We start from the raw sequence: 52,894 nt of genomic DNA, 5'->3' as shown, positions 1-52,894 counted from the left end.
GGTGACCACCGCGGTGGTGACCAGGGCCGGCCGCTGGGGGGTTCACCGCGTGGCCCCCGCCTTGCGCCCCGGGGCCCCACCGCCCCCGTCGATCGCACCCCAGGGGTGCGACCGGGAGTAAGTCTCCGGCCAGCCGCTGTTGATCCACTCTCAGATCGCTATCAGGCCGATAGGCACTTCAGTGATCATCGGATTACCCTGCTGAGAGTTGCACCAGTCGCGAGCGGGGAAGTGGATGCGATTCCGGATCCTGGGTCCACTGTGTGTCGGTGAGGGCGACGCCACCATCACCGCGCCTCGGGACCGGGTCGTACTCGCGGTGCTGCTGCTGCGCGCCAATCGGGTGGTCTCCGTGGACGAACTGGTCGACGCCATCTGGGAGGAGCACCCGCCGGCCACCGCGCGGGCCCAGTTGCAGACCTGTGTCTCCCGGCTCCGTCAGCGGCTGGCCGACCTGGGTCTGTCGCCGGACACCATCGCCACCGATCCCGCCGGGTACGCGATCCGGATCCGGCCCGGCGAACTGGACAGCGAGATCTTCGCCCGCCGGGTGGAGGCCGCTCGTGCCGCGCTGGCCTCGGGCTGGCTGATCGACGCGCGTCGGCAGTTCCGCTCCGCCCTGGACCTGTGGCGTGGGTCGGCCCTCGCCGGCATCCCGCACCGCAGCGTACGTCGGCGGGCCCAGGCCCTGGACGAGCAGCGCCTGGCGGTGCTGGAGGAGTGTGTGGAGGTCGAGCTGCGGCTCGGCCACGCGGGGGCGCTGCTCGACGAGCTGACCGAGCAGTTGGAGCAGCATCCGCTGCGGGAGCGCCTGCGGGGACAGCTCATGCTGGCCCTGTCCACGGTCGGTCGGCAGGCCGACGCGCTGGCCCTGTACCGCGAGGGACGACGGTTGTACGCCGAGGAACTCGGCATCGAACCGGGGCCCGCCCTCCAGGAGTTGCATCAGCGGGTGCTCGCCGGTGACCTGGCCGTGGCCGGTCCGGAACCGCGTTCCACCGTTCCGGTCCGGGCCCTGCCCCGGGCCATCACGGACTTCACCGGGCGGATGGAGACCGTCACCCGGCTGGTGAAGGAGATCGAGGAGGGGGAGGCCCGGATCCACCTCATCGACGGGATGGCCGGCAGCGGGAAGACCACCCTGGCCGTGCATGTGGCCACCCACCTGGCCGACCAGTACCCGGACGCCCAACTCTTCATCGACCTGCACGGGCACAGTGAACGCGCCCCCCTGACCCCGGGGGCGGCCCTGGCCACCCTGCTGCGGCAACTCGGGGTGCCGACCGAGCGGATCCCGGTCGACCTGGACGACCGCCTGGCCATCTGGCGTACCGAGCTGGCCGACCGACGGGCTCTGGTGCTGCTGGACAATGCGGCCAGCGCCGAGCAGGTGGCCCCCCTGCTGCCCAGCGGCGCCGGCTGTCTCACCCTGATCACCAGTCGGCGTCGGTTGGTCGGTCTGGACGAGGGGTGGCCCTCCTCGCTGCCGGTCCTCGACACCGACGAGGCGGTCGAACTGCTCGGCCGGGTGGCCGGTGCGGAACGGGTGGTCGCCGAGCCGGAGGCGGCCATCGAGGTGGTACGCCGCTGCGGTCACCTACCCCTGGCGATCCGACTGGCCGGGGGCCGCCTGGTCCACCGTCCCCGATGGCGCCTGGCCGACCTGGCCGACCGGCTGGCCGGCAGCCGGGACACCCTGGCCGAACTGGCCGTGGGTCAGCGTTCCGTCGCGGATGCCTTCGCCCTGTCCTACGTCCAGGCATCTCCCGCGGCGCAGCGCACCTTCCGGCTGCTCGGCCTGCATCCGGGGGTACGGGTGGACACCGCCACGGCCGCCGCGATCGCCGGTGTGCCGCTGGCCGAGGTGCAGGACGCCCTGGACGAGCTGGTCGACGCCCACCTGATGGACGAGCCGGAGCCGGGCCGGTACCGGCTGCACGACCTGGTCCGGGAGTACGCCCGGACCCTGCTGTCCGATCCGGCCAACGCCACCGAGCGCCGAGCGGCGCTGGGGCGTCTGCTCGGGCACCACCTGCACGTCCTGGTGGCGATCGCCGCCCCGTACGAGACCCCCAGTAGTCGCCTCACCCTTCCTCGCGACCTGCCCGATCCGCCCTGTCCGAACGCGGTGGCCGTCTGCATCGACCGGGGCATGGCCTGGTTCGACGAGAACCGCTGCAACCTGGTGCCGCTGTCCACCATGGCGGCGGAGTCCTTTCCGCACCATGCCTGGCAACTGGCCCGGGCCAGTTGGCGGCTGCTCTACCTCGGCGGGCACCTCGACGAGTTGCTCGACATCCACCATGTGGGGCTGCGCGCGGCCGAGGCGCTCGGCAACGAGCAGGCCCAGGTCCTGATGCTGAACTACCTGGCCTCGGCGCACGTTCGGCGGGCCCGCTTCGGCCAGGCCAACGCCCTGCTGCGCCGGGCGGTCGAGTTGTGTCGTCGGGCCGGCCCACCCCACCTGTTACGCAGACTGCTGGCCAACATCGCCATCGGCAACTGCATCATCGGCGAACCACGTCGAGGCATCGAAGCGTTCAACGAGGCATCGGCTGCCATCAGTGCCGAGAACGTGGCCGAACGATGCGACCTGCTCAACAACCTCACCCACGCGACGTACGCCCTGGGCTGCTACGACGAGGCGCTGCGGCTCAGCCGCCGGCACCTGCTCCTGGCGCGGGAGGTCGGCGACCCTCGGCACCTGGCCACCGCGCTCGGGCATGTCGGCATCGTCCGGCATCGGATGGGCCACACCGAACCGGCTACCCGACTGCTGCGGATGGCGTTGCTCCTGCAACGCCGGCTGCGTAACCGGTTCGACGAGGGTGAGGTGCTCAACGAGATCGGCATGATGGAGCGTGAGGCGGGCCGACCGGAGGAGGCCGCAGCCCTGCACCGGCAGGCGTACATCGCGATCAGCGACGGTGGGGACCTGATCGGTGAGTGCAGGTCACGCAACCTGCTGGCCCGCGCCCTGCTCGACCAGGGGGACGTGCGCAGCGCCCAGGACCTGTTCGGCCGGGTGCTGCTCGACGCCACGAAGATCAACCATCGGTACGAGCGTGCCCACGCCTTGGACGGCTTGGCGCGCTGCCTGCGGGACACCGACCCGGCTGGAGCCCGAGCCTACTGGTTCCGGGCGCTGTCCCTGCTGCGCGAGGTCGAGTCGCCCGACGCGGAGGAGATCGAGCGGCTGCTGGCCGAGCTGGACTGAGTCCGGCTCCCGCGATCATCTGCACGTCTGCGGTCGGCGCGGCAGGATGGTACGCGTGACGACTCCAGAGACCACGGGCTACCGGATCGAACGCGACTCGATGGGCGAGGTGGAGGTGCCCGCCGAGGCGCTGTGGCGGGCCCAGACCCAGCGCGCGGTGCAGAACTTCCCGATCTCGGGTCGAGGGATCGAGCCCGCCCAGATCCGGGCGCTGGCCCGGATCAAGGGAGCGGCGGCCGAGGTCAACGGCGATCTGGGGGTGATCGATGCGAACGTGGCCGCGTCGATCGCCGCAGCCGCCGCGCACGTGGCCGACGGCGGGTACGACGACCAGTTCCCGATCGACGTGTTCCAGACCGGCTCCGGCACCTCCTCGAACATGAACACCAACGAGGTGATCGCCACCCTGGCCAGCCGGGAGCTGGGCCGGGACGTGCACCCCAACGACCACGTCAACGCCTCCCAGTCCAGCAACGACGTCTTCCCCTCCTCGATCCACCTGGCCGCCACCGAAGCGGTCGCCCGGGACCTGCTTCCGGCCCTGGACCACCTGGCCGGTGCCCTGGAGGCCAAGGCCGGTGAGTTCGAGACCGTGGTCAAGGCCGGGCGTACCCACCTGATGGACGCCACCCCGGTGACCCTGGGCCAGGAGTTCGGCGGGTACGCCGCCCAGATCCGCTACGGCATCGAGCGGTTGGCGGGGGCCCTGCCCCGGCTGGCCGAACTGCCGTTGGGCGGCACGGCGGTCGGCACCGGCATCAACACCCCCCTCGGCTTCGCCGCCCGGGTGATCGAGAAGCTGCGCGACTCCACCGGGCTGCCCTTGACCGAGGCACGCAACCACTTCGAGGCGCAGGGCGCGCGGGACGCCCTGGTGGAGGCGTCGGGTCAGCTGCGTACCGTCGCGGTCGGTCTTTACAAGATCGCCAACGACATCCGCTGGATGGGCTCGGGCCCCCGGGCGGGCCTGCGTGAGCTGCGCATCCCCGACCTCCAGCCCGGCTCGTCGATCATGCCCGGAAAGGTCAACCCGGTGGTCTGCGAGGCGGTCCGGCAGGTCTGCGCGCAGGTGATCGGCAACGACGCGACGGTGGCCTTCGCCGGCTCGCAGGGTGACTTCGAACTCAACGTGATGCTCCCGGTGATGGGCCGCAACCTGCTGGAATCGATCCGGTTGCTGTCCGCGTCGAGCCGCCTGCTGGCCGACCGCTGCGTGGTCGGCCTGGTCGCGGACGTCGAGGTCTGCCTGTCGTACGCCGAGGGCTCCCCGTCGATCGTCACCCCCCTCAACCGCTACCTGGGGTACGACGAGGCCGCCTCGATCGCCAAGGAGGCCCTGGCCAAGCAGACCTCCATCAAGGAGGTGGTGATCGCCCGGGGCCACATCGAATCCGGCAAGCTCACCGAGGTCCAGTTGGAGGAGGCCCTGGACCTGCTCCGGATGACCCACCCCTGAGCGGGATCACGGGTGCGCCACGCGGCACCCAGGCCAGGAACCGGGCGAAGAGGGCGGCCGGGGCGGGACCCCCGTCCGGGTCAAGACGGTAGAGGTCGGCTGCCGCCTCGTGCAGTACGGCGCAGAGGTAGACGCTGAGGGCGATCCGGTCGTGGGCGTACTCGGCGACCAGCGTCAGTCGTGCCGTGGCGCAGGGCCAGGGTGCCGCGCAGACCCGACACAGCCACAGCGGGCGCAAGGGCAGGTGGGGGCGGGTCACCGGTCCCTCGGCGGGTGGGGTCGGCATGGCGCGGCCTTCCGGTAGAGCTGACTCGTCATGGCCCCCGGCGATGGGACCGCCCGGCCGGGGGAGCGGGGCGGTCCCACCTCGACGCCGCCTCTCGGGGGAATGAGCGGCGAGCGTCGCTGCGCACAGTCTGCTGAGCACACCGTTACGGTCGGAAGGGTTTGGCCGTGCTGTCCGAGGCCCACTGTGACCGGGTCGGGTTGCCGGTGGCGGTGCGCTGTAGTCGATCAACCGGTTCCTGGAGGGCGGCTGGAGATGGCGAGTGGACAGCTGACAGCGGCGGCCTTCCTGGTCGCGGAGCTACGCCGGGCGCGGGTGCGGCAGGGCTGGAGTCAGGAGGATCTGGCCAAGGCCGTGAACTATTCGCCGTCGATGGTCAGCGCGGTGGAGTTGGGTCAGCAGCCGCCCACCCCGAAGTACCTGGAACAGTTCGACAAGGCCCTGGACACCGGCGGCCTCTACGGCCGAATGCTCACCCACCTGGTAGCCCTCGACAAAGCCCAGGTCTGGCTTCGAGGATGGCGCGCCATCCTCGAAGGTGCCGACGAGTTGCGGTGGTTCGAACCTCTGCACGTGCCCGGTTTACTCCAGACTGAGCCCTATGCTCGCGCGGTCTTCGAGGCCGACGACTCGCTGGCCCGCGCGGAGCGCGAGGAACGCCTCGCTGACCGCCTGGCGAGCCAGGGTGTTGTCTGCCAGGAGGACCCGCCCCGCATGGTGGCGGTGGTAGATGAGGCCGCTCTGCGGCGTCGAGTCGGTGGCCGCAAGATCATGTTGGAGCAGACGCAACACCTGGTCCGGCTGGCCGCTGATCATCCGTCGCTTCGGCTGCTGGTGGTGCCGCAGTCCGCCGACGAGTATCCGGGGCTCAACGGACCGTTCATGCTCGCCACCCTGAAAGACCGCACGGTCGTGGCCTACCTGGGTGGCCAGATCGGTGGCCGTGAACTTGATCGGCCGTCGGATCTGTCGATGCTGCAACGGGTTTGGGAGGCTACCCTTGGCGCGGCCCTACCAGCACAGGAGTCGATCGAATTGCTGAAGGAGATTGCCGAGTCATGGAGTTGAGCGGTGCGCGGTGGCGCAAGAGCAGCCGCAGCGGCTCCAGTGACCAGTGTGTCGAGGTGGCTACGAACCTGCCTGGGGTGGTGGGGGTGCGGGACAGCAAGGATGCGGCGGGGGCGGTGCTGACCTTCGAGCCGTACGCCTGGCGGGTTTTCGTCGCCGCGCCGCCGCGCTGAGGTGATCACCTCTCCTGGTGCGGAGGTGTCGGAGCGGCTGGATCGGGAGCGGGTGGTCTGGCTCTGCACGTTGCGGCCGGACGGGTCGCCGCACCTGACCCCGGTCTGGTTCCTGTACCTCGACGACGAGTGGTGGATCGGCACGGCCGAGCGCAACCGCAAGGTCCGCAACATCGCCGCCGACCCCCGGGTCTCGCTGGCGCTACCCGACGGGGACGCGCCGGTCGTCGCCGAAGGAACGGCTGACATCCTCCGCCGACCCTTCCCGGCCGCCGTGGTGGCGGGCCTGCGGCATCGGTACGAGGGGTGGGATGTGACTGTGGACGGTCCACTCGGACCCTATGTGCTGCTGCGGATCGCGGTGACCCGTTGGTTGATGGCCGGGCGCGCCCACTGATGGGTGCGTTTCTTGTTGCTCTGGCGACAACAAACGCACCCAAAGGCGAGGGCTCAGCTGCGGGCGGCGGCCTTGCGGGCGCGGTAGGCGTTGACCGCGGCCCGGTTGCCGCAGCCGGCCTCACAGAATCGGCGGGACCGGTTCTTCGACAGGTCCACCAGTACGTTGTCGCAGTCCGGGTACTCGCAGGTGCGTAGCCTGCGCAGCTCGCCGCCGCGCACCACATCGGCGATCGCCATGGCCGCCTCCACCGCCATTCTGGTGGCCAGCGGGGCGTCGCGGGGCACGGCGTGCAGGTGGTACGGCTCGTCGTCGTGGGTGATGAGCTGGGGCAGGGCCCGGTGTTCGCGGAGCAGCCCGTTGACGATCGAGACGATCTCGTCGATGTCGGCGTACCAGATCCGGCGCAGCCGGGGGCGCAGGGCGCGTACGGCCCGCAGTTCGGTTTCGGTGTGTTCGTGTCTTCCGGTGTAGGCGTGGGCGGTGAAGAAGGCGCTCAGGGCCTCCACGTCGGGCAGCCCCTCCCCGCCCTGGCCGGCGGTGTTGACCAGCGCGGCGGCGGCGATCAGGGAACACTCGGTGTCATGAGCGAAAAGCAACTTGACTCCTGTCGTGGCCCGACCCTAGCGTCATCGGTGTAACCCTAGTTTGCCGATGTCGCGGCGCCGCGCCAAGGAGAGTCATGCGTCAATCACCCGTCGCCGGTGCCGGCCTCGCGCTGGCCCTGCTCTCCGCGGTCACCTTCGCCACCTCGGGCACCTTCGCCCGGTCCCTGATCAACGCCGGTTGGTCCGCCGAGTCGGTCGTCATCGCCCGGGTCGGCCTGGCCGCCCTGGTGCTGGCCACCCCCGCGTTGCTGATCATGCGGGGTCGGTGGCCGGTGCTGCGCCGCAACCTCGCCTCGATCGGGGTCTTCGGGCTGCTGGGGGTGTCGGTCGCCCAGGTCTGCTTCTTCAACGCGGTGCGCTATCTGCCGGTCGGCGTGGCGCTGCTGCTGGAATATCTCGGCATCATCCTGGTCGTCGGGTGGACCTGGCTGGTGCAGGGGCAGCGTCCGCGTCGGCTGACCGTGGCCGGCTCGGTGGCGGCCCTGGCCGGCCTGTTCTTCGTGCTCGACCTGACCGGTGCGGGCCGACTCGACCCGATCGGGGTGCTCTGGGGACTGGGCGCGGCGGTCGGGCTGGCCGGCTACTTCGTACTCGCCGGACGGGTCGACTCCGCCCTGCCCTCGGTGGTCATGGCCAGTGGCGGCATGGCGGTCGGTGCCGGGGTGCTGCTGGTGCTCGGCCTGGTCGGCGCCCTGCCGCTGCGGGCCAGCTTCGGCACTGTGCAGTTCGGCGGGCAGGAGATGAGTTGGCTGGTGCCGATCGCCGGTCTGGTGCTGGTGGCCGCGGTGATCGCCTACCTGGCCGGGATCGCCGCGACCCGTGTGCTGGGTGCGCGGATGGCCTCCTTCGTGGGGCTGACCGAGGTGATGTTCGCGGTGCTGATCGCCTGGCTGGTGCTGGGGGAGTTGCCGACGGTGGTGCAACTGCTGGGCGGGGCGTTGATCGTCGCCGGGGTGGCGCTGGTCCGCATCGACGAACTACGCGCACCCGACCCCGAGCAGCCGAAGGCGGCGGAACCAGCCCTCGCCTGACACCCTGGTCGACATGCTGAGCACGGTGGTGTTCGACGCCGACGAGACCCTGCTCGACCTGCGCCCGGCCGTCACCGGCGGGTTGGTGGCCGTACTCGACGAGATGCGGCGTCACACCCCCGGCGGCGGCCTGGACGAACTGGTCGGCGACAACCTTGCCTTCGACGTGGTCGCCGCCCAGCGGGCCGGGTTGCGGGCGGTCTGGCTGAACCGGCGGGGCGAATCGCTTCCCCCTGATGGGCTGCCGGATGCGGCAGTTTGCTCCCTTGCCGAGCTGCCCGCTGTCCTGGTCGGCCTTTCCGGCGAAGCGGACTTTTCAATTCCTAGCGGATACCGGTCTGGCGAAACGTCATGCGTTGATGTCTGATGACGCCACGTCCCTCAACGAGAGGATTCGATGTGGTGAGCAAGCGCTTCACCGTCGGTGTCGTCGCGACCGCGGCGGCACTGGCACTCACGGTGACCGGCCTGGGCGTGCCCGCTGGTGCCGAGCCGTCCGGCGTTGCCCGGACCTTCACCGTGGTGGCGGAGGACGGGGTATCCGCCGACGCCGCCATCGCCGCGATCCGGTCGGCCGGCGGGACCGTGGTGTCCCGTACCGACGAGGTCGGTGTGTACCAGGTGACCAGCGACCGGGCCGACTTCGCGACGAAGGCGACCGCTGCCGCCGCCCTGATCGGCGCTGCCGAGGAGAAGGCCATCGGCCGCAAGCCCAAGCTGGACCGGGTCGAGCAGGAGCACCTGCTGGCAGCCGCCGCCAAGGGGGCCGGTAAGCAGCGGGGCAAGAAGCTGGACCCGTTGGACGACAAGCTGTGGGGCCTGGAGATGATCCGGGCCGACAAGGCGCGCAACATCGAGCCGGGTGATCGTCGGGTCACCGTCGGGGTCCTGGACACCGGCGTCGACGCCAGCCACCCGGACATCGCCCCGAACTTCAACTGGGCCCTGTCGCGCAACTTCGCCCCCGACATCCCCGAGATCGACGGGCCCTGCGAGGTGCCCAGCTGCCTGGACCCGGTCGGCACCGACGACGGCGGGCACGGTACGCATGTCGCCGGCACCATCGGCGCAGCCGCCAACGGCTTCGGCCTCTCCGGCGTCGCCCCGAAGGTGTCGCTGGTCAACCTCAAGGGCGGCCAGGACGCCGGCTACTTCTTCCTCAACCCGGTGGTCAACGCCCTGCTGCACGCCGGCAGGTCCGGCCTGGACGTGGTCAACATGTCCTTCTACGTGGACCCGTGGCTCTACAACTGCACGGCCAACCCGGCCGACTCGCCGGAGGCGCAGGCCGCCCAGCAGGCCACCATCCGGGCCATGAAGCGGGCCCTGACCTACGCCCACGACCGGGGCGTCACCCTGATCGGTGCCCTCGGCAACAACCACGAGGACCTGGGCGACCCGCGTACGGACGTGTCCAGCCCGAACTACGGGGACGTGGCGCCGTACCCCCGCGAGATCGACAACAACAGCTGCTGGAACCTGCCCACCGAAGGGGCGCACGTCATCAGCGTCGCGTCGGTCGGGCCCTCCGGTAAGAAGGCGGACTACTCCAACTACGGCACCGAGCAGACCGCCATCGCCGCCCCCGGTGGTTGGTTCCGGGACGGCTTCGGCACGGACACCTTCCGTACCGACGCCAACATGATCCTGTCCACGTACCCCTTGAAGGTCCTCCAGGAGGAGGGCACGGTCGACGAGGACGGCAACATCGTGCCGGGTGCGGAGACCTTCGTGTTCAAGGAGTGCAAGGCCAACCGGCAGTGCGCCTACTACACGTACCTCCAGGGCACCTCGATGGCCGCCCCGCACGCCTCCGGCGTGGCCGCGCTCATCGTCAGCCGGTACGGCAAGCCGCAGGGCCGGGGTGGCTTCGGGCTGGACCCGGACGTGGTCGAGCGGCACCTGCTCCGCACGGCCGCCGAGCGGGCCTGCCCGGAGCCCAGGTTGCAGACCTACACCAACGAGGGCCGTTCGCCCGAGTTCGACGCCTACTGCGCCGGCTCGCCCGCCTTCAACGGCTTCTACGGCCACGGCATCATCGACGCCTACGCCGCAGTGACCACCCCCCTGCGCCGCTAGCCTCGCGCGGCCTGCCCGCGCGTCCGCCGCGCGGGGTCGCGCGGCCCGTTCGCGCGGCCTGTCCGCAGTTACGGCGAAGTGGCGGTTACCCGAGTGCCGGGTGACCGCCACTTCGGCGTAACGGAGTGGATCACCGGCCCCGGCTGACGGCGGGGTGGTCAGCGGCGCCAGCCGGCGGCGACGAGGGCGGAACGGACCTCCCGTACCAGCCCCGGGAAGTCGCGGTGCAGGCGTCGGCTGGTCACATGCAGCACCTGCCAACCGGCGGCCACCAACTGGTTGAGTCGCTGACGGTCGAGGTGCAGCTGCTCGGGATCGCTGTGCCAGTGCCCGTCGTACTCGACGGCCACCCGGTACTCCGGCCAGGACAGGTCCGGGTGCAGAATCCGTCCGCTGGGCAATTGCACCGGATGCTGAGTGACCGGTCGGGGCAGCCCGGCCAGGATCAGCCGGACCCGCAGCTGCGACTCCGGCGGCGACTCGGCACCCGCATCGGTCAGGCCGAACACCCATTCGGCCCGCCGACCCCCGGGGCGGCCCGTGTTCGCCCTGGCCACGGCGGCGAGCCCGGCGGAGTCGACCAGTTCCTGCCGGAGTATGGCGTCGATGATCCCGACCGCCTGCACGGGTTCCAGCCACACCGCGCACTCCCAGGCGGAGCAGACGGCATCCGACCGCAGCAAGGGCTGTGCTCTCCCCAGCCTGGTTCCTGCGCCTGGTTGGTGGCTGTGCTGTTCGGTGGTGGCGGTGCCTGGTTGACCGGAGAGCTGCGGTTGGCCTTGGCTCGGCGACGGCAGCGAACGGGGGCCGGCGGTGTGGACTGGGATGCCGCGCTGCGGGTGGCGTGGACCGAGGGTGTGGACCCGGATGCCGCGTTGCGAGCCGAGTCGCAGGTGCATCGGGGCCAGGACGTGAACCTCGTCGGTGAAGGTCGCGGCGTGTTCGATGCCGTGCAGGTAGGCCGCTGAGGGTCCCGCCATCAGCACTCCGGCTGGCAGGCGCAGCGAGGCCGCTCGGCAGAGCAACTCGTGATCGCGGTCGAGGCGTGCGTCGGCGTACACGTCGTGCATCAGGCGGACCCAGGACCCACCGCGAAGCTGGTGCCGGGTCAGTAGGCGCTCGCGGATCGCCTCGGAACCGCGAAACACCTGCCACGCTAGGGCGGCCGGCCGGTACGGGGAAGGTGGCATGTCTCCACCGTGCGGCCTGTCGTCGGCCCTACGGGACCCCTGTGGACAACCGTGACCTCCATGATCGACCACCCCTGTGGATAACCGCCCTGCCACCGCCCCGCCGTGGTATAGGCCCACGCCAACCCCTGTTACCGCCCCCACCACGGCCTCGCAAAGGGGAGGCTCACGCCGTTTCGGCGGAATTGCGGTGTCCAGCACCCACCGATACCGCCATTCCGCCGAAACGGCGCCTGCGCCGGCCAGGCCGCCCAGCCAGCCGGGGTGGGTGGGGGTCAGCGGAGGGCGGTGGCGATCGCGGTGGCGGCGGCCAGGACCTGGGCGCCTACCGCCTCGGTGTCCAGGGGGGCGAGGGCGACCACTCCGACACTCGCCTCCAGGCCGGGTACTCCGAGCACCGGGGCCGCCACCCCGTAAGCCCCGGGTTGCAACTCGCCGACCGTGCTCACCGGGCCGGCGGCGCCGGACCGGCCGGCGAGGATGGCCTGCCCGGCGGCACCGCGTTCCAGGGGGTGCCGGGCCCCGGTGCGGTATGCCACATGGAACGAGGTCCAGCTCGGCTCGACCACGGCCAGGGCCACCCCCTCGCCGCCCTCGACCACGGTGAGGTGGGCGGTCGCCCCGGCCTGCTCGGCCAGGCGTCGCAGCGCAGGCAAGGCGCCCTCGGCGAGCAGGGGTTGGGCTCGGCGGGCCAGGTGCAGCACCCCGGCTCCCAGGCGGAGTCGACCGTCGGTGTCGCGGCGCAGCATCCCGTGCCGGGTCAACGGAGCCACCAGTCGGTAGACCGCCGCCCGCCCGATGGCCAGGCGGTTCGCCGCCTCGGTGACGGTGAGCCCGCCGGGGGCGTCCGCTACCAGGTGCAGCAGTCGCAGGCCCCGGTCCAGGGTCTGCGAGGTCTCTCCACCGGCGATCGTCGCCCCACCCTCGACGCCGGGGATGGCGGGAGTGGGCGGGTCGGTGCCGAAGGGCGCGGGGGAAGTCACGATCAGCAGCGTACGACCCGGCTCCGGCCGACCGGGAAAACGACGGACGGCTACCCTTGTACGGTGACGCTTCGCTTGTATGACACCGCCACCCGATCGGTGCGGGACTTCGTCCCGCGGGAAGCCGGCAAGGTGGGGGTCTACCTGTGTGGGCTCACCCTTCAGGCGCCACCCCACATCGGGCATCTTCGTTCCGGGGTCAACTACGACGTGCTGCGTCGCTGGCTGCTGGCCGCCGGTTTCGAGGTCACCTTCATTCGCAACGTGACCGACATCGATGACAAGATCCTGGTCAAGGCGCAGGAGCAGGGACGACCGTTCTGGTCCATCGCGTACGCCAACGAGTTGAAGCTGGCCGAGGCGTACCGGGCGTTGAACGTGTTGCCGCCGACCTACGAGCCTCGGGCCACGGGCCACATTCCGGAGATGCATCAACTGATCGCCGAGTTGATCGAGCGGGGGCACGCCTACCCGGCCGCCGACGACTCCGGGGACGTGTACTTCGACGTGGGCTCCTGGCCGGCGTACGGTGCCCTGTCCAACCAGTCGCCGGACGAGATGCAGTCCGACTGCGAGGCCCCCGAGCGCGGTAAGCGGGACCCGCGTGACTTCGCGCTCTGGAAGGGTGTCAAGCGGGACGAGCCGGCGGACGCCTACTGGCCGTCGCCGTGGGGGCGGGGTCGGCCCGGTTGGCACATCGAGTGCTCGGCGATGTGCCGGCGGTACCTGGGGGCGGAGTTCGACATCCACGGTGGCGGGCTGGATCTGATCTTCCCGCACCACGAGAACGAGCTGGCCCAGTCCCAGGCCGCCGACCTGCCCTTCGCCCGCTACTGGGTGCATCACGGGCTGCTCGGCATCGGTGGCACCAAGATGGGCAAGTCGCTGGGCAACGCCCTCGATCTGGCGTACGTCGCCGGCCTCGGGGTGCGTCCGGTCGAGTTGCGCTACTACTACGTGGCCGCGCACTACCGCTCCCGGATCGACTACTCCGAGGATGCACTGCGCGAGGCGGCCGTCGCGTACCGGCGGATCGAGGGCTTCGTGCAGCGGGCCGTCGAGCGGGTGGGCCCCGGTCAACTCGGGGAGCTGCCGGCCGCGTTCGCCGCCGCGATGGACGACGACCTGAACACCTCGGCCGCGCTGGCCGTGCTGCACGACCTGCTGCGCGACGGCAACAGCGCGGTGGCCGACGGGGACGATGTGACCGTACGCACGGCGCTCGGCAGCATCCGGGCGATGCTGGATATCCTCGGCGTCGACCCCCTCGACCCGGCGTGGACCGGCGGCGCCCGGGCGAGTGACCTCCGTGGTGTGGTCGACTCCCTGGTCGCCCTGGCTCTGGAACAGCGCGCGCAGGCCCGGGTCCGCAAGGACTGGGCTGCCGCCGACGCGCTGCGGGACCAACTCAAGCGGGCCGGAGTGGTGGTCGAGGACACCCCACAGGGCCCGCGTTGGACAATTGGAGAGCATGACTGATGGCCGGCAATTCGCAACGCCGTGGCCGACGGGTGGCGTCGAAGACGAGCGCACCCAAGGGCTCCGGCGGCAAGAACAAGGACTCCCTCGCCGGTCGGGGCCGTACCCTGCCCGCCGACGAGCGGCCCTGGCACAAGGGCTACTCCGGTACGGAGAAGGTGCCCCAGCGCACCGCCTGGAAGCAGGAGAAGGAGCGCCGGGCGGCGGCCGAGGAGGGTCGGGCCCCGAAGATCGGCAAGCCGGGCACCAAGGACACCACCTGGGGTCGGGGCGGCGGCCGGGGTACCCCCACCCCGAAGCCCGCTCGCGGTAGGCAGCAGCCAGCCGGGCGCGGTGGCCCCCGGGTCGCGCCGGGGCGTAAGTCGAACCCGTCCAAGGACACCCCGGAGCTGCTGGTCGGCCGCAACCCGGTGCTGGAGGCGCTGCGCGCCCAGGTGCCGGCCACCGCGCTCTACACCGCGCAGGGCCTCGACCCCGACGACCGGATCAACGAGATCATCCGTACCGCGGCCGACCGGGGCATCGCCATCCTTGAGGTCAGCCGTGCCGAACTGGACCGGATGACCGGGGGGGTGCTGCACCAGGGGGTCGGCCTCCAGGTGCCGCCGTTCGCGTACGAGCCCTTCGAGGATCTGGTCGCCGCCGCGTTGGAGCAGCCGGCACCGTTGCTGGTGGCCCTGGACGGGGTGACCGATCCGCGCAATCTCGGCGCGGTGATCCGGTCGGCCGCCGCCTTCGGCGCGCAGGGTGTCTTCGTACCGGAGCGGCGGGCGGCCGGGATCACCGCGACCGCCTGGCGGACCAGCGCCGGTGCGGCGGCCCGGGTACCGGTGGCCCAGGTCACCAACCTGACCCGGTCGCTGAAGGCGTGCCGGGACGCCGGCTTCATGGTGGTCGGCCTGGACGCCGACGGCGAAACCGACCTGTACGACCTGGAGGCCGCGGTCGGCCCGCTGGTCGTGGTGGTCGGCTCGGAGGGGCGAGGGCTGTCCCGGCTGGTCGGGCAGACCTGCGACCTGACCGTCAGTATCCCGATGATCTCCGAGGTGGAGTCGCTCAACGCGAGTGTGGCCGCCGCGGTCACCCTCGCCGAGGTGGCTCGCCGCCGCGCCGCCGAGGGCTGACGCCAGGCTGTTGAGGCCGGGCTTCCGCAGGGAGACGAACGACGAAAGGGGCGGCCCGCCGGGCCGCCCCTTTCGTCAGTTGCTACTTCAGATGCGCTTGCCGGTGGTGGCGTGGAAGGCGTGGTTCTGGCCGGCGCGCGGCTTGACGAAGATCGTCTCGCCCATGCTCGGCATGGTCCGCCGGTCGGTCCGCACCACGAACCGCTCGGAGGCACCGTCCAGCGCGGCGTGACCGTAGACGTTGGCGTCCGAACCGAGGTCCTCGACCAGCTCGACCACGACCGGCATGCCGCCCTCGGTCGGGCTGACGATGTCGCAGTCCTCCGGCCGGAAACCGACCGTCACCTTGCCGGCACCGCCCTCGGCGTTGGCCGCCTCGACCTGCTCGCGGGTCAGCGGGATGAACATCTCGGCGAAGGCGGCACCCTGCTCGGTCAGCGGGACCGTCTTGATGTTCATGGCCGGGGAGCCGATGAAGCCGGCGACGAAGACGTTGGCCGGGGTGTCGTACAGGGCACGCGGGGTGTCGACCTGCTGGAGCACACCGTCGAGCATGACCGCCACCCGGTGACCCATGGTCATGGCCTCGACCTGGTCGTGGGTCACGTAGACCGTGGTGATGCCGAGCTTGGCCTGCAACGAGGCGATCTGGGTACGGGTCTGCACCCGCAGCTTGGCGTCGAGGTTCGACAGCGGCTCGTCCATGAGGAAGACCTGGGGCTCCCGGACGATGGCCCGGCCCATCGCGACCCGCTGGCGCTGACCACCGGAGAGGGCCTTGGGCTTACGGCTGAGGTACTCCTCCAGCTGGAGCAGTGCCGCCGCCTCCTTGACCCGCCGGTCGATCTCCGACTTCGAGGTCTTGCGCAGCTTGAGGGCGAACGCCATGTTCTCGTACACCGTCATGTGCGGGTAGAGCGCGTAGTTCTGGAAGACCATCGCGATGTCGCGGGCCTTCGGCGGCAGGTGGGTGACGTCCCGGTCGTCGATGTAGATCGCGCCGTCGTCGACGTCCTCCAGACCGGCCAGCATCCGCAGGCTGGTGGACTTACCGCAGCCCGAGGGACCGACCAGGACGAGGAACTCGCCGTCGCCGATCTGAAGGTCGAGCTGGTTGACCGCGGGGCGTTCGGTGCCCGGGTAGATCCGGGACGCCTTCGCGTAGGTGACCGTAGCCATGAGGGGGTGCATCCTTTCACCGGCAGGAACGTGCCGGACGATCCGAGTGAAGGAGCGACCGGTGCGAGGGAGCACCGGCGCCACGGCCGCCGTGAGATGACTCCCATGTCGTCCGTGTCACTGCACGGTAAACGGCTTTTGCCGCGCTGCCAAGGTGTCGAACACTGGATGGGACGGACGGCATACGCATACCGGTCAGTCGGGCACGGTCGGACACGAATCGACGTTCGCAGGTCAAGATGTTGACGTTTCCCGTGCTCGGGACCCCTGCCGGGGAGGAAAACCGGACGTCGGTCGCTATGCTGACCACGGACACTGCCCCTGTAGCTCAGCTGGCCAGAGCACCCGCCTTGTAAGCGGGATGTCGCCGGTTCGATCCCGGCCGGGGGCTCCACCCGTTACCGCGTGCGCGGCCCACCGAGGTGACACCTCGGTGGGCGGTCGCTCCCTGACGGGCGGCCTGACCGACCCCGCTATCGTCGCCGTACCCGGGGCAACGCCCTGCGGCAGGACCGAGACGCGGCCAGAGGGGGCGGTGCGCAGTGGCGGACGCGGAGCTGACCGTAGCGGTGTCGGATCAGGTGGCCACGGTGGTCATCCGTAATCCGGGTAGGCGCAACGCCATGACCCTGGCCATGTGGCGGCAACTGCCCGTACTGCTGGATCACCTGGAGGCGGAACCGGCGGTACGCGCACTGGTGCTCACCGGGGCGGACCGCACCTTCTGCGCCGGTGCCGACCTCGCTGACCTGGACGAGCAGTTGTCCACCGGCGACGCCGGGATAGCTGTCGCCGCCGAGGAACGCCTGGCCGCCTTCGCCAAGCCCACCGTGGCGGCCGTCCGGGGTGCCTGCGTCGGTGGTGGCTGTCAGCTGGCGGTCGCCTGTGACCTGCGCATCGCCGCCGACGATGCCAGATTCGGGGTACCCCCGGCCCGGCTGGGCCTGGTCTACCCTGCGCCCACCACCCGCCGGCTGGCCCGGTTGGTCGGCCCGGCGGCGGCCAAACACCTGCTGTTCACCAGTGAACTGATCGACACCGAGCGGGCGCTGCGGATCGGCCTGGTCGACGAGGTGCTGCCCGGGGAGCGTCTGGATGCCCGCATCGACCGGCTGACCGCCACGATCGTGGAACGCTCCCAGCTCAGCGTCGTGGCCGCCAAGGAGATCATCGACGAGCGGGCCGACGACGCCCGGGTCGACTGGTGGTACGGGCAGGTGCGGGCCAGCGGTGAGGCCCGCGAGGGCATCACCGCCTTCCACGAACGCCGCCCGCCCCGGTTCACCTGGAGCCCTCCGCCCGCAGGCTGACCGGATCGGGAGGGCCGGCGGGTGCCACGCCGGGAATCCGACGCCGCCCCCCGTTCCCGCCGGCCCGGTCCCCTCACCCCCCGGCCAGGGCCGCCCAGGTCGGCACGACCGGTACCCGCCGCAGCGGCATCCCCGCCTCGGTCGGCGTACGGTCGCCCTTGCGCTGGTTGCAGGCGTAGCAGGCGGCCGTCGTGTTCTTCCAGGTGTTCCGGCCACCCCGCGAGCGGGGCAGGATGTGATCGATGGTGCTGGCCGGCCCGGCGCAGTAGGCGCAGCAGCGGGCGTCGCGGGCCAGTACCCCGGCCCGGGACCAGGCCGGACCGGTGGTGAACCGCCAGCGGGTCACCACGTACCGCACCAGCCGGACCACCCTCGGCACCGGAAACACTCCGATGACCTGGTCCGGCACGGCCTCGTGGATCTCGGCGACCCGGCGGCAGAGCATCCGGATCGCATGGTGGACGGTGACCCGGTGCAGCGGGCCGAGATCGGCGTTGACAACGAGGACGGCGTACACCGGCTTCTCCCTCCACGGCGGTGACGGGCGTACGGGCCGGACAGCGACGAGCCGCCCGGTCCCAGGGCGGGTGGGCGGCTCGACGGGTACGCGTCAGCCGGGTCGGCCACCCCGGGGGTGTTCCGCTGGGCAACCGTCGCCGAGCAGCCACGACGGCACCGAGTGATGCGGCATCGACATGAGTGCTCCCGTGAACGGCGGTTGACCTTGCGCGTTCACGGTAGGTGTGGCCCGAGGGCGACGGCAATGCATTTCGATACGGCCTGCCGGGGTCAGCGCCGGGCGAGCAGGCCCCGGGGGCGGACCGACCGCAGCGGTTCGGTGGCCGCGCCCGCCGCTCGCAGGATGTGGTTGGCCGCGAGGATGCCGGTCGCCGCGGCCCGTTCCATCAGGGCGCTGGGGAAGTCGGTGTGGATGCCGTCTCCGGCCAGGTAGAGCCCGGGGGCGTCGGTGCGTACCCCGGGCCGGCGGGCATGGCTGCCCGGCGCGAAGGCGGGCGCCTTTGCCTCCACCCGGGCGTGCAGCTCCCGCACCCGCAGCCGCCCCACCTCCGGCCAGAGGGTGGTCAACTCGGCCCACATCCGCGCGGCCAGCTCCGTCGCGGGCACGTCCGGTTCGCAGGCGTACGCGTGTAGTTCGAGCACCGAGCCGCCGGTCTCCTCGGCCCAGCGTCGGCTGCCGTGCTCCAGCCGGTGGTACAGGGTCACCGAGTCCAGGGTGGACTGTCGGGTGACCCCGCTGAAGATCGCCCGTTCGGCGGCGACGTCCCCGTGACACCAGTACCGGGCCACCGCGTACGGCGGACCGGGTTCGCCGTACCCGGGCATCGCCGCCACCAGTTGCGGCGCGGTGTCGGCCAGGGTGGGGGAGGCGGCGACCAGCGCGGCGAGCGCGGCCGGGTCGACGGCGAGCACGACCTGCCCGGCCTGGTACGCCCCCTCGGTGGTCGTCACCTGCCAGCCGGTGTCCGTCCGGTGCAGCCCGGTCGCCGCGCGGCCGGTCACCACCTGCCCGCCGTGGCGCTCGACGTGTCGGGTCAGCGGGCCCCAGATGGTGGTGGCGTAGTCGTCCTCCGGGCAGTCGAAGGCCAGCCCTTCCGGGTTGCCGAGCAGGTAGAAGTGGAACTGGGCGATCATCTCGGCGGCCGACATCTGCGCCTCGTGGTTGAAGAACGAGTGCGAGAAGACCTCGAACAGCATCGCGCGGGCCCGGTCCGGCAGCCGCAACGAGGTGAGCAGGTCGTCGGCGGTGCGCTCGTCGAACTCGGCGTAGGTGCGTACCGGGTCGTAGGTCAGCAGGGGCAGGGCGGCGTCCCGGTCCATCCCGCGCAGGTCCCGCAGCCGCAGGCTGGGGCTGCGCGCCAACAGGGTGAGCAGGTTCGCCGGTGGCGCGGGTGGCAGCCGGCCGAACTCCTCGGTCGGCCACTGGGCGCTGAGCACCGGATAGCTGGGTACCGGCCGCAGGAACCGCAACCCCGGGTCGATCCGACGCAGGATGTTGCGCCAGTTGTAGTACTGCCGGAAGAAGGCGTGGAAGCCGTGCTCGTTGACCTGCCGGGTGCCGTCGGCCAGGGTCTGTGGCCAGGCCCCCAGTCGACCCCCCAGGGTGGGGGCGGCCTCCAGCACGGTCACCTCGACACCCCGCTCGGCGAGCACCACCGCAGCGGACATGCCGGCGATCCCACCACCGACGACCAGGGCGGTCACCGGCTGCGGCACCCGGGACGCACCACCCCCGCCCGGCTGGACCTGGTACGGACGTACGCCGAGAAGCCGACCCACCACCTGCGACAGCGCCACCGGACACCCCCTGACTCCACAGTGTGCCGGAGATGTCGGAAACAGTCGCGTCAAGGCACTTCGCCCGGTGTTGAACGGGGCGACTTCAGGGCAGGCAGCGGCGGGGGCGGTCGGAGGGGGGCCAGACGTATTCGAGGTCGAGGGGTACCCCATCGCCGAAGATCGGGCGGTAGTGGTCGGGGTCCTTGCGGATCAGCGAGGAACGGTGACTCAGGTGCAGATCGTCGCGGCCCAGCCAGGGTGGCAGTTCCCCGGCCACCGCCAACTCCTGCTGGGAGCGGACCTGCTCGATGCCGCAGGCGGTGAACAGGTCGGCGGCCAGGGTGACGGCGCAGGTGTCCGCCCGACCGCCGGCACACCAGATTTCGCAGATGTCCAGCCCGTAGCGGGTCAGGGCCTCCTCGTACCCGGCCCACATCTTGACGGCCGGGTGGTTGCGCCAGCCGTAGCCGGGCCGGGTCAGGCCGCGCAGCACCTGGATCGCCTCGACCCGCTGCTTGCCCAGCCGGCGCTGGTCCAGGGCCCGGGCGCTGGCCAGGAAGTCCGGATACGGCAGGAACGTCTGCATGTCGCCGGCCTACCCACCACGGCCCGGCCCATGCCGACCCGAGGACGATCATGACTCTTGCGGGGCTGCGCGGATTGCGACCGGCTTACTACCATGCCGGACATGGCGGAGCCCCTGCTCGATCGGGCCCTGCGGGCCAGCCGCCGGTTGCGGGTCAACGGGGAGCCCCGGGCCCACTACGTGATCTGCGGTCAGGACCCCCTCGCCTACTGGGTGGTGCTCGCGTTGCGGGGCAGCGAACCGCAGGCCGGGCGGTTGCGGATCACCCTGATCGTGCCGACCCGGCAGCGTTCCCCCGCCCCCGACGGCCGGGACCTGCCCGGCATCGAGGTGATCCGGGCCGACCGGCTGGACGAGCACACCTTCCGCCGGGCCAACCTGGCCGGGGCGGCCGGGCTGGCCCTGCTGCACCAGGACGACGTGGGCAACATGCACGCCGCCCTCTGCGCCCAGGAGGTCGAACCCGGGCTGCGGCTGGTGGTGCGGATGTTCAACACCGGCCTGGCCAACGGGGTACGGCAGATCTTCCCCGACTCGGCGGTGCTGTCGGACGCCTCGATAGCCGCCCCGGCCTTCGTGGCCGCCGCCCTCGGCGAGGTCGCGCCCACCCACTTCCGGCACGGCGGTCGCACCCTCTACCTGGCCCGCCGGGAGGACGTACGCCCCAACGAGGTGGTCTGCCCGGTGGCCGACACCCGTGATCCGCAGCAGGACCTGGTGTTGCCGACCGACGACCGGACCGCCGACCTGGTACTGGCCGAGGCCGCCGGTCGGCCGGTCGGCACGGAGTTGGCCGCCCGCCGGTTGGCGCGGGCCCGACGCCGACGTCGGCCGGTGACCACCGTCCTGCGGGCGATCCGCAGCTTCGCCACCCGCAAGATCGGCATCACGGTCATCCTGCTGCTCGCGGTGGTCGGGCTCCTCGGCGGGTTGTACGCCAACGCGGCGCACGTCAGCCTGGCCGACGCGTTCTATCTGACCCTGGTCACCACCCTCACCGGGCAGGACCCGGACACCGCCAAGGGCGCCGCCGAACAGGTGGTCCAGGTGATCCTCAACCTCGCCGGGCTGGCCCTGATCCCGTTGATCACGGCGGTGGTCGTCGACGGGGTGGTCAACGCCCGGCTGGCCCTGCACACCGGGCGGATCCTGCCCGAGCGGTCCGGGCATGTCGTGGTGGTGGGCCTGGGCAACATCGGCACCCGGGTGATGGCCCAGCTCAACGACTTCGGCGTCGAGGTGGTGGCGATCGACAAGAACCCGGACGCCCGGGGCGCCGGGCTGGCCCGCCGGCTGGGCGTACCGCTGGTGGTGGGGGACGCCGCGGAGGAGGAGACCCTGCGGGCCGCCTCGGTGGCCACCTGTCAGGCCCTGGTGGTGGTCTCCACGGACGACGGGGCCAACCTGCGGGCCGCGCTCAACGGCCGGACCATCAACGACGAACTCCGGGTGGTGCTGCGGCTGTTCGACGGCCACTTCGCCGAGCGGGTGCAGCGGGCCTTCGACATCGGCACCTCCCGCAGCGTCTCCTACCTGGCCGCGCCGTCGTTCGCCGCCGCCCTGCTGGACCGGGCGGTGATCGCCACCATCCCGGTCGGGCGGCACGCCCTGCTGGTCACCGAGGTCCCGGTGGCGGCCGGTTCGGCCCTCGACGGCCGCCCGCTGGCCGCCGTCGACAAGGCCGGCAGCGTACGGCTGCTCGCCCACGCCCGCCCCGGCCAGCGCTACGACTGGTCGCCCGACCACCGTCTGGTGATCGTGGCCGGGGACCGGCTGACCGTGGTGGCCCGGCGCGCCGGCCTGAACGCCCTGCTCCGCGAGGCCGCACCCCCACCCGAGGAGGAGCCCACGCCCCCGATCGGGACCCCGCCCCCGCCGAGAGAGCCCGACGAGTCAGCGTGAGTCCGGCGCTTGTCCGCAAGATCGTGCTCGATCCGGGATCGAGTGGCCTTGCATTCACAACGAGGCCACTCGATCCCAGATCGAGCGTGATCATGAGAGGCGGGTGAACAGGCGTGGACTGTGGGACAGGGATGTCGTGAGACGGAGTGACCGGCTCGCGTCAGGGGCGGGCTGGGCGTAGGGCGTACCAGGCGGCGCCGAGGGCTAGGACGCCGAAGCCGGCCAGCACGCTGCCCAGCGGCAGGTTGACCGCGAGCAGGATGCAACCGACCAGACCGGCCCCGGCCCCGGCCTGCACCGGCAGCTTCCGGGCCGGGTCCCGGCCCAGGGTCAACGCCGCCGCGTTGGTGATCGCGTAGTAGACCAGCACGGTGACGCTGGAGAAGCCGATCGCGCCGCGTACGTCGGCCAGCGTGACCACCAGGATCACCACGGCTGCCACGGCCAGTTCGGCGCGGTGCGGCACCTGGCGTACGGGGTGCACGGCAGCCAGGGCGGCGGGCAGGTCACGGCGGCGGGCCATCGCCAGGGTGGTCCGCCCGACCCCGGCCACCAGGGACAGCAGCACCCCGGTCACCGCGATGGTGGCTCCGGCGCGGACCACCCAGGCCAGGCCGGGCAGCCCGGCGGCGGTCACCACCTCGGCCAGGGGTGCGGTCGAGGCGGCCAGCCGGTCCGGGCCGAGCACCCCAAGGGCGATCACGGCCAGCACCAGGTAGATGACCAGCACCAGGCCAAGGGCCAGCGGCACCGCGCGGGGGATGGTGCGTTCGGGTTCGCGTACCTCCTCGCCCAGGGTGGCGATGCGCGCGTACCCGGCGAAGGCGAAGAAGAGCAGACCTGCGGCGGTGAGGATGCCCCGGGCGGAGCCGCCGGGGGCGTCGATCCGGGCGACCGCGACCTCGGTCGCCCCGGTCACCGCGACCAGGGCCAGCACCGCCAGCACGACCACGACCAGGATCCGGGTGGCGGTGGCGGTCTTGGCGATGCCGCGCAGGTTCACCCCGGTCACCGCGACGACGGCGGCGACCGCGACGAGCCGGGCCTGCCCCGGCCAGAGGTACGCCCCGATGGTCAGCGCCATCGCCGCGCAGCTGGCCGTCTTACCGACCACGAAACCCCAGCCCGCGAGGAAGCCGGCGAACGGGCCCAGCCGTTCCCGGCCGTACACATAGGTGCCGCCGGACTCGGGGTAGCGGGCCGCCAGCCGGGCCGAACTTGTCGCGTTGCAGAAGGCGACGAACCCGGCCAGGGCCAGTGCCACCAGCAGGCCGACGCCACCGGCCGCCGCCGCAGCCGGGGCGAAGACCACGAAGACGCCCGCGCCGAGCATCGACCCCAGACCGATGACCACGGCATCGGGTACGCCCAATCGACGCGCCAGTCGGTCCACCTGCCGCAGCCTAGACAGGCTCGGTGAACGGCCGGTCCCACTTTCGTAACCGGCCCGGCAGCGGCAGTTCGTCCCAGGGCACCCGGTGCAGGATGCGGTCCAGCAGCAGCCCCAGCATCAGCCCGGCCACCGAGTCGCTGAGCCAGTGCCAGCCCAGGTAGGTGGTGGTGCAGAGCACCACGGCCGGTGGGACGATCCGGATCGCCGGCACCACCCGGCGCGGCAGCCTCCGGCCCAGGTCGGCCAGCAGGGGGGCGAGCAGCAGCGCGATGACGCCGTACCAGACGATCGCGTTGGCGACGTGTCCAGAGGGGTACGACTGAGCGAACCGGACCGGCAGGTCCGCCTGGAACAGCGGGAGGGTCTGCTCCGGGGGCAGGAAGGGTTCCTTGATGCTGGCGCTCGGTGCCGGTCGGGCCGTCCACACCTTCAACGGTCCGATGGTGAGGTAGGTCAGCGCGAAGGCGGCCACCGGAACCAGTAGTGGGCGCACCGAGCGCAGCCGGCGGGCCAGCAGCACCGACAGGCCGACCGCGATCAGGGTCAGCGGGGTGCCCTGGCCCAGGTAGTTGAGGATGACCGCGATCCACCAGGCGGCGGTGGGCCGATTCGCCTCGGCCCAGTCGGCGACCCACCGGTCGATCCCGAAGAACCAGCCGGCGGCCAGCGCCCCGGTCAACCCGACGAGGGCGACCAGCAGCAGCGCGTCGAACCACCAGCCGGCCGGTCGGACCGGCCTCAGCCGCACCTTGCGCCGTACCGTCGTGGTTTCTCGCACCCGATCACGCTACCGGCCCGGCGCGGCGGCCGGGTTCAGGCGGTGATCGCGGTGACTGTGTGCCCAGCCACGCCGGGAAGCGTTCCGGCGGCCCAGCCGTCAGACTTGACGACGTGCGGATCACTTCGGCCCTCGTGGACCCGGCCCTGCTCGACCTGCCCTGGTCGACACCGCTGGAGCAGTGGCCGGCCGAGCATCTGGTCGCCCTGCCGCAGGGCATCTCCCGGCATGTGGTGCGGTTCGTGCGACTGGGCGGGTACGTCTACGCGGTCAAGGAGACCGGGGAACGGGTCGCCGAGCGGGAGTACGACCTGCTGCGGGCTCTGGAGCGGATCGACTTCCCGTCCGTGCAGGCGGTGGCGATCGTCGCCGACCGGGAGTCCGACTCAGGTGAGCCCCTCGACCCGGTGCTGATCACCCGGCATCTCCAGTTCTCCCTGCCGTACCGGGCGCTGTTCTCGCACACCCTGCGACCGGGAACCATGGGGCGGCTGCTGGACGCCCTGGCCGCCCTGCTGGTCCGGATGCACCTGACCGGCTTCTTCTGGGGCGACTGCTCGCTGTCGAACACCCTGTTCCGGCGGGACGCGGGCGCCTTCGCCGCGTACCTGGTGGACGCCGAGACCGGGGCCCTGCGCAGCGCCCTCTCCAACGGTCAACGTGGTGAGGACCTGGAGATCGCCCGGGTCAACATCTTCGGCGAGGCCCTGGACCTTCAGGCCGCCGGCCTGCTGCACGACTCGATCGACCCGGAGGTGGTCTGCGAGGAGGTGGTGCAGCGCTACGAGCGGCTCTGGCACGAGATCACCTATGAGCAGCAGGTGGAGCGGGAGGCCCGACACGACATCGAGGGGCGGATCCGGCGCCTCAACGAGCTGGGCTTCGACGTGGCCGAGGTGGCCATGTCGACAATCGGCAACGGGCGCTACCTGATCCGGCCCAAGGTGGTAGACGCCGGCTACCACCACCGGCGTCTACTTCGGTTGACCGGGCTGGACGCCGAGGAGAACCAGGCCCGCAAGCTGCTCAACGACCTGGACGCCTACCGGGCGGAGAGCGACCTGACCGACGAGCAGCAGGCCGCCCACCGCTGGCTGACCGAGGTGTTCGAGCCGGTGGTCCGGGCCGTCCCCGCGCACCTGCGACGCAAGCTGGAGCCGCAGGAGTTGTTCGCCCAGATCATCGAGCACAAGTGGCTGCTCTCCGAGCGGGCCGGCCGGGACGTCGGGATGCGCCACGCGGTGCAGTCCTTCCTGACCGAGGAACTGGTGCACCGCCCCGACGAGCAGGCCGTCCTCGGCGTGGAGATCCCGGCGCCGCGCTGATGCGGGGTCACTGCACCCAGGCACCCGCCCGCATCACCCGGACGACATTCAGGTCCTCGTCGAGTTCCACCAGGTCGGCCCGCAGACCGGTCTGGAGGGTGCCCACCTCGTTGCCGAGACCGATGGCGAGCGCCGGGGTGGTGGAGACCATGCGTACCGCCTCGGGCACCGAGAGCCCGGCGGCCACCGCGTGCCGCAGCGCCGCGTCCATGGTCAGGGTGCTGCCGGCGATCGCGCCGTCGTCGGCCAGCCGGGCCACCCCCTCGGTGACGGTCACCGCCTGACCACCGAGTTCGTACTCGCCGTCCGGCATCCCGGCGGCGGCCATCGCGTCGGTGATCAGGGCGCAGCGTTCCGGCCCGGCCGTCGAGATGGCGAAGATGAGGGTGCCGTCGTGCAGGTGCACCCCGTCGGCGATCAGCTCACAGAACACGTTCGGGGCGCTCAACAACGCCACGGCCGGCCCCGGCTCGCGGTGGTGCACCGGACCCATGCCGTTGAACACGTGGGTGCCGACGCTGGCGCCCGCCGCGATGGCGGCGCGGGTCTGCTCGTACGTCGCGTCGGTGTGCCCGACCGCGGCCACCACCCCGCGCCCGGTGAGCAGCTCGATGGCCGCCAGGGCCCCGTCCCGCTCCGGGGCCAGGGTGACCATCCGTACCGTCCCCTCGCCCAGCTCGACCAGCTCGGTCAGCTCCTCCAGGGAGGGGTCGCGGAGAAACTGCGGGTTCTGGGCCCCGCAGCGGGCGGCGGACAGGTACGGCCCCTCGAAGTGGATACCGGCCAACACCCCCTGCTTGACCAGCGGGGCGAAGGCGGCGGTGGCCGACCGCATCAGCTCGATGGGGGCGCTGACCAGGCCGGCCAGCAGGCTGGTGGTGCCGTGGTTCAGGTGGAAGGCGGCGGCGGCCCGGGCGGAGTCCGCGTCGCCGGTGGTGAAGGTGTGCCCGCCCCCGCCGTGGGTGTGGATGTCCACGAAGCCGGGGACGATCCAGTGCCCCTCCCGCACCGACGGGTACTCGGCCACCGCGCTGATCCGGTCGCCCTTGACCTCGACACAGCCCTGTCGGATCACCCCGCTCGGGGTCACCACCCTGCCGTTCACCCGTACGGTCATGACATCTCCAACTGGTCGAGGGCGAGCAGGGCAGCGCCGAGACAGCCGGCCTGGTCACCGAGAGCGGCCGGGACCAGGCGTGGTTCCCGGTGGAAGGTCAGTCGATCACGCAGCGCGGTCCGCAGGGGGTCGAACAGCCCCGGACCGGCCTGGGCCAGTCCTCCGCCCAGCACGATCGTCTCCACATCGAACAGGGCCTGTCCGGTGGCCAGTCCGTCGGCCAGCGCCTCGACGGCCTCCTGCCAGACCCGGGTGGCCAGTTCCTCACCGGCCGCCGCCCGCTCGGCCACCGTGGCGGCGGTGATCCCGGCCGGTCCGTCGGCGGCGAGGTCGGTGTAGCGGCGGGCGACCGCCGAGGCGGAGGCGATGGCCTCCAGGCAGCCGGATCGGCCGCAGCCACAGGGCGGACCCTGCGGCCGGATCAGGATGTGGCCGAACTCCCCGGCGGCGCCGTGTGCCCCGGTGGCCGCCGTGCCGGCGACCACGTGCGCGGCGGCGATGCCGGTGCCGATCGCGACGAACAGCAGGTGCTCGGTGTCGCGGCCGGCACCCAGCCGCGCCTCGGCCAGGCCCCCGGCGCGTACGTCGTGGCCCAGCGCGGTGGGCAGGCCGAGCCGGTCGGCGGCCAGCTTCCGCAGCGGTACGTCCCGGAAGCCGACATTCGCCGCCCAGCGGACCACCCCCGGGGTCTGGTCCACGATGCCGGGCACCACGATGCCGAGGGCGGCCGGGGTCAGCCCGGAGGACCGCGCGGTGGCGGCCAGTCCCTCGGCGACGGTCAGGATGGTGTCGACCACGGCCTCGGGCCCACGTCGAGCACCGGTGGGATGCCGTTCGCTGTGCACGACGGCACCGTCCGGACGGATCAGGGCGCATTTGATCCCGGTACCACCGACGTCCAGCGCGACGACGACAGTGCCGTCGCGCAGCCTCACGCGAGCACCACGGACCGGCTCAGGTGCCGGGGCGCGTCCGGGTCCAGCCCGCGACTCGCCGCCAGGGCCACGGCGAACCGTTGCGCCAGGATCAGGTCGGCCATCGGGTCCACCGGGGTACGCCCGGCGGCCCAGCGACCCAGGACGGTACGGACCCCGTGGGTGCGACTGTGCGCGAAGGCCGCGCCGGTGGCGGCGACATCCTCGGGGAGGCCCTCGGGCAGGTCACCGAAGGCCCAGACCAGCCGGCCGGGGGCGGCCACCGAGATCGGGCCGTGCCGGTAGTCCATGGCCGGGTACGCCTCGGCCCAGAAGGTGGCCGCCTCACGGCACTTCAGGGCGGCCTCTAGGGCCAGGCCGATGGTCCAGCCCTGGCCCAGGAAGGTGACCTGCTCGATCAGGTCGGGGTCGATCGGCAGTGGGGCACGTACGGCCACCTCCGCGTCGGCGACCAGGGCGTCGATGTTGTCGCCGAGTTGGGTACGCAACAGGGCGAGCGCGGTCGTGGCGAAGCGGGTCTGCACGACCGACCGCTCGTCGGCGAAGGGCATGGTGACGGCGGCGTCGGCCAGGCTCACCGCCGGGGAGGTCGGGTCGCCGACCAGCACGGTGGTCGGCATCCGCCCGCGCAGGGCGGCGAGCAGGTCGAGCACCTCGGTGGTGGTGCCGGAGCGGGTGATCGCCAGCAGTCGGTCGTAGCGGCGGCCGGTGGGGAACTCGCTGGCCTGGAAGGCGTCCGTCTCGCCGTGGCCGGTGGCCTCCCGGCGGGCCGCGTACGACATCCCCATGAACCATGAGGTGCCGCAGCCGACGACGGCGACCCGTTCACCGCGGCGGGGTAGCCGGTCGAGGACCCGGGGGACCAGGTCGGCTGCCTGGCGCCAACAGTCCGGCTGGCTTGCGATCTCCGCGGGAACGAACGCCATGAGAACTCCTCGCAGCGGCTGCGCATTACGGCTCGTTTGGCCCGTCTTTCGAGCGTTATTCTGCGTGAAATCCGGTGGAAATAGCAACCGCTGAGATGATCGAGCAACGTAGAGTTTTGCCTCATCGTAGTTTCGCGCACTAGTGTGCACGCAACCAATCATCATTCGTGCAGACACGGAGGTCCCGGGGTGGACCGTTACGCGAGATGGAACGCCCTGCTCGAAATGCTGACCGACACCGGTCGGGTCACCGTGGAGGAGGCCGCCGAGCGGCTGGAGGTTTCGCAGGCGACCATCCGGCGGGACTTCGATCAGCTGGCCCAGCAGCAGATGATCACCCGTACCCGGGGTGGCGCGGTCGCCAACGGGGTCTCCTACGACCTGCCGTTGCGCTACAAGACCGCCAAGCACTCCGCGGAGAAGCAGCGGATAGGCGCGGCCGCCGCGGCCCTGGTGGCACCGGGCACGGTGGTCGGACTCAACGGTGGCACCACCAGCACCGAGGTGGCCAGGGCCCTGGCCGTGCGTCCGGATCTCAACACCAGTGCCGAGGGTGCCCAGCTGACCGTGGTCACCAACGCCCTCAACATCGCCAACGAGTTGCTGGTCCGCTCCCGGATGAAGGTGGTGGTCGCCGGCGGGGTGGTGCGACCCAAGTCCTTCGAGCTGGTGGGACCCCTGGGCGGGGCCCTGCTGCGCGAGGTGACCCTGGATGTGGCGCTGCTCGGGGTGGACGCCATCGATCCCCACCTGGGTGCCGCCGCCCATCACGAGGGGGAGGCGGCGATGAACAACCTGATGGTGGCCCGGGCCAAGCGGGTGGTGATAATCGCGGACTCCTCCAAACTGGGTGGTCACGCCTTCGCCCGGATCTGTCCGATCGACCGGATCGAGACCCTGGTCACCGACTCGGGTGCCGCATCCGAGGTGGTCGACGCCTTCCGCGCCGCCGGGGTCCACGTCATCTGCGCCTGAGGACCTGCGCACCTGCGTACGGCAGGTGGGGGTCGCCGTCGGGAGATGCCGACGAGGCGCAGGGTGGCGGCCGGCCGCCACGCCGATGCATACCGGGTATCACCTTCGGCTGCATACCGCGTATGGTGTCGTGGACACCCACACACCAACGGGGGAGGTGCAGCTTGCCAGCTGTCCTGGAAATCGAAGGTCTACGAAAGACGTACCGCAGTCGACGACGTGGCACCCGCAACGCCCTGGACGGCTTCGACATGCGGGTCGAAGCGGGCGAGGTGCACGGCTTCCTGGGCCCCAACGGGTCGGGAAAGACCACCACTCTGCGTACCCTGCTCGGTCTCATCCGCTCCGACGGTGGCCGGATGTCCATCCTCGGCCAGGAGGTGCCGGCGGCGCTGCCCCAGGTCGCCCGTCAGGTCGGCGCGATCGTGGAGAGCCCGCAGTTCTTCCCGCACTTCACCGCCCGCGACACCCTGTCCCTGCTGGCCGGCGCCGGTGAGGTGCCCGCCCAGCGGGTCGACGAGGTGTTGGAACTGGTCGGCCTGCGCGACCGGGCCGGCGAGCGGGTCAAGACCTACTCGCTCGGCATGAAGCAGCGCCTGGCGGTCGCCTCGGCCCTGCTGAAGAACCCTCGGCTGCTGATCCTGGACGAGCCGGCCAACGGCCTGGACCCGGGCGGCATCCGGGAGATGCGCACCTTGGTGCGCAACCTGGCCGAGTCGGGGATGACCGTGGTGCTCTCCAGCCACATCCTCGGTGAGATCCAGCTGATCTGTGACTCCGTCACCATCATCTCGCTGGGCCGCCGGGTGGCCTTCGGCCCGGTCGAGGAGGTGCTGGCCCAGCACTCCTCCGGCGGAATCCGGGTCCGGCTGGAAGCCGTGATGGATCTGCCGCTGGCCGCCAACGCCCTGCACGGCAACGGTTACCGGGTGACCGCGAACCCGGACCATCTGATGGTCTCCGGGGTGGACAAGCCGGCCGCCATCACCCGGCTGCTGGCCGAACACGGCCTCTACGTCAGCGAACTCGCCCCGGTCACGGTGGACCTGGAGAGCGTCTTCCTCGAACTGACCAACACCGCGCCGGTCCCCGGCCAGCACCGGCAGGTCGACCAGTCCGTACGAGTCGATGGGGCGGCGCCGTCCGCACCCACCGGGGGAGGTTGGGGCGCGTGAGTCTCTTCCGTACCGAACTGCGCCGGCTGACCAAGCGGCGCTTCGCCCGCTGGACGACCGTGGGTGGCCTGCTGGTGCTGGGCCTGATCGTGGTGGGCCTGCTCATGTCCAACGAGAAGATCGGTCCCGAACAGTGGGCCGAGGCCCGCCGGGCCGCCGACCAGCAGTACCAGGAGCAGGTGCGGTGGGCCGACCAGGAGCGCGCCAACTGTGAGCGCGCGAAGGCGGCCGGCGAGACCGGCGACGACTACCCGGCCGACTGCGCGGAGATCGTCCCGCCGTCGCGGGAGGTCTACCAGGAGGAGTGGTACCTCCCGTCGACCTTCGTCTTCAAGACCAATGTGCCGGACATGCTGGTCACATTCGCGGCGATCCTGGGCATGGTCGGCTACGTGGTGGGGGCCTCCTTCATCGGCGCCGAGTGGAACAGCGGCGGAATGATGAACCTGCTGCTGTGGCGACCGAAACGGCTGACCGTCCTGCTGACCAAGCTGGGCGCGTTGCTGACCGGCCTGCTGGCCCTGGCGGTGCCGGCCACCGCAGTGTGGTTCGGCCTGCTCTGGCTGATCGCCAACTGGCGCGGGACCACCGAGGGGGTGACCTCCGGGGTCTGGCAGTCCTTCCTGCTCACCGGGTTGCGCGGAATCGTGTTGATGCTGGTCGCGGCGACCGTGGGCTTCGCCCTGGCCTCACTCGGCCGACACACCGCGATGGCACTGGGCGGGGCGGTAGCGGTCATGGTGGTCGGCCAGACCGGGCTGACCATCATGCTGGAACTGGCCCAGGTCCGGTTCGCCGACGCCTGGCTGTGGCCCACCTACCTGTACGCCTGGATGGCCAAGAGCACGACCCTCACCGACTGGCGATCCTGTGACGCCTCCTACACCGGTGAGTGTCAGCCGGCCACCATGGACATCACCATGCAGCACTCGTCGATCCTGTTCACGGTCGCGGTGGTGGTGTTCCTCGGCGGGGCCCTCTGGACGCTGCGTCGACGCGACATCGCCTGAGGACCCGCACCCCAGCCGCCCGTGGGCGCGATCTCTCCCCGGATCGCGTTCCCGGGCGGCACCCTCTTTCCGGCACCTGTTCCGGTGTGGCAACGGCCTCGGCGCGCTCCTGGTGCGTCGGCCGTGACCTGTGGTTAGGCTGGGAACCCGGCTGGCGTCGCCCGTGCCGGCCGCCCCCGTGAGGAGCCCCATTGCCGCCCGCCGACGCCACCCCGACCGCCCGGAGCCCCGAGGCCCGGGTGCCGACCGGCCCGGATTCCGGGGCGGTGCCGCTGCCGCGTTCGGCACCCGAAGCCGAGTCCGCGCCGACCACGGGTACCCCCACGCCGACCGCCGATGCCGCAGCGTCGACCGTCGATGCCGCTGCGGCCCCGGAGTCGGTTGGTGCCCTCGACGAGCGGGAGCAGGAGATCCTCGCCTTCGAACGGCAGTGGTGGCGGCACGCCGGCGCCAAGGAGCAGGCGATCCGGGATCGTTTCGGGCTCTCTGCCACCCGCTACTACCAGTTGCTCAACGCCCTGCTGGACAATCCGGCGGCGCTGGCCGCCGACCCGGTGCTGGTCGGTCGACTGCGCCGGCTGCGCGCCTCCCGGGCCCGTAGCCGCCGCCGCTGAACCTGCCCGACCGGTCGATTCCTCGGCACCAGAGGTGCACCTCCCCGGCAACCCGGTGGACTTCCGTGGCCGAGCGGGGAAGACTCCGGCAGGTGACGGGTGCGGTCCGGTTGGAGCCGGTGGACGAGCAGAACCTTGAGCCGTTGCTGTCCGTGGCAGCCGCCGAGGCGGAGCCGGACGACGTGATGCCGCCGGTGGATGCGCCGGCCGGCTGGTCCCACGCCCGCAGGGAGGCCTTCCGGGAGTTCTACCGGGCCAACTTCGGTGGTCTGGACGCCTCCACCCGCACCGCCATGTACGCCATCATGGCCGGGGGTGAGGTGGTCGGCATGATCCGGATGAGCCGCCGGGACGCCCCCGACACGGTCGAGGCGGGCATGTGGCTGGGTCGTTCCGCCCGGGGTCAGGGCATCGGCGCGGCGGCGTTGCGCGAGTTGTTGAACCTGGCCGCCGCAGCCGGGATGCGGGTAGTGGTCGCCGACACCACACGGCAGAATCGCGGGGCGCTGTCGGTGCTGGAGAAGTGCGGCGCGAAGCTACGCGAGGACGGCGAGCGGGTGTACGCCGAGATCCACCTCGACTCGACCCCACCGGCACTCTAGGGCTCAGCTTCGCTGCTCGGCGTACGCGGCCAGCCAGGCCACCTGGGCCGGGTCCAGGGAGGGGCGGACCCGATCACGGGCGGTCTGCACGTGTGCGGCCGTGACCGTGGCGGCGGTCAGCGACTCACGCATCGCCGCCAGGGCCGCCTCCCGGACCAGCGCGGCGCAGTCGGCAGCCGAGAAGCCGTCCAGGTCGGCGCCGAGCTCGCCAAGATCGACGTCCTCGGCGAGCGGCACGTTGCGGGCGGCGGCACGCAGGATCGCCGCGCGTGCCTCGGCGTCCGGTGGCGGCACGTAGACCAGCCGTTCCAGCCGACCCGGGCGCAGCAACGCGGGGTCGATCAGGTCGGGCCGGTTGGTCGCGCCGACCACGACGACATTGCGCAGGGCCTCCACCCCGTCCAGTTCGGTGAGCAGGGCGGCCACCACCCGGTCGGTGGTGCCACCGTCGGTGGCCTGGCCGCGTACCGGGGCCAGGGCGTCCACCTCGTCCAGGAAGACGAGTGTCGGCGCGGCCTCCCGGGCCCGGCGGAACAGTTCGCGGACGGCCCGTTCGCTCTCGCCCACCCACTTCGACAGCAGTTCCGCGCCCTTGACGGAGAGCACGTTGGCCCGTCCGGAGCCGGCCAGGGCGGTCACCAGGTAGGTCTTGCCGCAGCCCGGCGGGCCGTAGAGCAGCACTCCGCGAGGTGGCTGCACCCCGAGTCGGGCGAAGGTGTCCGGGTAGGTCAGCGGCCAGAGCACCGATTCGGTCAACTGCTGCTTGACCTCGACCAGGTCACCGACGTCGTCGAGGGTCACCCGCGCCAGTTCCAAGGTGGAGGCGGCCATGGTCGTCGGCCGGACCACCTCCAGGGCGGCCGTGAAGTCGGCCATCCGTACGGTCGGGTTCTCGGCCGACTTCTGCCGCCGCGCCGCGCGTACCCCGGCTTCCCGGACCAGGGCGGCCAGGTCGGCGGCGACGAAACCGGGGGTACGCCCCGCCACCTCCTCCAGCCGTATGTCCTCGGCCAGCGGGACCGGGCGGGTCAACACGGTCAACTGTTCCCGGCGCAGGGCGGCGTCCGGCAGGGGCACGTCGATCCGTACCGAGAGCAGATCCGGGGCCCGCAGCGCCGGATCCACGGCCTCCGGGCGGCTGGTGGTGCAGACCACGGCCGCGCCGGCCCGGATGATCCGGGCCAGGCACTGGCGGAACACCGTGGCCACCGGTCCCGGGGTGTCCGCCGGGGCCAACGCCTCCACGTCGGAGACCAGCAGCACGGCCGGGCCGTCGGCCAGCACCTCGGCGGTGGTCGCCCGCAGTCGGTCCGCCGCCGAGGAGTTGGTCAGTGCGGCGATCTCGGGTGCCCAGAGTGGATGGACCCGGGCCCGGACCTGAGCGGCGACCGCGCGGACCAGGGCCGACTTGCCGGAGCCGGCCGGACCGCTGACCATCACCCCCAGCGCCACCGCGGTCCCCAGCCGGGCCAGCACCTCGCGGTGGTGGAAGCCGAGGTCGAGCAACTCGTTCAGCTCCTCGGCCTGGGCCCGCAGGCCGGGCAGTTCGTCCACCGAGGGGACGTGCTCCTCCTCGGTCGCGCTCGTGGTGCCCGCCCAGTCTGCTTGAGGCGTACCGGCGGTGGTGGCCCCACCGGCCTGGACCCTGACTGCCCCACCGGGACCGGCCAGGGAGGCCGTGCGGGCGGCGATCGGGTCGGCGACACCGTGGGTGGCGGCCCCGTGCTGCCAACCGACCATGGTGTCCATGGTGACCAGGGCACCCACCTCGGGTTCGGTGGCGACGACCCGCAACAGGGTGCTGGTCCAGGCGTAGCCGACCCGGGTGGACAGGCTGCGCCGGGCCGCCTCGACCAGGTTGCGCGTGGCGGCGTCCGGCAGGATGTCCTGGGGCAGCAGGGACACGTCGTCCCCGGTGGTGACCACCTTGCCCAACAGGGCCAACCGGAGCATCTCCGGGGAGACCACGGCGACTATCTGCGCCGGCCCGGCGAGCAGCACCCGGGTGGCCGCGACGACCGGGGTGGCGCTCACCCGTACCTGCCCGCCGTCGCGGATGCCGAGGTTGCCCAGGGTCAGGTCATCGGCGTACAGCAGGGCGGTGCTGGCGGTCGACTCGGCCGGGGCGACGATGCCGGCGGTCACCCGCTGGCCGGTCAACCGGACCGGGTCCCCCGGCCGCAGGGCCAGCGCGGTGAGCACCTCGGGGTGCAGCCGGACGACCCCGCGCCGGGCATCCAGCGCGGCCGGACGCAGGCTCGCGGTCAAGGTCAACTCGGGTTCGCCCATCGCCTGACCTTAAACGGCGCGATCATCCCGCGTCCGGTCAGCCTGTCGGGTCCGCGTCGCCCAGCAGGGCCGGGTTGCGGCGGATCAGCTCGGCCAACCGGGCCGCCGGAGCGTCGGCCAGGCTCTCCTGGCTGGCGGGCCAGTCGGCGACGGTGTGCTCCGACAGCGGCCAGGCCGGGGGTGCCGCCACCGGCTGCGCGGTCACCGTCACCTCCGCGCCGGTCCAGGCCACCCGCAGGTCGTACGCCTGCCCGTCCTGGTCGATCCGGGCGGTGACCGCCGTGCCCGGATGGACCGCGACGGCGGCCCGCAGCGCCTCGACGACATCGTCGAGCACACTGCGTGGCGGGGACCCGACCGGTGCCCGGGGCGCGGTCCAGCCGGGCCCGGCGTTGCGGCCGCCGGAGCCCTCCGCATCCCCCGGCCCGGCTGCCTCGTCGGCTCTGTCGGTCGCCCCGGTGGACCGGCGGCGCAGGGCCTCCTCGCGCCGCCGCATCCGAGCCAGGGTCTCGTCCAGCCCGCCTCGCATTCGCCTCACCCCTTCCCACGAGGGGCCTTGAGCCGTTCGGCTCAGGCCCGCTTGTCCCGGGTGGCCCGCACCAGCGCCCGATCCAGGACGACCAGCAGAGCGTCCCGTACCGAGAGTCGGTCACGGGCATCGAACTGCACCAGAGGTACATGGTCACCGATCGCCAGGGCCCATCGGATGGCACCGAGGTCGTGGGCCAGCCGCCCGTCGAAGGCGTTCACCCCGACCACGAAGGGCAGCCGGGCCCGCTCGAAGAAATCGATCGCCGGGTAACTGTCGTCCAACCGGGCGCTGTCGACCACCACCAGCGCCCCGAGTGCCCCGCGCGCCAGGTCGTCCCACATGAAGCCGAAGCGGGCCTGACCGGGCGTACCGAACAGGTAGAGCTTGAGGCTGCGGTCGATGGTGACGCAGCCGAAGTCCATCGCCACCGTGGTGGTGGTCTTGTCGAAGCGTTGTCCCGGATCGTCGACCCCTAGGCCGGCGATGGTCATCTCCGCCTCGGTGGTCAGCGGTTGGATCTCCGAGATGGCGGCCACCGTGGTCGTCTTGCCCACCCCGAAACCACCCGCGATCAGAATCTTGACCGGGATCGGTGGCGCGGGGCGCGGGGCCGGGCCCATCGCGGCCGACGAGGGGGCCGAGGGAGGGTACGGCGCCCCGGCCGGCCGGGGTGGGGGCGCAGTGGCCCGACCCACCACCGGTGGGGGCACCGGAGGGGGGCTGCCGTAGCGTGCCGTGGCGCTGTTGGCGGAGAGCGCGCCCTGTGGGGCGACCGGCCAGTCAGGAGATTGCACGGAGTCCATCAATCACTCGCAGGATGATGTCGGGGTCGAGAGCCTCGTCGGCGTCGGTGACGTGCACATCGAGATGACCGGCCGCCCGCAGGTCACCCACCAGCACCCGGGTCACGCCGAAGTGCAGCCGGGTCTTGGCGGAGATCTCGGCGACCGAGATCGGCTCGTCACAGAGTGCCACGATCGCCTGGAGTTCCGGGGTCAGCCGGGCGGCCGTCTGGTGCCGCGCCTCGGTGGTCGACCGGGCCGTCACCTGGGTCTCCAGGCCGATCGTCGGATCGGCTCCGGCCACCCGGCCGGAGGTGAGCACGAACGGGCGCAGGCCGGTCGGTGTCCCAGGTTCCGTCCCGACCGCCGCCGGTGTCTCCGTCGGGTCGGGTTCACCGACCGGACGGGACTCGCGCAGATAGGGCCGGATCCGGGGGACCGGCCCCGGATCCGCACCGGCGGCGTCGGGGTTCACTGCTGTACGGAATTCTTGAGTTCGGCGATCAGACGCGGTGTGAGCGCACTACCGGCCCGACCGGCGAAGAGGGTCATCTCGTAGGCCACCGTGCCGAGATTGGCCGACCGGTCGGCCACCACCCCTAGCACCGAGCCGCTGCTGATCGCGCTGATCAGCAGGTACCCCTCAGCCATGTCCACCACCACCCGGTTCAGCCCGCCGAGGGCGTACCAGCTGGCGGCGCCACCGGCCAGGCTGGTCATGCCGGAGACCACCGCGGCTAGGCGTTCCGCGTTGGACCGGTCCTTGATCGCGGACATGGCCATCAGCAGCCCGTCCGACGAGACGGCGATCGCCTCCACCACGCCCGCCGTGCTGGAGGTGAAGGTGTCCAGCAGCCAGTTGAAGGTGCGGGCCTCGGGGCTGAGGTCCCCGACCGGGTGGCCTGAGTGGTCGAGGTTCTCGTGTACGTGCGGGCTGGTCAATGTGGCGTTCCTTCGTCGTCGCTGTGGTGGGGGCGGACATCGCGCAGAGCCCGGGCGACCCCGGTCTCGAACGCGTTGAGGAGATCGCGTACCTCGGCCGGGTCGCCGGGGTGGTCGGTGATCGGCGGCCGGGCCGGGGTGGTGACCAGGTTCGCACCGGGGACCCGTCGGGTCAGATGGGTCGGAGCGCCGGAGGGTGCGGGGGCGATCGGCTCGGGGAGGATCTTCCCCCGCTGCTGTTCGGCCCGGCGTACCCCGGATTCGAACTGTTCGACCAGGCTGCGGGCGGCGATCGGGTCGGCGCCGGTGGCGTCCACCGGGCCGACCCCGGGTGCGATCTTCGGCAGGCTGGCCCCGGGCACCCGCTGCCGGATTCCCGGCGGCGGGGTGGTCGCTCCGGCCGGTGCCGTCGGCGCCGGGACCGGTCCGCCGGTCGGGCCGACAGTCACCTCGCGGCCACCGGTGGCGAAGGCGTTCCATGACTCGGCCAACTCGAGGCTCTCGGTCGCCCGGCTCAGCAGCCGCTGATCGAACCCGCCCGGCCCGCCGGCACCGACGGGTGCCAGCGTCTCCCCGGGCCGGGCCGGGCCTACCGGCATCGGCTGGGGGCGGCCCGGCAGGGCCGGCCGGACGGTGATCGGGGTGGCCCGGGGCGGCTCGATCGTGCCGAGGACCAGGTCCGCCCGGGGGATCGACAGGGTGGCGGTGACCCCGCCGCTGAGGGTGGTGGACAGGGCGACCGTCCAGCCGTGCCGCCGGGCCAACCGGCCCACCACGAACAACCCGAGCACCTCGGTCGGGACCAGGTCCAACCGCTCGCGTCGGGTAAGCCGGGCGTTCTCCTCGGCCAGTCGTGCCGCCGTCATGCCGATCCCGTGGTCCACCACGGTCAGCCGGGCACCCTCGTCGGTCAGGTCGCCGCTGACCACCACCCGGGTGTGCGGTGGGGAGAAGACGGTGGCGTTCTCCATCAACTCGGCCAGGGCCAGCACCAGGTCACCGACGACCGCCGGGGCTGCGGCCACATCGATGGGGACCTGTACGTCCACCCGGGTGTAGTCCTCGATCTCACCGAGGGCCAGGCGGACCACGTCGGCCAACGGAACCGGTGCGGCATGCACCACGTCCCCGGCCGCCCCGGAGAGCACCACCAGGTTGCCGGCGTTGCGCCGCAGCCGGCTGGAGATGTGGTCGAGGCGGTACAGGTTCTCCAACCGCCCCGGGTCGGTCTCCTGCTGCTCCAACCGGTCGATCAGGGCGATCTGCCGACCGACGAGATTCTGGGTACGCCGACCGACGTGTCCGAACATCTGGGCCACGTTGCGTCGACCCGCCACCTGCCGCTCCACCAGCTGCGCGGCGGTGCTCTGAACCCGTTCGAAGGCCCGGGCCAGGTCACCGATCTCGTCCTGGCCCCGGATCTCCACCCGGTCCAGGCGGATCGACTGAGGCTGGTCGGACTCGTCGTCGGCCACCCGCAGCAGCTCGGACTCGGCGACCCGGGCGACCCGGTCGGCGGACCGGGTGAGTCGGGTCAGCGGCCGAGCCACCGACCGGCCGATGACCAGGGCCAGCAGTACGACCACCAGCATGATCGTCAGTACCAGGGCGGTCACCCAGTACGCGGCGATCAGCGCGGACTGCCGCTCGGCGCGTACCGCGGCGGTGATGTCGGTGACCAGCTTCTTCTCCACGAACTGACCCAGGGTGATCAGTGAGGAGGTGGTCGGATAGAGCGCCTCCAGGGGAATCCGGGACGCCGCGGTGACCGGATCCAGGGCGCTCTGTTCGAGGAAGTCCTCTCCGGCGCGGGAGTCCACTGCGGCCTGTTCGATGTCCAGCAACCCCAACTGGTCGGGGCTGAGCAGGCCGAGCATCTGGTTGCTGTCCGCCCGGAGGGTGGCCATGTTGGCCACGAAGGCGGTGGCCAGTTCCGGACGTGGGTCGGCGGCGATCAGCACGATGAGGGCGGACCCGGCGCTGATGCCCTCGCTCTTGCGCAGGATGCGGTCCAGGGCCAGCACCTGCCGACCGACCGGGGTCCGGGTGTCCACGTCGTACGGCAGTCGCAGCGAGTCGATCAGGGCCAGGTGCACCGGGGCGTAGGTGCCCATGATCTGTTCGGCGGTGGCACGGTTGGCGAGGGTGGCCGTGCGTACCGGAGTCAGTTGCCGGACCCCTTCCAGCGCCGCGGTCACCCCGGGGGACAGGTCCTCGCCCAGCTCCGCCCGGAGGTCGAAGACCAGGTCGTCGACCTCCGCGATCTGCTGGACCAGGTCCCTGCGGTCGATCTGTCGCAGGAGCAGACCGACCGCGAGCATCCGTTCCCGTTGCAGGTGTTGCAGGATGGTGCCGACCCGGTTGGCTACCTGCACGGTGCTGGCGATGTCACCGGCCCGCCGGGCCACTCCGGCCCGCTCGGCGACCACCGGCAGGGTCAGCCCGAGCATGCAGAGCACCGGGATCAGCACCAACAGGGCCAGCTTGCCCCGGATCCGGAGCCTATCGAGCAGCATCGAAGGGCCTCCAGCGGTCCGGGTCGGGGCTGTTGCCCACGGACACCGGGGACCGTTGCGCCGGCAGCTGCTCCCACCGGGTGGTGGTCGGCACGGTCGGGTCGACACCCGTCGGGGCGCCATCGGCCGGGTCCAGGGCCACCGGTTCGTCCTTCCGACGGGCCGACCAACCGGTCGCCGCCAGGGCGATCAGGAGCAGTACGGCCACCCCACCCGCGCCGAGGACCAGCAGGTCGTCCCGGTTGAGTTCGTCGATCCGCTCGACCAGCAGCCGGTCGACCTCGTCCAGGAGGACCGGCTGTAGCTGCTTGGCGGCCTCGTGCGCCTCAAGGCGGGCCCCGGTGAGCCGGACCAGGTCGATCGAGCCGGTCCGGTCCGGTTGGGAGGTCAGCGCCATCGCCTCGATGCCCCGCTGGTAGGCGTCGAAGGGGGTGAGCACGTGCCCGCCGAGGTCGGCGCTCTCCGAGCTGTCCATCACCGCCCGAAGGTTGCCGACCAGGTCGTTGGCGGGCCCGAGGGCGGCCACCCGGTGGGCGGCCAGTTCACTCAGGGAGCGCAGCCGTTCGCTGTCGGGCCGCCGTTGGATGAGGGCGACCAGGTCGGTGAGTCGACCGGCGGCGACCAAAGCCTCCGGCATCTCCTCCCCGACGCCGTCCTGGAGGAAGTACGAGTCGGCATCGGGGTCCTGGACCAGGCCGGAGCTCTCCCGCACCTTGGTGTGCAGGGCCAGCAGCAGGTCGGTGGCCTCCCGGTAGGCGTTGAAGGCGGCCTCCGGGTCGCTCAGCGATCGCTCCGGAAGGGCCTCCAGTTTGGCCCGGAGACCGGCCCATCGCTCTCCGGTGCGCAACTCGGCGCCGATTTCGGCGTCCACGGCCGCGACCTGCTCCACCGCCTGGTCCAGGGCCAGCCTGGTTATCGGCCGGCGAGCCACCGCGGCGGTCTGCGCGTCGACCAGCGCCACGGTGAGTGGCCCAAGGGTCCGCAGGTAGGTCACCCCCAGCCGTTCCCGCTCGGCGACCTCCCGGTCGTCGTCGATGAGCCGGTGGGCCTGCACGGTGAGCAGCGCCACCGGCAGCAGCAACGCGACCGTGAGCAGCAGTGGCAACAGCCGACCCCGGGTCCGGGGTCGGCGACGGACCCGCGGAGCGGGAACGGTCATGGTGATCTCCTCGGGCGGGAACGCAGGTTCGGCCAGCGGCGCCGACGAGCCGGTCCCGTGCGCCGGACCGGAAACTAATCGAACAATGTTGGTGTAGTACCGGCCTCTCGGGTCGGCTTTGCGTCACTTCGGGTGAGGTGACTCAGGCTCGCCCAATCGATCACCGTGGGTACTGCTTTCCCGGTGGATAAGACGTACTTCGATCGGGATTCCGCTAAAAGGTAGGAATTTCCACAATGGGAATTCATCCCAAAGGTTGGCCCGATGGACAGTGTGCGGTCGACCCCTCTCGGGTGACGTTCGGCCGAACAGAACGGACGTACGGCGGAACTCAGCTAATACACAGGTTCCGCGCCGTACCGTGTGGCGAATGAAACCGCCGATCTCGGCCACGCGGTTGCGTCGTGCCCTGCCCTCCGGCCGGCGAGCCGTCGCGGCGTCGATGGCCGTGGTCCTGCTGGCCGCCCTCGTGGTCTGGGCCGCCTGGCCGGATCGCCCGGGATTCCGCACCGAGCCCGCGATGCTCACGGTCGCCTCCGGACCGAGCGGCGACGAGCCGGTCGACCTGGACACCACCCTGTACATGCCGAAGGACGCCGACGCGGACCGGAAGGTGCCCGCGGTGCTGCTGGCCCACGGCTTCGGCGGCACCAAGAACTCCGTGCGTACCGACGCCGAGGAGTTGGCCGACCGGGGCTACGCGGTGCTGACCTGGACCGCCCGGGGCTTCGGCCGCAGCGGGGGCCAGATCCATCTGGCCAACCCCGACTACGAGGTACGCGACGCCCAGCGCCTGCTGGACTGGCTGGCCGCGCGGCCGGAGATCCGTACCGACGGCGACAACGACCCCCGGGTGGGGGTGGTCGGCGGCTCCTACGGCGGCGGCCTGGCACTGCTGCTGGCCGCCCAGGATCCGCGGGTGGACGCGATCGTCCCGATGATCACCTGGAACGACCTGTCCCGGTCCTTCCTGCCGGAGAGCACCGATGGGGAACCGACCCGGGGGGTGTTCAAGTCCGGCTGGGCCGGCATCTTCTTCGGCGGCGGCGGGAACGTGGGCTCCGGTCCGGCGGGGATCTCCGGCAACACCGCGGAGGCCCCCGAGGGGGCACCGTCGCCCGGCCCGCCCAGCCCGGCACCCGGGCAGGGCCCCGGCACCGCACCGGGCGCACCGACCACCGGCACCATCCCCGACCCGGCCTGTGGCCGCTTCGCCCCCGAGGTGTGCGCCGCGTACCTGAGCATCGCGGTCACCGGCCGGGCCGACCAGGCCGCGGTCGACCTGTTGCGCCGCTCCAGCCCGGCCGGGGTACTGGACCGGATCAAGGCCCCGACCCTGCTGGTGCAGGGCGCGGCGGACACCCTCTTCCCGCTCGGTGAGGCCGACGCCAACGCCCGGGGCATCGCCGCCAACGGCACCCCGGTGCGGGTCGCCTGGTTCACCGGCGGCCACGACGGCGGGGCCGGCCCGCGTACCGACTCCGACCGGGTGAAGTTCCTGACCGCCCAGTGGCTCGACCACTACGTCGCGGGTACGGCCGCCACCCCGGGCGACAGCTTCACCTTCTCCCGGATCGCCGGCTTCGACGCGCTGGACCGGGGACTGGTGGCCACCGGCTACCGCACCACCGACTACCCGGGGCTGAACGGACAGTCCCGGCAGGAGGTGGCGCTGGCCGGGCCGCCCCAGGCGGTCGCCAACCCGCCGGCCGGCAACCCGGCGGCGATCTCCTCGGTGCCCTTCGCCGGATCGTTGAGTTCGCTGCTCAGTGGGGTGGCCGCCGACATACCGGGGCAGCACGCCCGGTTCGACTCCGCGCCCCTGACCGAGGCCGTCGACGTGGTCGGGTCACCCACCGTGCAGATCCGCGCCGCGTCGCCCACCGGCGAGGCCGTGCTCTTCGCCAAGCTCTACGACGTCAACCCGGAGGGGGCGGCCACCCTGCCCAGTGGGCTGATCGCCCCGATCCGGTTGACCGGGCTGCCGACCCAGGTCGCCGAGGCCGCACCGGTGACGGTCACCCTGCCGGCGATCGTGCACCGGGTGGAGGCCGGGCACCGTCTCCGGCTGGTCCTGGCCACCTCGGACCAGGCGTACACCACCCCGGTCGAGCCGACCGTCTACCAGGTGGCGGCCACCGGCCCGGTGAGCCTGCCCACGGTCGACGCCGAACCGATCCCGACCGAGGCGGTGCTCTGGCGCTGGATCCTGGTCGGGCTGCTCGCCGCGATCGTGCTGGGGCTCGTCGTGCTCGTGCTGCTGCTGCGCCTGCGGCACCGCCGCCAGGACACCTCCGTGCACCCGGAGTACGCGAACACCCCGCTGGCCGTGCGCCATCTGCGCAAGGAGTACGCCGACGGCTTCGTCGCCGTCTCCGAGGTGGACTTCGAGGTGCACCCCGGTCAGGTGGTCGGCCTGCTGGGGCCCAACGGTGCCGGCAAGACCACCACCCTGCGGGTGTTGATGGGACTGACCCAGCCGACCGCCGGAGAGATCTACGTCTTCGGGCACCGGCTGGTCCCCGGCTCGCCGGTGCTGTCGCGCATCGGCGCCCTGGTGGAGGGGCCGGGCTTCCTGCCCCACCTGTCCGGCCTGGAGAACTTGAAGGCGTACTGGCGGGCGACCGGGCGGCCGGAGGCCGACGCCCACTTCGACCAGGCGCTGGAGATCGCCGGGCTGGGCTCCTCGGTGCACCGCAAGGTACGCAAGTACAGCCACGGTATGCGCCAGCGGCTGGCCATCGCCCAAGCCATGCTGGGCCTGCCGGAGTTGCTGGTGCTGGACGAGCCCACCGACGGGCTGGACCCGCCCCAGATCGCCGAGATGCGCCGGGTGCTCCAGCGCTACGCCACGGACGGGCGGGCGGTGCTGGTCTCCAGTCACCTGCTCGCCGAGGTGGAGCAGACCTGCACCCACGCCGTGGTGGTCAACAAGGGCCGGATCGTGGCCTCCGGGCCGGTCGAGGAGATCGTCGGTGACTCGCCCAGCGTGCTGTTCGAGGTGAGCGATCCGGCGGCGGCCCGGGAGGTGCTGGCCGATCTCGGCGGGGTACGGGTGCTCGACGACGCCGACGGGCAGTTGGTGGTCGACACGTTCGGCACCGCCCGCAGCGAGGTGGTGGCCGAGTTGGTCCGGGCCGGGATCGGAGTGGACCGGGTGGTGCCCAGGCGCCGCCTGGAGGACGCCTTCCTCGCTCTGGTGGGGGAGAACTCTCGGGGAAGCGGGGACCGGTGATGGCGGGATCGACTGTCGAACCCACGCACGGCGGGGGCGAGCCCACACCGGCCGCCGGCCGGAGGGTGGCCCCCTCGGGGGCCGGGGCCGGTTACCGGCCCTCGCGGACCCTGCCGTTCTCGGCGGAGTTCCGGCGGCAGGCGTCGCGGCGGCGTACCCAGTTGGCCCTCGGCTTCATGGTGCTGCTGCCGCTGATCATCCTGATCGCCTTCCAGTTCGACACCGGAGACGACGACAACGGTCGGGGCGAGTTCGGCAGCCTGGTCTCCTTCGCCACCTCCGGCGGGCTGAACTTCACCCTGTTCACCATCTTCGTGTCCGCCTCCTTCCTGCTGGTCGTGGTGGTGGCGCTGTTCTGCGGTGACACGGTGGCCAGCGAGGCGAGCTGGGGCAGCCTGCGCTACCTGCTGGCGATACCGGTACCCCGGGCCCGGCTGCTGACGATCAAGCTGCTGGTCGCGTTGACCTACTCGGGGTTGGCGTTGGTACTGCTGGCCGGTACGGCTCTGCTCATCGGCACCCTCCGGTACGGGTGGTCCCCGCTGCGCAGTACGGTCGCCGCCCAGTTGGAGCCCGGCGAGGGGCTACTGCGGCTGCTGGCCGTCCTCGGCTACCTGGCGGTGGTCCTGCTGGTCGTCGCCGGCCTGGCGTTCCTGTTGTCGGTGATCACCGACGCCGCGCTGGGTGCGGTGGGCGGCGCGGTGCTGCTGTGGATCCTGTCCAGCATCCTGGATCAGATCACCGCCCTCGGGGCGATCCGCTCCTTCCTGCCCACCCACTACAGCACCGCCTGGCTGGGGCTGCTGTCCACGCCGGTGCAGACCGACGACATCGTCCGTGGTGCCGTCTCCGCGATCTGCTACGCCACCGCCTTCTGGGGGCTGGCCTTCTGGCGCTTCACCCGCAAGGACGTCGTCTCGTAGCGACGCGGCCGGCTCCGCGCCCGATAGCGGGTCAGTGCAGCGGCACCGCGGTCGGGGTGATCGGCAGGGGACTCGCCGTCGTGGTGGGGACTGCGGACTGGGATGTGGTCAGGGGGCGCTTCTTCCAGGCGCTCACGCCGACGCGGTTGGTGTTGCCGAGGTCGATCGGCCCCTCGATGGCGACCTCCCGCGTCGGCTGCCCCTCCGCCGGGGCTACCTCCAGCCGCTCCGCGTTGGTGGCGACCACGGTCGGGTCGTCGACCAGGTTGCGCCAGAGCACCGTCGCGTCCGCGGCTTCTCCGGGTGCCAGCGTCAGTGGCCGGGGCGGGAAGTCGAAGCCGGAAGTGATCTCTCTGGCCCCGGGGATCACCCGGACCCTGATCAGATTTCCGTCGTGGTCCAGTAGCCGCAGTTCCGGGTAGCCGTGCAGCCGGTACGGCCGGCTGCCACAGTTGACCAGTTCCAGGCCCATCGCCCGCAGGCCCATCGCCGCACTCACCCCGAGGTAGCTGATCCGGACGCCGTCGGCGGGACAGGGGCCCGGCGAGTGGGCTCCGGCGCTCGGCTCGGTACGCGTCGGCGGGGCGTCGGGGGTGGTGACCGGGGCCGATGGTGGGGCGTCGGTCGTGGCTTGCGCCCCGACGCCACCGGAGCCGGGGGCCGGGGCGCACCCCGCGAGCAGGACGAGCGTGGCGAGCGCCCCAGCAGCACGACGCCAGGGCAGCGCCCGCCGTCCGCCCGTGTGTCGGATGGTCGTCCCTGGAGATGTCCCCCGTATCCCGCACATCGGGACATCGTTGCACCGAGAGATGTCGGGCGTGGTCCCGACCTCCCGACGTCGCCATCGCGAAGCACACCGCGCCCGGTAAGGGGATTCCCGTCGAGGCGTTCTTCCGTCAATGGCGAAGACGCTGAGCGATGAGGCAGCGGCCGAAAGTTTCGGTCGCTAGGATGGCCTGGGAGCGTTCCCACAGTCAGAGATTGCATCGACAACTATTTATGGGTTCCGCATTCTGGATGCCTTCACCCGATCTACAACGGAGGTATCGGAATGCGTATCGACCGGTTCGGCGGCCCGGCACTGTCCCTGTTCCGCATGGTTGTCGGCCTGCTGTTTCTCTGTCACGGCCTGGCCTCGTTGTTCGGTGTCTTCGGCGGCAGCCGGGGCACCGGTGAACCTGTGCCGCTGGGCCAGTGGCCCGGCTGGTGGGCCGCCCTGATCCAGGCGCTCTGCGGTGCTCTGGTGCTGCTCGGCCTCTTCACTCGCCCGGCCGCGCTGCTGGCGTCGGGCTCGATGGCGTACGCGTACTTCGTCGTCCACCAGCCCGAGGCGCTGCTGCCGCTGCGCAACCACGGCGAGTTGTCAGTGCTGTTCTGCTGGTCGTTCCTGCTGGTCGCGGTGCTCGGCCCGGGCACCTGGGCCCTGGACAATCTGCTGCCCCAACGCGGCACCCGGGCGGTCGGCCTCGACACCGGTGAACGCAGCTCGGTGCCGGTCTGACCCTAGGCGCGACAGTCGCGATCATGCACAGACCTGGATCGGGCGGCATCAGACGGCGCTGATGTCGCCCGATCCAGGAACGGGTGTGACCTGCGGATCAGTCCGCGATGTCGCTCACAAGCTGGGATTGGCGAGCGACGGAGGCGGTGCTCCCGCCTAGAATCGGCAGCACAACTGCATACCTCATCCAGAGGGGCTGAGGGATACGGCCCGACGACGCCCCGGCAACCACCCCCCGCGCTCACCGTTGAGCGTCCGGCGGGGCAGGTGCCAATTCCGTCCCCGCCGCAGGGTGCGATGCGGGGAAAGATGAGAGGACTTCGACATGACGTCGACGCTCGCCCCCTCCGGCCTAGACACTGCCACCAGCCCGGCCCGGGCCCTGGTCTGCCGCGCCTGTTCGGCCCGGTACCCTCTCGCCGCCCAGCACGCCTGTTACGAGTGTTTCGGCCCGTTGGAGGTCGACTACGACCCGGCGGCCCTGGCCGCGGTCACCCGCGAGCAGATCGAGGCCGGTCCGCGCAACATCTGGCGGTACGCCGCCCTGCTCCCCGCCGGCCAGGACCCCGCCACCCGAGTGACCCTGGACCCCGGGTTCACCCCCCTGGTGGCCGCCGATCAGCTCGCCGCCGAGCTGGGGATCACCGCCCCGCTGTGGGTCAAGGACGACAGCGCCAACCCCACCCACTCCTTCAAGGACCGGGTGGTGTCGGTGGCGCTGACCGCCGCCCGGGCGCTCGGCTTCTCCCGCTTCGCCTGTGCCTCCACCGGAAACCTGGCCAACTCGGTGGCCGCGCACGCGGCCCGGGTCGGGGTTCCCTCGGTGGTCTTCATCCCCAGCGACCTGGAGCAGGGCAAGGTCGTGACCACGGCCGTCTACGGCGGCGACCTGGTCGCCATCGATGGGTCGTACGACGATGTCAACCGCCTCTGCGGTGAGCTGGTGGAGACCGACGAGTTCGAGGACACCGCCTTCGTCAACGTCAATGTCCGGCCGTACTACGCGGAGGGCTCCAAGACCCTCGGCTACGAGGTGGCCGAACAACTCGGCTGGCGGATTCCCGCTCAGGTGGTCATCCCGATGGCCTCCGGTGAACTGCTCACCAAGATTGACAAGGCCTTCACCGAACTGGTCGAGATCGGGCTGGTCGAGGCGCCCGCCGATGGCTGGAAGGTGTTCGGCGCCCAGTCGGCCGGGTGCAACCCGATCGCCACCGCCCTGCACGCCGACAGCGATGTCATCACCCCGGTCAAGCCGACCGGCATCGCCAAGTCCCTGAACATCGGCGACCCGGCCGCCGGCCTGTACGCCCTGGAGGCGGTCCGCCGTACCGGTGGCTGGATGGAGTACGCCGACGACGAGGAGATCCGCGCCGGAGTGCGGCTGTTGGCGCGTACCACCGGGGTTTTCGCGGAGACGGCCGGCGGGGTGACGGTCGCGGTCCTGCGCAAGCTGGTCGAGTCCGGCCGGCTGGACCCGGCCGCCGAGACGGTGGTGTTCAACACCGGGGAGGGGCTGAAGACCCTCGACGCGGTGGCCGGCGAGGCGGGTCCGACCCATCGGATCAAGCCCTCCCTGCGGGCCGCCCGCGACGCCGGCCTGCTCGGCTGAGCGGAGCCGCAATGATCAGGGGATATGGCACTGCCGTCAGGAAATGATCAAGCGGCATAGCCGAAGATCGAATTGGAATCGCGTTTCTTCTGGAATGCGGAAAACACCCTGCCGAGGACTTGACGGCGGGAACCCGGCGGCGGAAGATGCTCCGTGCGGGAGGGCGTTTCGCCGTAGACTTTTAGTCTGTACGACCCAACGCCGGAGGCGTTGTGCGATCGACCCTCCCGACCAAGCTTTCGAACGGGCCAGCGAGAAAAATTCGCTGGCCCGTTTCTCTTGCTTTCACGCAGGCTGCCGACATGACCCTCGCCATCGCGCCCTTCGGTGCCGACGACACCCCGGCCACCGAGCAGGCGTACGCGATCGACGCCGCCGCCTCGGCGGTCGACCTGCCCGACCTGCCCTGCTGCCGGCAACGGTTCTTCGCCATGATCCGACATCCGATGCCGGGCAACCGGTCGGTGCACCTGCTGGCCCACCTCGACGGTGCACCCGCCGGCTATCTGCTGCTGGACCTGCCGCAGTTGGACAACACCGAGAACGCCTCCGCCGACCTGGTCGTGCACCCGGCGTACCGCCGTCGGGGGGTGGGTCGCGCGCTGCTGGACCGGGGCCTCGATCTGCTCCGTGAGCGGGGCCGGGTGCGGGTGAGCACGATGAGCCCGGCGCACCTGCCCGGCCGGCCGGAGCATCCCGCGCCCGCGACGGCCTTCGCGGCCACCGTCGGGGCGACGGACGCCCTGGTCGACATCCGGCGGCGACTGGAGGTGCACCAACTCGACCAGCAACGGCTCGACTCGCTGCTGGCCGAGGCCCGGACCCGGGCGGCCGGGTACGAACTGGTGTTCTGGCAGGGGGATACGCCGGAGAAGTATCTGGCCGAGGTGGCGTACCTGGACGGTCGGCTGTTGGCTGACGCGCCGATGGGCGACCTCGCCTGGGAGCCGGAGCGGGTCGACGCCGAGCGGGTGCGCGCCACCGACCGGGCGATTGCGCTGCGCGGTCGACGGCGCTACCACGCCGGTGTCCGCCATCGCGCGACCGGGCGGCTGATCGCCTGGACCCTGCTGGAGGTGACTGCCTCCGCGCCCTGGCACGCCTTCCAGCAGATCACCATCGTGGATCCCGATCATCGCGGGCACCGGCTGGGACTGCTCACCAAGATCGAGAACTTGCGGCACCTGCTCGCCCACGAACCGGACCTTCGGGTCATCGACACCTTCAACGCGGACAGCAACGAGCACATGATCGCGATCAACGAGCAACTCGGCTTCCTGGTGCGCGACAGGTGGAGCAACTGGCAGCTGTCGGTGTGCGGGTGAAAAACAGTGGCGGGGCCGGGCGGTGGCGGGCAGGCTCGCGGCCATGGACATCGCCGTGACCCCGTTCGACCCCTCCGACGATGCGGCGCTTGACGACGCGTACCGGATCCGTGCGGCGGCCCAGGCGGTCGACACACCGGATGTCCCGGCCGGTGACCGGGTCGAGTTCGGCCTGGTGGCGGCCCATCCGCCGTACGGCAGCCTGATTTATCGGGCGCTGGCCCGGCGGGGCGGGGTGGCCGTCGGGTATCTGTGGCTACGCCTGCCGCAGTTGGACAACACCGGCAACGTCCTCGTCGAGCTTTTCGTCGATCCCGCCCACCGGCGGCGCGGGGTGGGCCGGGCCCTGCTCGCCCACACCCGGGAGGTGGCCGTCCAGCACGGCCGCAAACGCCTGATCGCAGAGGTCGACGGGGTGCGGCCGGGAGAGGACCGGCAGCCGCCCGGTGCGGCCTTCGCGGTGGCGGTCGGTGCCCAGGCCGCCCTGCCGATGGTGCGTCGCCGGCTGGACACCACCCGACTCGACGAGGCGGCGCTGGCCGCCCTGCACGAGCAGGCCCGGTCCCGGGCCGCCGGTTACCGCACGGTGGCGTGGCGTGGCCTGGCCCCGGAGGAGTACCTGGCCGATGTGGCCCGACTGGAGGCCCGGCTGCTCGTCGATGCTCCCACCGGCGACCTCACCATGGAGGCGGAGCGGGTGGACGCCGAGCGGATCCGACAGATCGAGCGGTTCCAGGCGCTGCGCGGTCGGCGGCGCTACCACCTGGGGGCGGTGCACGAGCAGACCGGGCGGCTGGTCGCCTGGACGATGATCCAGACCGGCCCGTTCACGAACTGGCACGCCTCGCAGGAGATCACCATCGTCGACCCGGCGCACCGTGGGCGCCGCCTGGGTCTGCTGGTGAAGATCGAGAACCTGCGTCAGATGCTGGCCGGGGAGCCGGAGCTACGGGTGATCGACACCTGGAACGCGGCGGTCAACGACCACATGGTCAGCATCAACGAACAGCTCGGCTACCGGGTGGCCGAGAGCGCTGCGGACTGGCAGTTGACCCTCTGAGTTTGTGACAGCCCTCTACTGATCGCGGGGCTTCCTGTTGCATGATGGCGGGCATGACGGACACCCCGCACCCCCACTACGACAGGCACGCCGAAACCCTCAACCGCGCGCTGACCGCGATCACCGAGCGGGGGTACTGGTCCGCCTACCCGGAATCCCCCAGCCCTCGGGTGTACGGCGAGACCGCGGCGGCCGACGGCAAGGCCGCCTTCGAGGCGTACCTGGGCGGGAACTTCCCGCTGGACCAGCCCACCGACGGGCAGTGGATCGCCACCGAGACCAGCCCCTTCGGGGTCGAGCTGAACGTGGCCTACCCGCACGCCACCGCCGACCAGTTGGTCGCCGCCGCCTCGGCCGCGCTGCCCGCCTGGCGCGACGCCGGACCGCAGACCCGGGCCGGGGTCTGCCTGGAGATCCTCGCCCGGCTGCACCAGAACGTCTTCGAGCTGGCCAACTCGGTGCAGTTCACCAGCGGCCAGGCCTTCGTGATGGCCTTCCAGGCCGGTGGGGCGCACGCCCTCGACCGGGCCCTGGAGGCGATCGCCTACTCCTACGCCGAGATGACCCGGCACCCGGGCACGGCCGGCTGGGAGAAGGCCGCCGGCAAGGGCGACCCCCTGCGGATGACCAAGACCTTCCACGTGGTGCCCCGGGGCGTCGGCCTGGTCATCGGCTGCAACACCTTCCCGACCTGGAACTCCTACCCGGGTCTGTTCGCCTCCCTGGCCACCGGCAACCCGGTGATCGTCAAGCCGCACCCGCGCGCCGTGCTGCCGCTGGCCATCACCGTCCGGTACGCCCGTGAGGTGCTCGCCGAGGCCGGCTTCGACCCGAACCTCGTACTGCTGGCCCCCGAGGCCGCCGACGAGAAGCTGGCCACCACCCTGGCCCTGCACCCGGCCGTGAAGATCGTCGACTTCACCGGCTCCACCGAGTACGGCGACTGGCTCGAAGCCAACGCCCGGCAGGCCGCCGTCTACACCGAGAAGGCCGGCCTGAACACGGTCGTCATCGACTCCACTGACGACTTCGCCGGCCTGTGCCGCAACCTCGGCTTCACCCTGGTCCTCTACAGCGGCCAGATGTGCACCACCTCGCAGAACATCCTCATCCCCCGGGACGGCATCGAGACCGACCAGGGGCACAAGAGCTTCGACGAGGTGGCCGCCGGCATCGCCGCCGCTGTCGGAAAGTTGACCGCCGACCCCGCCCGGGGCGTCGAGCTGACCGGTGCGATCGTCAACGACGGAGTGCTGGAGCGGCTGGACGAGGTAGCCAAGGTCGGCGAGGCGGTGCTGGAGTCGCGTACCGTCGAGCACCCCGCCTACCCCGGCGCGGTCGTGCGTACGCCGACGATCGTCAAGCTGGACGCCGGTGACACCGCGACCTACTCGCGGGAGTGGTTCGGGCCGATCTCCTTCGCCATCGCCACCGACTCCACCGCCCACAGCCTGGAGATCCTGCGCTCGACCGTGGGGGAGAAGGGCGCCCTGACGGCGGCGGTGTACTCCACCGACGAGACCGTGCTGGCCGCTGCCGAGAACGTCGCGATCGAGGTCGGGGTGCACCTGTCGGCCAACCTCACCGGCGGGGTATTCGTCAACCAGTCGGCGGCCTTCTCCGACTTCCACGGCAGCGGGGCGAACGCGGCGGCCAATGCGGCGTTGACCGATGGGGCTTACGTGGCGAACCGGTTCCGGATTGTGCAGAGTCGTCGGCACGTTTAGTGGTTGCGGTGGGGGGTTCCGGGGCAGCCCGACCCGCTCCGGGCGGTCAGGCTTGATCCCTGCGCGGGTCGGGCT

General features: G+C 71.5%; 46 protein-coding genes, 1 tRNA gene and 1 riboswitch. Of the genes, 26 read left to right on the top strand and 21 right to left on the bottom strand.

The genetic code is table 11. The features are described 5' to 3' along the window. The first annotated feature begins 235 nt into the window (after positions 1 to 235). Entirely contained in the window at positions 236 to 3,217 is a 2,982-nt protein-coding gene (locus ACLQ2T_RS04515) for a BTAD domain-containing putative transcriptional regulator (RefSeq protein WP_425764694.1), read from the top strand. Positions 3,218 to 3,263: 46 nt separating this feature from the next. Further along, positions 3,264 to 4,673 (top strand): class II fumarate hydratase, encoded by a 1,410-nt coding sequence (locus tag ACLQ2T_RS04510; protein WP_425764693.1) that lies wholly within the window; start codon positions 3,264 to 3,266, stop codon positions 4,671 to 4,673. On the opposite strand, the gene ACLQ2T_RS04505 is transcribed toward ACLQ2T_RS04510, so the two are convergent. Further along, positions 4,618 to 4,959 carry a hypothetical protein gene (locus ACLQ2T_RS04505; RefSeq protein ID WP_425764692.1) on the bottom strand — a complete coding sequence of 114 codons (342 nt, stop codon included), beginning with the start codon at positions 4,957 to 4,959 and terminating at the stop codon, positions 4,618 to 4,620. The genes ACLQ2T_RS04510 and ACLQ2T_RS04505 overlap by 56 nt on opposite strands. A gap of 255 nt (positions 4,960 to 5,214) precedes the next feature. Here ACLQ2T_RS04505 and ACLQ2T_RS04500 point away from each other — a divergent pair, with 255 nt between their 5' ends. Genes ACLQ2T_RS04500 through ACLQ2T_RS04490 form a run of 3 tightly spaced genes read left to right on the top strand, consistent with a single transcriptional unit; the run spans position 5,215 to position 6,597 of the window. Next, positions 5,215 to 6,027 carry a helix-turn-helix domain-containing protein gene (locus tag ACLQ2T_RS04500; RefSeq protein ID WP_425764691.1) on the top strand — a complete coding sequence of 271 codons (813 nt, stop codon included), beginning with the start codon at positions 5,215 to 5,217 and terminating at the stop codon, positions 6,025 to 6,027. Next, positions 6,018 to 6,200: a DUF397 domain-containing protein gene (locus ACLQ2T_RS04495; protein ID WP_425764690.1), complete on the top strand. Its 183-nt coding sequence runs from the start codon at positions 6,018 to 6,020 to the stop codon at positions 6,198 to 6,200. The genes ACLQ2T_RS04500 and ACLQ2T_RS04495 overlap by 10 nt, the downstream gene beginning before the upstream one ends. A gap of 25 nt (positions 6,201 to 6,225) precedes the next feature. Further along, a complete protein-coding gene (locus ACLQ2T_RS04490) occupies positions 6,226 to 6,597 on the top strand; it encodes a pyridoxamine 5'-phosphate oxidase family protein (protein WP_425764689.1) in 372 nt (123 codons plus the stop codon). A 53-nt stretch (positions 6,598 to 6,650) separates the two neighbouring features. Here ACLQ2T_RS04490 and ACLQ2T_RS04485 read toward each other — a convergent pair whose 3' ends face one another. After that, entirely contained in the window at positions 6,651 to 7,196 is a 546-nt protein-coding gene (locus ACLQ2T_RS04485; RefSeq protein WP_425764688.1) for a CGNR zinc finger domain-containing protein, read from the bottom strand. 83 nt (positions 7,197 to 7,279) lie between these two features. On the opposite strand from ACLQ2T_RS04485, the gene ACLQ2T_RS04480 reads away from it, so the two are divergent. From ACLQ2T_RS04480 to ACLQ2T_RS04470, 3 genes are read left to right on the top strand one after another with little or no spacing between them, the layout of a single operon-like run. Then, the gene (locus ACLQ2T_RS04480; RefSeq protein ID WP_425764687.1) at positions 7,280 to 8,236 is read left to right on the top strand and encodes an EamA family transporter; all 957 of its coding nucleotides are present in this window, start codon (positions 7,280 to 7,282) and stop codon (positions 8,234 to 8,236) included. Positions 8,237 to 8,249: 13 nt separating this feature from the next. Next, the gene (locus ACLQ2T_RS04475) at positions 8,250 to 8,603 is read left to right on the top strand and encodes an HAD family hydrolase (RefSeq protein WP_425764686.1); all 354 of its coding nucleotides are present in this window, start codon (positions 8,250 to 8,252) and stop codon (positions 8,601 to 8,603) included. Between the two features lie 35 nt (positions 8,604 to 8,638). After that, positions 8,639 to 10,315, top strand: a complete 1,677-nt coding sequence (locus tag ACLQ2T_RS04470) for a S8 family serine peptidase (RefSeq protein WP_425764685.1) — start codon at positions 8,639 to 8,641, stop codon at positions 10,313 to 10,315. Positions 10,316 to 10,473: 158 nt separating this feature from the next. Here ACLQ2T_RS04470 and ACLQ2T_RS04465 read toward each other — a convergent pair whose 3' ends face one another. Both ACLQ2T_RS04465 and ACLQ2T_RS04460 read right to left on the bottom strand, forming a co-directional pair. Beyond that, complete coding sequence (locus tag ACLQ2T_RS04465) at positions 10,474 to 11,505, bottom strand: hypothetical protein (protein ID WP_425764684.1); 1,032 nt, start codon at positions 11,503 to 11,505, stop codon at positions 10,474 to 10,476. Positions 11,506 to 11,780: 275 nt separating this feature from the next. Beyond that, positions 11,781 to 12,443 (bottom strand): IclR family transcriptional regulator, encoded by a 663-nt coding sequence (locus ACLQ2T_RS04460; protein ID WP_425764867.1) that lies wholly within the window; start codon positions 12,441 to 12,443, stop codon positions 11,781 to 11,783. Between the two features lie 108 nt (positions 12,444 to 12,551). Between ACLQ2T_RS04460 and cysS the strand changes: the two genes are divergently transcribed. Continuing rightward, on the top strand, positions 12,552 to 13,967 hold the full coding sequence (gene cysS / locus ACLQ2T_RS04455) for a cysteine--tRNA ligase (RefSeq protein ID WP_425764683.1): 1,416 nt from the start codon (positions 12,552 to 12,554) through the stop codon (positions 13,965 to 13,967). Continuing rightward, the gene (gene rlmB / locus ACLQ2T_RS04450; protein WP_425764682.1) at positions 13,967 to 15,091 is read left to right on the top strand and encodes a 23S rRNA (guanosine(2251)-2'-O)-methyltransferase RlmB; all 1,125 of its coding nucleotides are present in this window, start codon (positions 13,967 to 13,969) and stop codon (positions 15,089 to 15,091) included. Before cysS ends, rlmB begins: the two co-directional genes overlap by 1 nt. A gap of 87 nt (positions 15,092 to 15,178) precedes the next feature. Here rlmB and ACLQ2T_RS04445 read toward each other — a convergent pair whose 3' ends face one another. Beyond that, positions 15,179 to 16,270: an ABC transporter ATP-binding protein gene (locus ACLQ2T_RS04445; protein WP_425764681.1), complete on the bottom strand. Its 1,092-nt coding sequence runs from the start codon at positions 16,268 to 16,270 to the stop codon at positions 15,179 to 15,181. 317 nt (positions 16,271 to 16,587) lie between these two features. Here ACLQ2T_RS04445 and ACLQ2T_RS04440 point away from each other — a divergent pair. Together ACLQ2T_RS04440 and ACLQ2T_RS04435 are read left to right on the top strand one after the other, a co-directional pair. Next, positions 16,588 to 16,664, top strand: a tRNA-Thr gene (locus ACLQ2T_RS04440). Positions 16,665 to 16,812: 148 nt separating this feature from the next. Further along, on the top strand, positions 16,813 to 17,580 hold the full coding sequence (locus ACLQ2T_RS04435; protein WP_425764680.1) for an enoyl-CoA hydratase/isomerase family protein: 768 nt from the start codon (positions 16,813 to 16,815) through the stop codon (positions 17,578 to 17,580). A 73-nt stretch (positions 17,581 to 17,653) separates the two neighbouring features. On the opposite strand, the gene ACLQ2T_RS04430 is transcribed toward ACLQ2T_RS04435, so the two are convergent. The 3 genes from ACLQ2T_RS04430 to ACLQ2T_RS04420 form a co-directional block, all read right to left on the bottom strand. Continuing rightward, positions 17,654 to 18,097, bottom strand: coding sequence for an HNH endonuclease (locus ACLQ2T_RS04430; protein WP_425764679.1), 444 nt, complete (start codon positions 18,095 to 18,097; stop codon positions 17,654 to 17,656). A gap of 272 nt (positions 18,098 to 18,369) precedes the next feature. After that, on the bottom strand, positions 18,370 to 19,896 hold the full coding sequence (locus ACLQ2T_RS04425; protein ID WP_425764678.1) for a hydroxysqualene dehydroxylase: 1,527 nt from the start codon (positions 19,894 to 19,896) through the stop codon (positions 18,370 to 18,372). An 85-nt stretch (positions 19,897 to 19,981) separates the two neighbouring features. Further along, the gene (locus tag ACLQ2T_RS04420) at positions 19,982 to 20,464 is read right to left on the bottom strand and encodes an MSMEG_6728 family protein (RefSeq protein WP_425764677.1); all 483 of its coding nucleotides are present in this window, start codon (positions 20,462 to 20,464) and stop codon (positions 19,982 to 19,984) included. A 102-nt stretch (positions 20,465 to 20,566) separates the two neighbouring features. On the opposite strand from ACLQ2T_RS04420, the gene ACLQ2T_RS04415 reads away from it, so the two are divergent. After that, on the top strand, positions 20,567 to 22,366 hold the full coding sequence (locus ACLQ2T_RS04415) for a potassium channel family protein (protein ID WP_425764676.1): 1,800 nt from the start codon (positions 20,567 to 20,569) through the stop codon (positions 22,364 to 22,366). Positions 22,367 to 22,526: 160 nt separating this feature from the next. Here the strand turns inward: ACLQ2T_RS04415 and ACLQ2T_RS04410 are convergent, their stop codons facing one another. Both ACLQ2T_RS04410 and ACLQ2T_RS04405 read right to left on the bottom strand, forming a co-directional pair. Continuing rightward, positions 22,527 to 23,759, bottom strand: a complete 1,233-nt coding sequence (locus tag ACLQ2T_RS04410) for an APC family permease (RefSeq protein ID WP_425764675.1) — start codon at positions 23,757 to 23,759, stop codon at positions 22,527 to 22,529. Positions 23,760 to 23,769: 10 nt separating this feature from the next. Then, the gene (locus ACLQ2T_RS04405; RefSeq protein WP_425764866.1) at positions 23,770 to 24,507 is read right to left on the bottom strand and encodes a phosphatase PAP2 family protein; all 738 of its coding nucleotides are present in this window, start codon (positions 24,505 to 24,507) and stop codon (positions 23,770 to 23,772) included. Between the two features lie 89 nt (positions 24,508 to 24,596). Between ACLQ2T_RS04405 and ACLQ2T_RS04400 the strand changes: the two genes are divergently transcribed. After that, positions 24,597 to 25,862, top strand: a complete 1,266-nt coding sequence (locus tag ACLQ2T_RS04400) for a DUF4032 domain-containing protein (RefSeq protein WP_425764674.1) — start codon at positions 24,597 to 24,599, stop codon at positions 25,860 to 25,862. Between the two features lie 7 nt (positions 25,863 to 25,869). On the opposite strand, the gene nagA is transcribed toward ACLQ2T_RS04400, so the two are convergent. The 3 genes from nagA to ACLQ2T_RS04385 are packed head-to-tail and all read right to left on the bottom strand — an operon-like array spanning position 25,870 to position 28,840. Further along, entirely contained in the window at positions 25,870 to 26,979 is a 1,110-nt protein-coding gene (nagA, locus tag ACLQ2T_RS04395) for an N-acetylglucosamine-6-phosphate deacetylase (RefSeq protein ID WP_425764673.1), read from the bottom strand. After that, a complete protein-coding gene (locus ACLQ2T_RS04390) occupies positions 26,976 to 27,914 on the bottom strand; it encodes an ROK family protein (protein WP_425764672.1) in 939 nt (312 codons plus the stop codon). The genes nagA and ACLQ2T_RS04390 overlap by 4 nt, the downstream gene beginning before the upstream one ends. Then, on the bottom strand, positions 27,911 to 28,840 hold the full coding sequence (locus ACLQ2T_RS04385; protein ID WP_425764671.1) for an SIS domain-containing protein: 930 nt from the start codon (positions 28,838 to 28,840) through the stop codon (positions 27,911 to 27,913). The genes ACLQ2T_RS04390 and ACLQ2T_RS04385 overlap by 4 nt, the downstream gene beginning before the upstream one ends. A 189-nt stretch (positions 28,841 to 29,029) precedes the next feature. Here ACLQ2T_RS04385 and ACLQ2T_RS04380 point away from each other — a divergent pair, with 189 nt between their 5' ends. From ACLQ2T_RS04380 to ACLQ2T_RS04360, 5 genes are all read left to right on the top strand, one after another. Further along, entirely contained in the window at positions 29,030 to 29,815 is a 786-nt protein-coding gene (locus tag ACLQ2T_RS04380) for a DeoR/GlpR family DNA-binding transcription regulator (RefSeq protein WP_425764670.1), read from the top strand. A 164-nt stretch (positions 29,816 to 29,979) separates the two neighbouring features. Further along, positions 29,980 to 30,990, top strand: coding sequence for an ABC transporter ATP-binding protein (locus ACLQ2T_RS04375; RefSeq protein ID WP_425764669.1), 1,011 nt, complete (start codon positions 29,980 to 29,982; stop codon positions 30,988 to 30,990). Beyond that, positions 30,987 to 32,000, top strand: coding sequence for an ABC transporter permease subunit (locus tag ACLQ2T_RS04370; protein ID WP_425764668.1), 1,014 nt, complete (start codon positions 30,987 to 30,989; stop codon positions 31,998 to 32,000). The genes ACLQ2T_RS04375 and ACLQ2T_RS04370 overlap by 4 nt, the downstream gene beginning before the upstream one ends. Before the next feature lie 191 nt (positions 32,001 to 32,191). After that, the gene (locus tag ACLQ2T_RS04365) at positions 32,192 to 32,614 is read left to right on the top strand and encodes a DUF3263 domain-containing protein (protein WP_425764667.1); all 423 of its coding nucleotides are present in this window, start codon (positions 32,192 to 32,194) and stop codon (positions 32,612 to 32,614) included. A 92-nt stretch (positions 32,615 to 32,706) separates the two neighbouring features. After that, positions 32,707 to 33,216, top strand: a complete 510-nt coding sequence (locus tag ACLQ2T_RS04360) for a GNAT family N-acetyltransferase (protein WP_425764666.1) — start codon at positions 32,707 to 32,709, stop codon at positions 33,214 to 33,216. A 3-nt stretch (positions 33,217 to 33,219) separates the two neighbouring features. On the opposite strand, the gene ACLQ2T_RS04355 is transcribed toward ACLQ2T_RS04360, so the two are convergent. The 7 genes from ACLQ2T_RS04355 to ACLQ2T_RS04325 are packed head-to-tail and all read right to left on the bottom strand — an operon-like array spanning position 33,220 to position 41,436. After that, entirely contained in the window at positions 33,220 to 35,505 is a 2,286-nt protein-coding gene (locus tag ACLQ2T_RS04355) for an AAA family ATPase (protein ID WP_425764665.1), read from the bottom strand. A 37-nt stretch (positions 35,506 to 35,542) separates the two neighbouring features. Continuing rightward, on the bottom strand, positions 35,543 to 36,034 hold the full coding sequence (locus tag ACLQ2T_RS04350; protein WP_425764664.1) for a hypothetical protein: 492 nt from the start codon (positions 36,032 to 36,034) through the stop codon (positions 35,543 to 35,545). Between the two features lie 41 nt (positions 36,035 to 36,075). After that, positions 36,076 to 36,840 carry a GTP-binding protein gene (locus ACLQ2T_RS04345; RefSeq protein ID WP_425764663.1) on the bottom strand — a complete coding sequence of 255 codons (765 nt, stop codon included), beginning with the start codon at positions 36,838 to 36,840 and terminating at the stop codon, positions 36,076 to 36,078. Next, positions 36,818 to 37,294, bottom strand: a complete 477-nt coding sequence (locus ACLQ2T_RS04340) for a DUF742 domain-containing protein (RefSeq protein ID WP_425764662.1) — start codon at positions 37,292 to 37,294, stop codon at positions 36,818 to 36,820. Before ACLQ2T_RS04340 ends, ACLQ2T_RS04345 begins: the two co-directional genes overlap by 23 nt. Then, complete coding sequence (locus ACLQ2T_RS04335; RefSeq protein ID WP_327023854.1) at positions 37,291 to 37,761, bottom strand: roadblock/LC7 domain-containing protein; 471 nt, start codon at positions 37,759 to 37,761, stop codon at positions 37,291 to 37,293. Before ACLQ2T_RS04335 ends, ACLQ2T_RS04340 begins: the two co-directional genes overlap by 4 nt. Then, positions 37,758 to 40,277 carry an ATP-binding protein gene (locus ACLQ2T_RS04330; RefSeq protein ID WP_425764661.1) on the bottom strand — a complete coding sequence of 840 codons (2,520 nt, stop codon included), beginning with the start codon at positions 40,275 to 40,277 and terminating at the stop codon, positions 37,758 to 37,760. The genes ACLQ2T_RS04335 and ACLQ2T_RS04330 overlap by 4 nt, the downstream gene beginning before the upstream one ends. Further along, positions 40,264 to 41,436, bottom strand: a complete 1,173-nt coding sequence (locus ACLQ2T_RS04325) for a hypothetical protein (protein ID WP_425764660.1) — start codon at positions 41,434 to 41,436, stop codon at positions 40,264 to 40,266. Before ACLQ2T_RS04325 ends, ACLQ2T_RS04330 begins: the two co-directional genes overlap by 14 nt. Positions 41,437 to 41,806: 370 nt before the next feature. On the opposite strand from ACLQ2T_RS04325, the gene ACLQ2T_RS04320 reads away from it, so the two are divergent. Together ACLQ2T_RS04320 and ACLQ2T_RS04315 are read left to right on the top strand one after the other, a co-directional pair. After that, positions 41,807 to 44,671 carry an alpha/beta fold hydrolase gene (locus ACLQ2T_RS04320; RefSeq protein WP_425764659.1) on the top strand — a complete coding sequence of 955 codons (2,865 nt, stop codon included), beginning with the start codon at positions 41,807 to 41,809 and terminating at the stop codon, positions 44,669 to 44,671. Continuing rightward, positions 44,671 to 45,594, top strand: coding sequence for an ABC transporter permease (locus ACLQ2T_RS04315; RefSeq protein ID WP_425764658.1), 924 nt, complete (start codon positions 44,671 to 44,673; stop codon positions 45,592 to 45,594). Before ACLQ2T_RS04320 ends, ACLQ2T_RS04315 begins: the two co-directional genes overlap by 1 nt. A gap of 31 nt (positions 45,595 to 45,625) precedes the next feature. Here ACLQ2T_RS04315 and ACLQ2T_RS04310 read toward each other — a convergent pair whose 3' ends face one another. Continuing rightward, a complete protein-coding gene (locus tag ACLQ2T_RS04310) occupies positions 45,626 to 46,381 on the bottom strand; it encodes a DUF4232 domain-containing protein (RefSeq protein WP_425764657.1) in 756 nt (251 codons plus the stop codon). 264 nt (positions 46,382 to 46,645) lie between these two features. On the opposite strand from ACLQ2T_RS04310, the gene ACLQ2T_RS04305 reads away from it, so the two are divergent. From ACLQ2T_RS04305 to paaN, 5 genes are all read left to right on the top strand, one after another. After that, positions 46,646 to 47,095, top strand: coding sequence for a DoxX family protein (locus tag ACLQ2T_RS04305; protein WP_425764656.1), 450 nt, complete (start codon positions 46,646 to 46,648; stop codon positions 47,093 to 47,095). 180 nt (positions 47,096 to 47,275) lie between these two features. Beyond that, a riboswitch (SAM riboswitch) is annotated at positions 47,276 to 47,411 on the top strand. Between the two features lie 9 nt (positions 47,412 to 47,420). Next, positions 47,421 to 48,707, top strand: a complete 1,287-nt coding sequence (thrC, locus tag ACLQ2T_RS04300) for a threonine synthase (protein WP_425764655.1) — start codon at positions 47,421 to 47,423, stop codon at positions 48,705 to 48,707. 302 nt (positions 48,708 to 49,009) lie between these two features. After that, positions 49,010 to 50,032 carry a GNAT family N-acetyltransferase gene (locus ACLQ2T_RS04295; RefSeq protein WP_425764653.1) on the top strand — a complete coding sequence of 341 codons (1,023 nt, stop codon included), beginning with the start codon at positions 49,010 to 49,012 and terminating at the stop codon, positions 50,030 to 50,032. A 43-nt stretch (positions 50,033 to 50,075) separates the two neighbouring features. Then, the gene (locus tag ACLQ2T_RS04290) at positions 50,076 to 51,092 is read left to right on the top strand and encodes a GNAT family N-acetyltransferase (protein ID WP_425764652.1); all 1,017 of its coding nucleotides are present in this window, start codon (positions 50,076 to 50,078) and stop codon (positions 51,090 to 51,092) included. Positions 51,093 to 51,145: 53 nt separating this feature from the next. Beyond that, on the top strand, positions 51,146 to 52,819 hold the full coding sequence (paaN, locus tag ACLQ2T_RS04285; protein ID WP_425764651.1) for a phenylacetic acid degradation protein PaaN: 1,674 nt from the start codon (positions 51,146 to 51,148) through the stop codon (positions 52,817 to 52,819). Positions 52,820 to 52,894: the final 75 nt, after the last annotated feature.

It is taken from the genome of Micromonospora sp. DT229 (assembly GCF_049844505.1).
Taxonomy (GTDB): domain Bacteria; phylum Actinomycetota; class Actinomycetes; order Mycobacteriales; family Micromonosporaceae; genus Micromonospora.
This window is presented reverse-complemented; position numbering and strand designations above follow the sequence as displayed.

Excerpts from the sequence above, each read along its gene's own strand:
- ACLQ2T_RS04330 (WP_425764661.1), bottom strand. The coding sequence starts at position 40,277 with ATGCTGCTCGATAGGCTCCGGATCCGGGGCAAGCTGGCCCTGTTGGTG.
- rlmB (WP_425764682.1), top strand. The coding sequence starts at position 13,967 with ATGGCCGGCAATTCGCAACGCCGTGGCCGACGGGTGGCGTCGAAGACG.
- ACLQ2T_RS04505 (WP_425764692.1), bottom strand. The coding sequence starts at position 4,959 with ATGCCGACCCCACCCGCCGAGGGACCGGTGACCCGCCCCCACCTGCCC.
- nagA (WP_425764673.1), bottom strand. The coding sequence starts at position 26,979 with ATGACCGTACGGGTGAACGGCAGGGTGGTGACCCCGAGCGGGGTGATC.
- ACLQ2T_RS04345 (WP_425764663.1), bottom strand. The coding sequence starts at position 36,840 with ATGGACTCCGTGCAATCTCCTGACTGGCCGGTCGCCCCACAGGGCGCG.
- ACLQ2T_RS04315 (WP_425764658.1), top strand. The coding sequence starts at position 44,671 with ATGGCGGGATCGACTGTCGAACCCACGCACGGCGGGGGCGAGCCCACA.
- ACLQ2T_RS04515 (WP_425764694.1), top strand. The coding sequence starts at position 236 with ATGCGATTCCGGATCCTGGGTCCACTGTGTGTCGGTGAGGGCGACGCC.
- ACLQ2T_RS04500 (WP_425764691.1), top strand. The coding sequence starts at position 5,215 with ATGGCGAGTGGACAGCTGACAGCGGCGGCCTTCCTGGTCGCGGAGCTA.
- thrC (WP_425764655.1), top strand. The coding sequence starts at position 47,421 with ATGACGTCGACGCTCGCCCCCTCCGGCCTAGACACTGCCACCAGCCCG.
- ACLQ2T_RS04415 (WP_425764676.1), top strand. The coding sequence starts at position 20,567 with ATGGCGGAGCCCCTGCTCGATCGGGCCCTGCGGGCCAGCCGCCGGTTG.
- ACLQ2T_RS04480 (WP_425764687.1), top strand. The coding sequence starts at position 7,280 with ATGCGTCAATCACCCGTCGCCGGTGCCGGCCTCGCGCTGGCCCTGCTC.
- ACLQ2T_RS04475 (WP_425764686.1), top strand. The coding sequence starts at position 8,250 with ATGCTGAGCACGGTGGTGTTCGACGCCGACGAGACCCTGCTCGACCTG.
- ACLQ2T_RS04420 (WP_425764677.1), bottom strand. The coding sequence starts at position 20,464 with ATGCAGACGTTCCTGCCGTATCCGGACTTCCTGGCCAGCGCCCGGGCC.
- ACLQ2T_RS04465 (WP_425764684.1), bottom strand. The coding sequence starts at position 11,505 with ATGCCACCTTCCCCGTACCGGCCGGCCGCCCTAGCGTGGCAGGTGTTT.
- ACLQ2T_RS04310 (WP_425764657.1), bottom strand. The coding sequence starts at position 46,381 with ATGTGCGGGATACGGGGGACATCTCCAGGGACGACCATCCGACACACG.
- ACLQ2T_RS04320 (WP_425764659.1), top strand. The coding sequence starts at position 41,807 with ATGAAACCGCCGATCTCGGCCACGCGGTTGCGTCGTGCCCTGCCCTCC.
- ACLQ2T_RS04325 (WP_425764660.1), bottom strand. The coding sequence starts at position 41,436 with ATGACCGTTCCCGCTCCGCGGGTCCGTCGCCGACCCCGGACCCGGGGT.
- ACLQ2T_RS04295 (WP_425764653.1), top strand. The coding sequence starts at position 49,010 with ATGACCCTCGCCATCGCGCCCTTCGGTGCCGACGACACCCCGGCCACC.
- ACLQ2T_RS04305 (WP_425764656.1), top strand. The coding sequence starts at position 46,646 with ATGCGTATCGACCGGTTCGGCGGCCCGGCACTGTCCCTGTTCCGCATG.
- ACLQ2T_RS04445 (WP_425764681.1), bottom strand. The coding sequence starts at position 16,270 with ATGGCTACGGTCACCTACGCGAAGGCGTCCCGGATCTACCCGGGCACC.
- ACLQ2T_RS04385 (WP_425764671.1), bottom strand. The coding sequence starts at position 28,840 with ATGGCGTTCGTTCCCGCGGAGATCGCAAGCCAGCCGGACTGTTGGCGC.
- ACLQ2T_RS04495 (WP_425764690.1), top strand. The coding sequence starts at position 6,018 with ATGGAGTTGAGCGGTGCGCGGTGGCGCAAGAGCAGCCGCAGCGGCTCC.
- ACLQ2T_RS04355 (WP_425764665.1), bottom strand. The coding sequence starts at position 35,505 with ATGGGCGAACCCGAGTTGACCTTGACCGCGAGCCTGCGTCCGGCCGCG.
- ACLQ2T_RS04290 (WP_425764652.1), top strand. The coding sequence starts at position 50,076 with ATGGACATCGCCGTGACCCCGTTCGACCCCTCCGACGATGCGGCGCTT.
- paaN (WP_425764651.1), top strand. The coding sequence starts at position 51,146 with ATGACGGACACCCCGCACCCCCACTACGACAGGCACGCCGAAACCCTC.
- ACLQ2T_RS04510 (WP_425764693.1), top strand. The coding sequence starts at position 3,264 with ATGGTACGCGTGACGACTCCAGAGACCACGGGCTACCGGATCGAACGC.
- ACLQ2T_RS04350 (WP_425764664.1), bottom strand. The coding sequence starts at position 36,034 with ATGCGAGGCGGGCTGGACGAGACCCTGGCTCGGATGCGGCGGCGCGAG.